We start from the raw sequence: 57,340 nt of genomic DNA, 5'->3' as shown, positions 1-57,340 counted from the left end.
GGTCATCCGCCAGATCGGCGCGACGCGCTTTACCGAGCTGGCCCTGCTGGTTTCAGCCTCGGCACTGGTGCTGCATTATCTGGCGACGCGCGATCCGCAACGCCTGATCGGGCTGCCGCCGGCCGTCTGGCTGGATACGGCGATCATGGCGGTGTTCTGCACCATCCTGCCCGTCTATGCGATGACGATGGCGATGGACCGCATCGGCGTGGGCCGCACGGCACTGATCGGCAGCGTCGGGCCCATCCTGTCGATCGGACTGAGCATGGCGCTGCTGGGCGAGCACTTCACGCCGCTGCAATGGCTCGGCGCGGGAGTCGTGCTGATAGGGGTGCATCTCGCCAGCCAGAAGCAGGCCAAGGTATAAGGCCACAGCCCCTTTCATGAATAGGCTTCAGCAACATACCCATGAAAAAGCCCGCGGCCATGCCGGGCTTTTTTGCTGCGGGCCGCGCCCAGCTTGCGCTCCCTCAGCGCACGCGAAAACGCTGGACGGTCGCGCTGAGTTCGCTGGCCATGTGTTCGAGCTGCTGCACGGATTGCCCCATCGTGCGCGACGCCTGCGAAGTGGCCTCGGCCATGCTGGCGATGCGTTCGACATTGACGGCGATATCGCGCGTCGCGGCGCGCTGCTCCTGCATCTGCTCGGTAATCGTCGTCACCGCCAGCACCACGTCCTGGTTGCTGTCATTGATGCGGGTGATGCTTTCGCTGGCCTTGTTGGCCTGGTGCAGGCCTTCGCCAACGCGACGGCTGCCGTTGTCCATGCGGCTCACCGCCTGCTCGGCGCCCTGCTGGATGCTGTTGACCATTTGCGTGATCTGGCTGGCCGACTGGGCGGTGCGCTCGGCGAGCTTGCGCACTTCATCGGCAACGACCGCAAAGCCGCGCCCCTGCTCGCCGGCGCGCGCCGCTTCGATCGCGGCGTTCAGCGCCAGCAGATTGGTCTGGTCGGCCACATCGCGGATGACAACAACAATGCTGCCAATGTCACGAATTTTCTGGCCAAGTTCGGCAATCTGCACGGAAACGGTATTCACCTCGTCGGCAATCAGGCGCATTTCCTGGCTGGCGGCCAGCACGTCGCCATTGCCGGCCTGCGCCTGCTGACCGGCATCGCGCGCCTTGTGCTCGACTTCCAGCGTATTGTCGGCGACCTGCTCCATGCTGGTGCTGACCTGCTGCACGGCGGCGGCCATCGCGCTGGCGGAACTCGACTGCGCCTCCGAGCTGCCGGTCAGCTGCTGCGAGAGCGCGGTGAGCTGGTGGGCGGTGCCAGAGACATTCTCGGCGCTGCCGCGGATCTGGCGGATCATGTCGGTCAGCTTGCCCTGCATCTGCTGCAGCGCGGCCAGCAGGCGGCCGATCTCGTCGCTGCCGTAGCGCGTGCCCGACCAGTCGTGCGTGAGGTCACCTTCGGCAATGCGCCGCGCCACACTGGCGGCGCCATCGAGCTGGGCGGCAACCTTGCTGGCAATCACCCAGGCGACCGACAGGCCAATGATCACGGCCACCGCGCCCAGGCCCAGCATCAGCGATATCGCCGCCGTCGAGGCCGTGCGCGCGCTGTTGCGGTCGGCCTCCATCTTGCCGCGCAGGTGCTGGGCCAGCGCGTTCAGGCTGTCCTGCAGGCCCTGGCTGGCCTTGGCGTAATCCTGGTTGATCATGCGCCCGGCGATGGTGCGGTCAATCTGCAACTGGCTGATCAGCGCGGCGGTAGCGGCTTCCAGCCCCTTGTTCTTGGCTTCGACATCGGCAAACAGCGCTTGGGTGTCCACCTCGGCGAGCTTGCCTTTGAGTTCGGCAAGCTTGCCGACCATCTGCTTGCGGCCAGCCTCGGCTTTGGCCAGCACATCGTCCATGTCGCTGAGCGAATCGGCCAGCGGCGCATTGCGGATCAGCTGGCCGTTCTGCAGATTGATCTGCACGATTTCATTGGCCAGCACCACCTGCGGGTAGGTGGCGTCGACCAGATTGGCAAGCTGGCTGCGCACCTTGACCAGGCTGAAAAAGCCTACCGCCACCACCACCAGCAGCAGCGCCAGCACGCTGCCAAAGCCTGCCAGCAGGCGGGTGCGCAGTTTCCAGTTCGTCATGCTTGCCTCCGTCATGAACAACAGCAATGCGGGGAAAATCCCGGCAAATCCATTACAGGATAATGGTTTGCTTACATATTCGCCAGACCGCTTGGCCGGAGCCATAATCACGATGCACACCAAGGAAACCAGCATGCGCGACGAAACGACCATCCGCTATGCCTTTGCCGATCTGGGCAAGAATCACGCCGAGCATGCCAGGGAACACGCGCTGCTCGAACGCTACAATGCGCTGGATGGCGATTGCTGGGGGCCCGAAGCACGGGCGCTGCTCGATGAACTGCTGGCCGAAAACGGCGGCGCCACCATCATGACGCCGGCCTGGATCGGGCGCGGCAGCAATGTGCGCATCGGCCGCAAGGCCTTCATCAATGCCGGGGTGGTACTCGATGGCGCAGCGATGATCACCATCGGTCACCACACCCTGATCGGCCCGGGCGTGCGCCTGCTGACCGCCTTTCACCCGGTCGATCCGAGCGAGCGCCAGCGCTGGGCCTTCTGGGCACGACCGATCACCATCGGCGAGAATGTGTGGATCGGCGCCGATGCGCTGATCCTGGCCGGCGTGACCATCGGCGACCACAGCGTGATCGGCGCCGGCAGCGTCGTCACGCGCGATGTGCCGCGCTGCACGCTGGTGGCCGGCAATCCGGCGCAGGTCATCCGCCAGCTGGACGAACCGGACCCGGCTACACTGTATGAACTGAATCCCTGAATCCCTTCTTCGCCGCTTGCCCGGACCATCGCCATGCTGGAAAACCTCAAACGCCTGCTCAAGCGCCCCGACCCGCTGGCGCTGGTCGACCCCCTGCTGATCGACCAGCTGGCCGACCTCGCCTGCCCCCGCATCCGGCTGGCCAGCCGTTACCGGGAAAAACTGGCGCCCTATCTGGGCTGGGCCGAAGCGCGTGCCACCGAAACGGTGAGCCTGCTGCCCACCTCCCTGCCGCTGACGCCGGAAAGCTGGCGGCAACACCGCCTGCTGCAGCTGGTGTTCGCCACGCCGCAGCGCATGCAGGAAATCATCAACCAGGACAAGCGGCTGGCGGCCTGGTTTTACGACTGGCCACTGGCCGACCAGCTGTGCACGCTGCTGAGCGTCGACCCGCAGGAACAAACCCGCTACGGAGTGGCGGAGCAGGATGGCCAGCTGCGCCAGGATGTGCCGCAGCGCCTGCTGACCTTTCGCGAACACCGCTTTGGCCAGCTGACCGACAGCGAGGCGGGCTTGCACGCCCTGCTGCCGCTGCAGATCCTCGATCTGGTTGCCGGCCTCGCCCGCAGCGAAGTGGCCGCCCTGGAAAGCGAGAAAGCCCAGCTGGAGGAAGAAGTCGGCAATGCGCGGGTGATGCTGCGGCTGGGCAATGACGCCACGCCGCAAGCCGCAGCGGCGCGCCAGCAGCAGCAGGAGCGCATCCGCAGCCTGACCGCCGAGCTGGAGCGCACGCACGCGGCCATGAATCCGGATGCGCTGTGCGAGCTGCTGGTGACGCAGCTGGCCGCCACGCCGGATCTGCTGAGCATCGCGCAGCGCAGCTATACGGCCAACCGCCTGGGCCTGCTCGACACTGGCGACGACGACGAGGAGCAACTGCTGCTTACCGAATGCACGCTGGCGCGCACGCCGCCGCTGACGCGCGTGCTGATCCCGGTCATCATCCCCCGCACGCAGGTGGCCGCTCACAATCCCGATCAGGGCGGCTTCAAGCCGGCCTTGCTGTAGTTTTTACCTGCGCAGCCAGCGACTGGCGCCGTTGCTCGCATGGCTCGCCAGTCGCTTGTCGAAGCGGCGGCGATGCCTGCTGGACAAGGCAGTGGACGTTGATTGCCACGTCTGGACAAGACGCCCGGGGCGGGCATCACCACAAGCCAGCGCGGCTCTCTCGCCTTGCTGCTTATTGGTCAGGCAACAGCTAGCGGCCCGGTTATTGCCTCGCCACGCGCAAACCGGCCATCCGTTACAGGCGTTTCTCACCTGCCCAAATCCAATCAGCGGCGCGGCGCCGTTACCCAATCCAGCAGTGGCTGCCACTGCTCGCGATCCAGTCGCGTGCGCGCAGGCGACAGATCAAACAGCGTCATGCCGCGCGCCACGGTGTCACGATAAACCGTGGCATCGCGCAGCTGCGTCAGCAAGGGTATGTCATGGGCTTCTAGAAAGGGTATCAGCTCACGACCATTGCTGCTCCTTGGGTTGACACGCATACCTACGGCAGCAACCCGGATTTGCTCACGGCGTACCGCGCGGCTTTCAGCCAGGGCCTCGAAGAATTCACCACTGGCCCAGAAATCGAAGGCACCGGTCTGCAAGGGCACGATAACCTGGTCGACCATCTCAAGCAGGGCCTTGAGCTTCTTGCCATGCAGGCCGGCAGGCGTGTCGAGGATGGCGACCTGCGTGCCGCGCGGCGGGCGCGCCGGCTCGCCGGGATGCACCTCCCAGCCATGAATGCGCGGCAAGGCAGGCGGGCGCAGGGCCAGCCAGTGCGCCAGTGATTGCTGGCGGTCGGTGTCGCCCAGGAGCACCTGGTCTTCCTGCCAGGCGAACCAGGCGGCGAGGTGGGCGGCCAGCGTGGATTTCCCGCTTCCCCCCTTGGGATTGGCAATCAGGATTTTTCGCATTGCTTACAAAGCTGTCTTGAAACTGTAACAGTCTATACCGTATGAATGGTTTACAGTGTGAATCATTGATGACAGCCACGCCAAGGAAGCACCATGAACAGCAAGGTCAGCCCCACCGTCACTCCGGCCCCCGCCGCCCCCACTTCCCGCCGCAAGCCGGCAGCCCGCAAGCCCGCTGCAGTCGTCAGCGAACTGGTCCAGGCGCCAGTCGCCGACGCCCCGCCTGCGGCCGAAACGCCCGCTGCAGCAGCAGCCCCACTTGGCAAGGCCGTGGACGAGCGCAAGAGCGGCGAGAAGAAAAAGGCCGTGAAGGTCAAGCTGGTGCGCGACAGCTACACCATTCCCGACCATGAATATGCCCAGCTGGCCGTGCTGAAGGGCCGACTGCTCAAGCAAGGCGCCGAATTCAAGAAGAGCGAGCTGCTGCGCGCCGGCCTCCTGCTGCTCTCGACGCTGGACGACGCGGCCCTGCAGGCGGCGGCGGGCCGGGTCGAGCGCATCAAGACCGGGCGCCCGGCACGCTGAGGAGGCAAGCCGGGCCACGCGCCCGGCCACACTCTTTCGCAGGATGTTTCATACGAGTAACTGACCATCAGCAGCACAGGGCCGTCATCGTGCTGTCCTATAGTAAGCAGACCCACCCCACTCACGCCGACACCCATGCTGCACAACGTGCTTGCCGATTACCGCCAGCGTATTCCCCGCTTTCGTGCCGATGGCCTCCTGCGTTTCCATGCCGCCGGCTGGGCGCTGGGCTGGATCAGCCCGGACATCGCCGATTTGCTGCACCGCTTTGATGCGCGCTTTGCCGCCCAGCGCGACGGCTTCGGTCTCGCGCCGGCGCTCAGCCAGCGCCAGCTGCAGCTGGCCATGCGCGAGGCCGCGCAAATGCTGCACGAGGCCGGGCTGGTCAGCGGCTGGCGCGACGAGGAATACACCTGTTGCGCGCCGGACGCGCGCGGCTGGCCCGATCCGCAGCAGCCGCTGTTCGATCTGGAGCGTGGCGTTTTTCGCCGCTTCGGCCTGACCAGCCGCGCCGTACACATCAATGGCTATAGCGGCCGGCACCTCTGGATAGGCCGGCGTGCCAGCAGCAAGGCGGTCGATCCCGGGCGGCTCGACAATCTGGCGGCCGGCGGCCTGGCGGCCGGCGAGGAGCTGGCCGCCTGCGCCATCCGCGAGCTGGGCGAGGAAGCCGGCATTCCGGAAATCGTCGCCGCCCGCCTGCAAGCCTGCGGTGCCGTGCGCAGCCTGCGCAACGAGGCCGATGGCACGCACGACGAAATCCTCTACTGCTACGACCTGGCCCTGCCTGATGGTCTGCTGCCGGCCAATCGCGACGGCGAAGTGGCCGAATTCCTGCGACTGGACTGGGAGGATGCCGCCGAACGGCTGGATGAATTTACCCACGACGCCGGCTGGGTTACGGCGGACTTTCTGCTGCGCCATCATGAGCAGCCCGCTTGAAACCCGGAAAATCCATTGGGCGGCTCTTCGAGCCTGCACAGGCGCTGGCGACCGTTTTGCGGCACCTTCACGCCCTTGCCTCGCGCCCATAGCAGGCTATGGACTTGTCACAAGCGCCTGAATTTGCTCGCGAAACGCCTCGCCATCACCTCGCGCCCCAATCGATTATCCGGGTTGAACGCTGGTTCATCGGCGTGGCCGTGCCGGCGCGGCTGCGCCCACGGCTGTGCAGCATCCGCGACACGCTGCAACTTGAGCACGGCGGCAAGGCGATGCCCGCCGCCAATCTGCACCTGACGCTGGCATTTCTGGGCGACACGCCAACCGTGCGCCTGCCCGAACTGGCGGCACTGATCGCTGCGCAGGACTGGCCGGCGCAAACGCTGCGGCTGGATCGCATCGGCAGCTTCAGCGCCGGTAGTGGCGTGGTCTGGCTGGGCTGCAAGCAGCCGGATCAACAGCTGCTCGACCACGTCGCCCGCCTGCACGCCGCACTGCAGCGGGCCGGCTTTCCGCACGATGAGCGCCCATATTGCCCCCACCTGACGCTGCTGCGCGGCACGCGCGCGCCACAAACCCGGCTGGCACCCGCGCTGCACTGGCCACTGGGGCCGATCACCCTGTTTGCCTCGCTGCCGGGCGAGCGCGGACCATCCTATGCCATCCGCACCCAGGGGCACGACCCGCATACCCAAGCTCCCATAGGACTGCAACCAAACCGGTAGAAAGCTTGCAGCTCAATACCCCTTAAAAGCTAGCGCCTGTAACGCAACACCAGCAGGGCCAGCGAGCCGCCGACCAGCCCCCAGAATGCCGAACCGATGCCGAACAGGGTCACGCCCGACGCCGTGATCAGGAAGGTAATCAGCGCCGGCTCGCGGTGCGCTTCATCGCGCATTGCAATCGCCAGCCCGGCGCCCAGCGTGCCAAACAGCGCGAGACCGGCAATGGCCAGCACCAGGGCCGGCGGAAAGGCGGCGAACAGTGCGCCCACCGTCGCGCCGAACACGCCCAGCAGGACATAAAACACCCCGGCGGCAACACTGGCAAGATAGCGGCGCTGCGGGTTTTCATGCGCCTCGGGACTCATGCACAGCGCAGCGGTGATCGCGGCCAGATTCAGGGCAAAGCAGCCAAAGGGCGCCAGCACGAGGTTGACCAGCCCCGTGCCGGTCAGCAAGGCCGACACCGGTGGCCGATAACCATTGGCCTGCAGCGTCGCCACCCCCGGAATGTTCTGCGAGGCCATGGTCACCACAAACAGCGGCAGACCCACGCCCAGCAACACGGCCGGCGTAAAGACCGGCGTGGTCCAGAGCGGGCTTGCCAGCTGCAGCTCGAGCGCCTGCCAGCGCAGCTCGCCCTGCCCGGCCGCAATCAGCATGCCGGCCAGCAGCACCAGTGGAATCGCATAGCGCGTTTGCGCCCGGCGCAGGAGCAGGTAAGCGACGAACATGCTGGCGACCAGCAGCAGGCTTTGCGGCATGGCCGTGAACACATTCATGCCGAAACGCGCCAGGATGCCGGCCAGCAGGGCAGCGGCCAGCGGCAGCGGAATGCGGTTCATCAGCCGTTCGAAAATCCCGGTGACGCCACACAGCGTGATCAGCAGCGCCGAGAGCAGAAACGCGCCGGTTGCTTCGCCCAGGCTGACGCCGGACAGACTGGTGATCAGCAAGGCTGCACCCGGCGTTGACCAGGCCGTCACCACCGGAATGCGGTAGCGCAGGGACAGGGCAATGCAGGTCAGCCCCATGCCCAGCCCGAGCGCCCACAGCCAGGACGCCAGCTCGGCCGGGCTGGCGCCAGCGGCGCGGGCAGCCTCGAAAATGATGGCCGCCGAGCTGGTGTAACCCACCAGCACGGTCACCAGGCCAGCCGTCAGTGCCGGCCAGTCAGCACGCTGCAACATCTTGTCTTTCCCCTGCTTGTCCGTGCCGCATTATCGCTTGCCTGCGGCGCGGAACCCCAGTTTCTTTCAGGGAAGGTGGCGACTATGCTGAAAGCTGACGCCGCGCCCCCGCGGCACACCCTGCCGATTGCGGGCTTGCTCGCTCCCACTCGAAACTGCACAAGGGCGGATTCAACGCGCATGCCGATTCCCACCACGCCGGCCATCTCCGAATTACTGGCCAGCATCGCCGCCATCCCCGTCGACCGTCTGGGCGAAGCCCGCCAGCAATGCGAAAGCGGCTTTCTGACGGCCAGGCTATTGCGCGATTACGCAGGCTTTGTCGCGCTGGCCGAGCACTACAGCCGCATCATGGATACGCTGGGCCAGGCCGTGCATGCCCGCGACCCGCTCTACGAAGCACTGCAGATCGCCGAATCGCTGCACCTGTTCGCCGCCGAAGCCAGGCTGCTGGAAGCCATTGGCCGCAGCCATTATGTGGAGGGCGAATACCGCAGCGCGCTCCAGTTCTGGGCGCGTTGCCTCGAAGTCGCCTCACTGGCGCATGAATGGACCTCGCTGGTGCTGGCGCGCATTGGTCTGGGCATGATCCATGACGCGCTGCAGGACCACGCCAAGGCCGTCGCCATCCACCGCGATGCCCTGCAGCTGATCCGCGACTACCGGCTCGACAGCCCGATGCTGGAGGCCAAGGCCCGCATCAATCTGGGACGCAACCTCATGCTGCTGGGCCAGCTCGACGAAGCGGAGGCCGAATACCAGCACGCGCTGACGCTGTGTGCGGCGCATGGCCTGCACGAGTTCCACACCGAATCCTGCTTTCGCCTGGCCGAAACCCGGCTCGCGCAGGATCACCTCGATGGTCTGCAGACACTGCTGGACGAGACGCTGGCGCGCGCGCGCAGCGCCGGCTACCGCTGGACGGAAGTGCATACCGTGCGCCTGCTGGCGCAGCTGGCCGAACGCCAGGGCAACTATCCGCGCGCCCTGCCGCTGTTCGAAGAGGCCATCGGCTTTGCCGAAGCCATCGCCAACCGTCACCTGCTGGCCTCCATCCTGCTCGACGCTGCCCACTGCGCCGAAGTGGCGGGCGACCCCAGCCTGGCGCTGCGCTACTGCCAGCGCGGTCACGCCATGGAGCTGGCCGTACTGCGCGAAGCAGCCCCCGAACGCATGGGCGAGCTGGAAAGCTGGGCCGGGCTCAACCCCTCCAGCAGCCAGCGCCTGCTGGAGCTGTCCAACAGCAGCTGCGTTGACCAGGGCGATCTGGAACAATCCTTCGAGCTGCTGACCATCGCCGCCTGCCAGATCATGGACATTACCCGGGCAGGGATATGGCTGTATGCCGAGAGCGAGCAAAGGCTGCAGCCACATACCGTCAAGCAGGGCAATGGCCTGCCGGCGCCCATGCCGCCCGAATTCACCGCCAGCGCCAGCCCGGCGCTGTTTGAGTGGCTGGCGCGCGGCGGCCCCCTGGTGGCGCACGATGCCCGTCACCACCAGCTGACCTGGGAAATGGACAAGCCCTATCTGTCGCAGCACGACATCCGCTCACTGCTGGCCTTTCCCCTGCGCATGGAACGGCGCATCGTCGCCATCCTGGTCTGCGAGGTCAGCGGCAGCCAGCGCAACTGGACACCGGAAGACGTCGCCCGCGGCAACCAGCTGGCCGACATTGCCACACGCGCACTGCTCAACCAGGCCCGCCAGGCCGACCAGCAAAGCATCCAGCAGCTCAATACCGAGCTGCAGCAGGCCAATGCCGAGCTGGAGCGGCGCGTGGCCAGCCGGACGGCCGAACTGCAGCAGGCCATGAACCAGCTGGTGCAGACCGAAAAACTGGCGGCGCTGGGCAGCCTCGTCGCCGGCGTGGCGCATGAACTGAACACGCCGCTGGGCATTTCGCTGACCACCGCCACCACCTTTGGCGACGCGGCCAAGACCCTGCGCCGCAAGCTGAACGAGGGCGGCATCAAGCGCAGCGAGCTGGACGATTTTCTGAACCAGACTTGCGAAGCGGCCAGCCTGCTGGAGCACAATGCCTGGCGCGCGGCCGAGATGATCGGCAATTTCAAGCAGGTCGCGGTGGACACGGCCTCCGACCTGCGCCGGCGCTTCGATCTGGCAACCACCGTTGGCGAAGTGCTGTTCGCCATCGGCCCGCGCTTCAAGCACACCCGCCACCAGATCCACACCGACATCGCACAGGGCATCGAGCTCGACAGCTATCCCGGCGCACTGGAGCAGGTGCTGGCCAACCTGATCAACAATGCGCTGATACACGGCTTTGCCGGCAAAAGCGCCGGCGAGATCCGCATCGGCGCCAGCGCCGACGAGCAACAGGTGCAGCTGGTCTTCAGTGACGATGGCTGCGGCATTCCGGCCCATTTGCAGAAAAAGGTCTTCGAGCCGTTTTTCACCACACGCTTTGGCCAGGGCGGCAGTGGCCTGGGACTCTATCTGGTCTACACGCTGGTATGCGGGCGACTGGCCGGGCAGATTGAACTGCTGAGCGAGGAAGGGCACGGCGCGCGCTTCATCATCACCCTGCCGCGCGTGCACCCCGATCCACCCGATGCGCCAGCCTGAAGTGGCAATGACAAAGGCCGGCTAAAGCCGGCCTTTGTTCTTTCTGCTGCTGCGCCTTCAAGCACCAAGCGCCGCAAGCCGCGGCCTGCGCATCAGCTCAGCGCGCCATGGCAATGCTTGAACTTCTTGCCCGAACCGCAAGGGCAAGGGTCGTTGCGGCCGACATTCGCATACGGATTGCTGGCCGGCGTGGCCTGGAATTCGTGATCCGGATTGGCGAGCGAGGCCTCGCCGGCGAAGGCCGGCTGGACTTCGTCGTGACGGAAGGTCATCGCGCTTTCCGGCAGCGCTTCCGGCTCGGGCACGGCCAGGTCTTCCGGGCTGCGGATCTGCACCTTCATCACCACGCTGATGGTGTCGCGCTTGATGCGCTCCAGCAGTTCGGCAAACAGCTCGAAGGATTCGCGCTTGTATTCCTGCTTCGGGTTCTTCTGGGCATAGCCGCGCAGGTGAATGCCCTGGCGCAGGTGATCAAGCGCGCCCAGATGCTCGCGCCAGTGCTGGTCGAGGAATTGCAGCAACACCGAACGCTCGAAATGACGGAAGCCCTGCTCGCCGGCCTGTTCCAGCTTGCTGGCATAGGCGGCACGCGCCGCATCAACCACACGCTGGCGCATGTCATCGGTGGACAGGCCGGTTTCATCCTTGATCCAGCTGCTGACCGGCAGGTCGAGTTCGAAGTCGGCCAGTGCGCGCTCAAGACCCGGCGCATCCCACAACTCTTCCATCGAGTTGGGCGGAATGTACTGATCGAAGAGATCGGCAAACACCCCATCGCGCAGTGCGGCGATGGTTTCGGCGACATCCTCGTTTTCCAGCAGCTCATTGCGTTGCGCGTAGATCGCCTTGCGCTGCTCGTTGGCGACGTCATCGTATTCCAGCAGCTGCTTGCGGATGTCGAAGTTGCGGCCCTCGACCTTGCGCTGCGACGATTCGATCGCGCGGCTGACCATGCGCGATTCGATGGCTTCGCCTTCCGGAATCTTCAGCATGTTCATGACGGCCGACACACGCTCGCCACCGAAAATGCGCAGCAGCGGGTCTTCCAGCGACAGGTAGAAGCGGCTGGAGCCCGGATCGCCCTGACGGCCGGAACGGCCGCGCAACTGGTTGTCGATGCGGCGGGACTCGTGACGCTCGGTACCGATGATGTGCAGACCACCGGCAGCAACCACAGCGTCGTGCACCGGCTGCCAGGCGGCCTTCAGCTCGGCGATGGCAGCATGCTTGCCCTCATCGTTCAGTTCGGCGTTTTTCTCGATTTCGCGGATCTTGGCTTCCAGGCTGCCACCCAGCACGATGTCGGTACCGCGACCGGCCATATTGGTAGCGATGGTCACCGCAGCGGGGCTGCCGGCCTGCGCGACGATGTCGGCTTCACGGGCATGCTGCTTGGCATTGAGCACATTGTGCTCGACACCCAGCTCCTTCAGGAGGCCGGAGAGCAGCTCTGACTGTTCGATGGACGTGGTACCCACCAGCACGGGCTGGCCGCGCTCGCTGCAATCCTTGATGTCGGCAATGATGGCCTGGTATTTCTCGTGGGCCGTCTTGAAGACCTGGTCCTGGCGATCCTGGCGGATCATCGGCCGGTTGGTCGGGATGATCACCGTTTCCAGGTTGTAGATCTGCTGGAATTCGTAGGCCTCGGTATCCGCCGTGCCGGTCATGCCCGACAGCTTGCCGTACATGCGGAAATAGTTCTGCAGCGTGATGCTGGCCAGCGTCTGGTTTTCCTGATTGATCTGCACGCCTTCCTTGGCCTCGATCGCCTGGTGCAGGCCGTCGGACCAGCGGCGACCGGTCTGCAGACGGCCGGTGAATTCGTCGACGATGACGATTTCGCCATCGAGCACCACATAATCCTTGTCCAGCGTGAACAGCGCGTGCGCCTTCAGCGCGGCGTTCAGATGATGCACCAGCGTGATGTTGCTGGCGGTATACAGACTGTCGCCCTCGGGCAGCAGACCCATTTCGGTGAGGATGTTCTCAACCTTTTCATGACCAGCTTCGGAGAGCAGCACCGAATTGGCCTTTTCGTCGACGTAGTAATCGCCCTCGCCTTCCTCGGTTTCCTGTCGGGTGAGCTGGCCGGGAACGCTGTTCATTGCCAGGTACATGTCGGTGCTGTCATCGGCAGGACCGGAGATGATCAGCGGCGTGCGCGCCTCGTCGATCAGGATGGAATCCACCTCGTCGACAATGGCGTAGGCCAGCTTGCGCTGTACCCGCTCTTCCTTGCGGAAGGCCATATTGTCGCGCAGGTAGTCAAAGCCGAATTCGTTATTGGTGCCGTAGGTGATGTCGCAGGCGTAGGCGTTCTGCTTTTGCTCGTGCGTCTTGCTGTTGAGGTTCACCCCGCAAGTCAGGCCCAGGAAGTTGTAGAGCTTGCCCATGGTGGCCGCGTCGCGCGAGGCCAGGTAATCGTTGACCGTGATGACGTGCACGCCCTGTCCGGTCAGTGCATTGAGGTAGGCCGGCAGGGTGGCGACCAGCGTCTTGCCTTCGCCGGTGCGCATTTCGGCGATCTTGCCCTGATGCAGGGTCAGCCCACCGATCAGCTGCACATCGAAGTGGCGCATGCCCAGCGTACGTACCGAGCCTTCCCGACAAACGGCAAAGGCTTCCGGCAAGAGCTGATCCAGCGTTTCGCCCTTGGCATAGCGTTCCTTGAATTCTTCGGTCTTGGCGCGCAGCGCTTCATCGGAGAGCGCCTGCATCTGCGGCTCGAGCGCATTGATCTGACGGACAACGACACGGTACTGCTTCAGCAAGCGGTCGTTGCGGCTACCGAAGACTTTCTTGAACAGGGAGGCAATCATGGTTTCTTCAACTCACCCGGGGCGGGTATGGTTTTATTGATCGGGCAGCGTCGCAGCATGAACTTCGTAAGATATGGCGTCAAGTTTTGCACATTCAAGCTGCGGCAATCCGACAGCGCTCAGGGCGAGGCCGCCAGCAGGACATCCGGAGCGACAAAGCGCAGCGGATTTTGCGCCACGCCCATGAAGCGGATTTCAAAATGCAGGTGCGGGCCGGTCGAGCGCCCGGTGCTGCCGACCCGGGCGATTTCCTGGCCCACCTTCACCGCCTGCCCCTCGCGCACCAGCAACTCGCTGGCATGAGCATAACGACTGCTCATGCCACGGCCGTGATCGAGGTCAACCATATTGCCGTATTGCGCATGCCAGCCGGCAAATTTCACCACGCCATCGGCGGCTGCCTGAATGGCCGTGCCGGTGGGCGCCGAAAAATCCAGCCCTTCGTGAAAGGCTGGCGAACCGCGAAACGGATCACTGCGCCAGCCAAAGCTCGACGTCTGCATGCCGCTGCCGATGGGCGCATGCACGGGCAATTCGGAGGTTTTCGGCTGCAAGAGCAGGGAATGCGCCACGGTCAGTACATCCAGATAGCCCTGGGACTCGTCACGGCTTTGCGCCAGCGCGCCGGACAGTTCAGCCAGCGAGGGCACACCCTGCGTGCGGAATACGCCGCCGCGCGGCGCGGAGGCCTCGCCCAGGAAAGGCTGCACATCCAGACCCGTCTTGCTGCCGACCTCGACAGCGAGCTGGTTCATGCGGGTCAGCCGCGCATGCAGCTCGCCGACCTGCCCCGCCAGCGCATCAAGCGTGGCGCGATCAGCGGGACTCAGCGCCGCCTGCTGCTGCACCGTGCGCACCGACCAGTAGCGACCGGCCAGGAATCCGGCTGTCAGCAGCAGTGCCAGACAGGGCAGCGCCAGCAGCAGCAGCTGACGGCCATCCAGCGAAACGGCCTTTGCCAAACGGTTGGAAACCACAATAACATCCACGGCAACTCTCCCGTACCGGATACCGATGAAATCGAGCCAGCGCGGCAATCCGCTGCAAACCGACCCGCAACTGCGCCCCCTGCTGCGCCAGGTCGCCGAGCTTGAGCGCCTGCTGGCGCGGCTGAGACGCTGCCTGCCGCCCGAAGTCGCGGCCTGCTGCCGTGCGGTGACCTGGTCGGGCAGCCAGCTGCTGGTGGCGGTAAGCAGCGGCGCGGCAGCCCAGCGCCTGCGCCATTGCGCCCCGGCGGCGATTCGCGCGCTGCAGGACGAGGGGGTTGCGCTGGACGCCATCGTACCCCGAATCAGCAGCGCGCTGCTGCCCGCCTGGCAGCCACCCAAGCAGCTGCAACTGAGCAATTCGGCCGCGGCCGCCTTTGACGAGCTCGCCGGGCAGGTCAGGGATCCGGAGCTGAAGGCTGCTGTTGAAGCCCTGCTGAGGCATCACGGCAAACGCCCATGAGTCAGACGCGTCATCCGTTCTGTTGAAGCCTGCCAGCGCAGCAAGGCCCAAACCCCGCTTCCTGCGTCTGCATGACTGAGCCGGGGCTTGCCCATCTGCAAAACGCAAGGCCGCGCCGGCGGACTTGCGGTCTGCCGCGCGGCCTTGACGTCAGGGCAGGCGCCCTCGGTCTTGCTTACTTCTTCTTGCCGCCCTTGGCGCGCTCCTGGGCAAGCAGGGCGTCGACGCTGCGCAGCACGGAATCTTCGGTGCCACCGCTGGCCTGGGCAATGTAGCGGCCGTTGACGATGAAGCGCGGCACGCCATCGACGCCATAGGCGCGGGTCATGGCCGCCTGCTTGGCCATCAGCGGGCCCATGCTGAAGCCGTTGTAGATCGCCTTGAATTTCTCGACATCCACACCCTGGCTCTTCAGCCAGCCGTGCAGCACATTCTCGCGGCGCAGTTCCAGCTTGTCCTGGTGGATGGCCTTGAACACGGCGGGCTGCAGCTTGGCATCCAGGCCCATGGCCTGCAGCGTCAGGAAGAGCTTCACATGGCCTTCACGGCTCGGGTCTTCCCAGTTGATGTGCACGCGGCGGAAATTCACGTCCTTGGGCAGCTTGGCGGCCCAGGCTTCGACATGCGGCTCGATGGTGTTGCAATGCGAGCAGCCGTACCAGAAAAACTCGATCACCTCGAGCTTGCCGGCCTGCGCAACCGGCTGCGGGCTGGCCAGCAGCTTGTAATCCTTGCCTTCCTGCAGGGCGGCATTCGCCAGGGACGCCGCCATCAGGCCGGCAGCCAGAACCAGTTTGCTAAACCAGCGCATCGGATGATCCTTTCTTTGTGAGTGGTCAGACGGCATCGACCCGTGGCCGGTGCCAGAGTTCAGAACGGCTTACTTGTTGCGAATGATCGTACTTTCAATCCCGTTGCTTTTCAGCATGCCGCGCACCTTGTCCATTTCCTCGGCACTGGCAAAGGGACCGACGCGCACGCGGTGCCACACGCCCTTGTCCGGCACTTCGCTGGTCATGATGCGCGACTCCAGCCCCAGCAAGGCAATCTTGGCCTTCAGATTGTCGGCCTCGGCCTCGCTCTGGAAGGCGCCGGCCTGCAGCCAGCCGCCCTTGGGGGCTTCCACCGTTGCCGGCGGACTGGCTTCCGGCTTGGCCGCCTTCACCGCAGTCGGCTTGAGTGTCTTTGTTTCCGACTCCGGCAGCATCTTGTAGAAATCGAATTGCGTATCACTGGCCTGCGCGGCCGGGCTGGCGGCCTGCGGCGGTGCGACCTCATCCTTGCTGCGCGCCGGGCGCAGGATTTCGGGCTTGGCCTGCGAGGCGCTGCTGGCCGCAGTCTGCGGCGGATTGGCTGAATTGGCAGTGAACGGACTGGCGCTGCGATTCAGATAGATCGTCACCCCGACCGCAACGGCTACGCCGATGAACAGGCCAATCAGCAATCCGGCCAGCAGCGAGCTGCCGCCGCTGCTGGAGTGCCTGGACGAAGAGTGGCCCGACGAGCGGGATTTGCGGGCGGTACTGGACATGAAAACAAACGCTCCGTGGCTGATTCTGGCGGCGATTATACGCGCAGCCCACCGGACTGCACGTCTTGCGCTCCGGCTGTGGCATCAGCGGCAAGGCAGGAAAAACAGGAAGCATTTGCATTGCGCAGACAACAAGGTCGATAATCATTCGCATTGAAACACATGCCATTCCGGATCACGCCACCATGCCCACCCGTCTCCTGCGCCGCCTGCTGGCCGGCAGCCTGCTTGCCCTTGCGCTCTCCAGTGGGGTATACGCCGCCAACCAAGATACAGATTTGGTTACCAAGCAATACGCCACCCTTGTATATGCCAGCTACAGCGACACGCTCGCCGCCGCGCGCGATCTGCAGGCCAGCATCGATGCCTTCGTCGCCGCGCCCAGCGCAGACGGCCTGACCAAGGCGCGCAAGGCCTGGCTGGAAGCGCGCGAATGGTATGGCCAGACCGAAGCCTTCCGCTTCTACGGCGGCCCGATCGACAGCGACACCGGCCCGGAAGGCATGATCAACGCCTGGCCGCTCGATGAAGCCTATATCGACGGCGTGAAGGGCAAGCCCAGGGCCGGCATCGTCAACAACGCCAAGGTAAAGATCGAGCCCGCCACGCTGCGCAAGCTGAACGAGCGCGGCGGCGAGGAAAACATCGCCACCGGCTGGCACGCGATCGAATTCCTGCTGTGGGGCCAGGACTTCAGCAAGACCGGCCCGGGCAACCGCGCCTACACCGATTTCACCACCGCGCCGAACGCCGAGCGCCGCAGGCAGTATCTGCAGACCGCCGCCGCCATGCTCGTCGAAGACCTCGCCAGCGTGCACAAGGAATGGACGCCGGACACCGCCGGCAACTACCGCGCCCAATTCGTCGCCGGTGGCGAGCAAAGCCTGAAGAAAATCCTGACCGGCATCGGCACGCTCAGCCGCGGCGAGCTGGCCGGCGAGCGCATCGAAGTCGCGATGGACACGCAAAACCAGGAAGACGAGCACAGCTGCTTTGCCGACAACACGCACCGCGACATCGTGACCAACGCTCGCGGCATCCAGAACGTCTGGGAAGGCCGCTATGTGAGCCGCGACGGCAAGACGCTGGAAGGCGCGAGCCTGAAGGCGCTGGTTGCGCAGAAGAATGCCGAGGTGGCCGACAAGGTGTCGCAGCAGATCGGCGCAACGGTCGCGCTGGCCGAGCAGATCCAGGCGCCATTCGACCAGGAAATCATCGGCAAGAAGGACGCACCGGGGCGCAAGCGCGTACAGGCGGTGATCGACGCGCTGAAGGCGCAAACCAAGTCGCTGGTCGAAGCCGCGCAGGCGCTGGGCATCAAGCGCCTGAACACCAGCGTGTGATGTTGCGCTGCCGCCAAGGCCCCGCCCCGAGCGGGGCTTTGGCGTTTCTGTTCACCCGATTGCCGAAGCCCATCCCATGCGCATGAAAACCACCCTCAGCCTGTGCGGCCTGCTTTTAGCCGGCTCGGTGCTGGCCTACGAAGCCGGCGCCGTGCTGGCGATGCTCGAACCCGGCGAAGAGCTGCCCGGCGGCGAAGCCGGCACCACCGACGACTTCGGCAAGAATGCCTTCTCGCTGCCGATGCCGGGGCTTTCCGACCAGCAGAAAACCGACTTCGTCGTCGGCAACTCGTTTTTCAAGAAGCCCTGGGTCGAAGCGCCGTCGTCGACCGCCGCGCGCGACGGGCTGGGCCCGCATTTCATCGCGCAGTCCTGCGGCGCCTGCCACGCGCTCGACGGCCGCGGGGCGCCGCCGGATTTCGACGACGGTATCCAGCAGGAACAGCCACTGGCGCTCTTGCTGCGTCTGTCGGTTCCCGGCAGGAACGGCCCGCAGCCGCACCCGGTGTACGGCGACCAGTTCAACAACCGCGCCATCCCCGGCGTAAAGCCCGAAGGCGAGATTGCCATCAGGTATACCGAGCAAACCGGCAATTTTGCTGACGGTGAGACCTATACCCTTCTCAAACCTCACTATTCGTTCAGCAAACTCAATTACGGCCCCATGCCGGCCGACATCCAGGTGTCGCCACGCGTCGCGCCGCAGATGATCGGCCTGGGCCTGCTCGAAGCGATTCCGGAAGCCGACATCCTTGCCAACGCGGCTCGTCAGAAGGCGGAGAACAAGGGCATCGCCGGCCAGCCCAATTATGTGTACGACGTCTTCGCCAGGCGCGAGCTGATCGGCCGCTTTGGCTGGAAAGCCAATGTCGGCAGCATTGCGCATCAGAGCGCCGGCGCCTTCCACGGCGACATCGGCATCACCTCCGCGCAGTTCCCGCAGGAAACCTGCACACCGGCGCAAAAGGATTGCGCGCGCTCGCCGAGCGGCGGCAAGCCGGAAATCGGCAAGAAAAAACTCGACCAGGTCATCCTCTACTCGCGCACGCTGGCCGTTCCCGCGCGCCGTGACGCCGACACACCGGAAGTACTGCGCGGCAAGCAGGTATTCGCCCAGAGCCAATGCATTTCCTGCCATACCGCCTCATACACCACAGGGGCATTTGCGGCGGTGCCGCAGCTGGCCGGCCAGAAGATCTGGCCCTACACCGACCTGCTGCTGCACGACATGGGCGAGGGGCTGGCCGATCACCGCCCGGATGGCCGCGCCAATGGCCGGCAATGGAAAACGCCGCCGCTGTGGGGGCTGGGTCTGGTGCCAGCGGTGAACGGCCACTCGCGCCTGCTGCATGACGGCCGCGCGCGCAACGCCAGCGAAGCCATCCTGTGGCACGGCGGCGAGGCCGAAGCCAGCAAGCAGGCCTATCTCGCACTGCCCAAGGCCGACCGCGAGGCGCTGCTGGCCTTCCTGAAATCGCTGTGATCCCGCTGTTGATCCCCTTGCCAAGGACACCATGATGCTGAAGACGATGATCCCCGGTCTGCTGCTCGCCAGCCTGGCCCCCTTCGCGCAGGCCGAGCCGCAAACACCGGGCCCCACCTGGTCTATCGGCTGGCTGGATGCCGGCTATCTGCCGCGCCACGCCGCGCTGGGCCAGGCCGCCGACACGCTGGCCAGCGCCAGCGCAGCACTGTGCGCGAAGCCCGACAAGGCGACACTCTACAAGGCCCGTGCGGCCTGGCTTGCCACCAGCCAGGCCTGGCGCGCGATGGATGGTGCATCGGGCGGGCCGATGGTGCTTGAACGCCTGGGCCGCAAGATCGACTTCCGCCCGACCCGACCCGCCGACATCGAGGCCAGCCTGGGCCTTGCTGCTGCCGAGCGGCTGGGCAATGTCGCCACGCGCGGCCTGGCCGCTGCCGAGTACCTGCTGTGGGGCGAGAAGCAGCCGGCGCAGCAGTTGGCCAAGCTGCGCGACGCGCAGCGCTGCGCGATGCTGGCGGAAATCGGCCGGCAGGTGGCATCCGACGTGCACGCGCTCGACGCCGGCTGGCAGAGCTATCGCCAGCAGCTGGGCGGCGAGTCGGATTTCTTCCGCCAGAACCTGCTTTCCGAGCACATCAACCTGATGATCGCCGCGCTCGAAGGCCTGCAAAAGCGCCTGCCCAAGGACGAAGCGCCCAGACCGGCCAATTTCATCGAATGGCGCAGTGGCAGCAGCAAGTCGCAACTGCTCGCGCAGATCGGCGGCTTCGGGACGGCCTTCTTTGCCACGCCGGGCCCGGCGGGCAGGCTCAATGGCGATCTGGCCGCCAGGATGCAGGCTCGCTTTGACGCCGCCCGCAAGGATTGCGCCGCACTGCCCGACCCGCTGGAAACGAGCGGCGCAGCCAGCCACGCCGCGCGCAAGCAATGCAGCAAGGCGCTGTCCGCGCTGAAAACCGTGCTGCAGGACGAGGTCGCCGTCGAGCTCGACCTGACGCTGGGCTTCACCGAAGGCGACGGCGATTGATGTGATTGGCGACGGATGTGATGAGGCCAAAAACCCAGTCAACCACAGAGGCACAGAGATCACAGAGAAAAGCGGGAGCAAACCTCTGCATCTCTCAAGGTTTTTCCTGATTAGGTAGCCAGCTCAGCAACTCGTCATACCGGCGTCCCACGGGGATTCCCTTCGGTCAAAGCCGGTATCCAGAGCGCTGCTTGAACAGGCATTGCAGCTAGATTCCCGCTTTCGCGGGAATGACGAATTGTACTTTGCTGAGGCAGCTACCTAATCAGGAGGTTTTTTTCCTCTGTGTGCTCTGTGCCTCTGTGGTTCAAGAGGTTTTTGGTGTTTGCCGAGCAGGTTTCCAATCAGGAAGAACATTGATGAGCTGTACATGGATCGCCGCCAGTTCCTGCTGACCCTTGCCGCGCTCGCGCTGCCCGCCTGGGCCACGGCCGGCAATCCCGGGCCCCGGCTGCTCAGCGCCAGCTGGGACGAGGCCGAGCCGCTGGCCGGGCTTGTCGACGGCAAAGGCATCGCGCTGCCGGGACGCGGGCATGGCGTCATTCCCATCCCCGGTACGACGCAGGCCTTTGTCGTCAGCCGCCGGCTGGGCAGCTGGCTCGCGCGCGTGGACTGGCAGCAGGGCAAGCTGCTGCGTCGGATTGATGCTGAATTCGACCGGCATTTCTTCGGCCACGCCATCCTCAGCGCCGACGGCAGCACACTGCTCACCACCGAGAACGACGACGCAACAAGCCAGGGCCTGATCGGCCGCTACGATGCACGCACCTTGCGCCGCATCGACGAGATACCCACATACGGTATCGGCCCGCACGAATTGCTGTGGTTGAGCCCCGGCAAGATACTGGCGGTCGCCAACGGCGGCATCCTCACGCTGCCGGAAACCGGCCGCACCAAGCTCAACCGCGGGCGGATGCTGCCCTCGCTGGTGCTGCTCGAATGGCCGTCAGGCAGGCTGCTCGCCGAGCATGTGCTCGACGACAAGGCGCTGAGCATCCGTCACCTCGCACGCAGCCGCGACGGAACGCTGGCCGCCGCGCTGCAGGCCGAATACGCCGAGGCCGGCGCGCACCGCGATGCGCCGCTGCTGGCATTCTTGCGCGACGGCCGGCTGCAACTGGCCGAGCAGCCGGAAGGCCTGATGGGCTACGGCGCCAGCGTCGCAGCCGTGGGGAATGAATTTCTCGTCACCGCGATGCGCGGCAACCGGCTGGCGCGCTGGCGCAGCGACGGCACGCCCTTGCCGGCCTTGATCGTCCCGCGCCCGGCCGGCGTCGCCAGCGACGGCAGCCAGGCATGGATCAGCAGCGAACAGGGCGGGCTCTATCGCTACGACCCGACCTTCGGCACTCTGGACGAACTGCCCGGCCTGCCAGGCCGCCGCTGGGACAACCATCTGGTTCTGGCGGACTGATCAGGCGCGGCTTCTGGCCGGCATGCTCTGAGTCCCGGCTGGCATGCGGCCCAGTCGCCAGCCAAACCACAGGTTGGGAAGCCAGCACAGCCAGGACACCAGCGGGTAGGCGATCACGAACGGCAGTCCGGCCAGCATCAGCAACGGCAACTCCAGCCGCAGCGTCACCGCGGCGAAACTCAGCGCGAAGTTGATCAGCATCCAGCGCCGGTGCAACGCGACGTCGCCACGGCGAATCGCGCGATACGCCAGCCAGCCGCTGGCAAGCCAGCACAGCGCCAGCACGCCAAAACCCAGCCTGGCCGGCAGGCCGCCAAAGGCATGAAAGGCCATGTAAAGGCCGGACATGCCGCCTACGCCGACACCCAGCAGCAGGTAGGCACGCCCCAGCCAGCGGTGCACGGCGGGCCGCGCCGCGCGCAGGCGTCGCGAAAATTGCCAGGGCCCGAACAGGAGCGCACAGGAGGCGCCAAACACATGCAGGTACAGCCCGATGCGCTGCGCCTCGAAGTTGGCGCGCATGTCGGGGTGCAGCGCCATGCCCGGCGGAAAGAAGCCGTAAAGCACCAGCGCATAGGCGGCAACGCCCAGCGACAGCAGGACCACACTCGGATAAGCCAGACGCATGACAGCCTCGCAGGAAAGATGGACACAGCCCGACCAGACCAGCGGGCAAGCACACACAGATCGCCACTCGCGCGCGGGCCATTCCGCCTGCGCCTTTGCCGCCGCCAGATGGTCTGGTCTGCTGCCACGATAGCCGCCGGCATGCCGCATGCATAGCCGGCGCGCCCAACTTCGCAAGCGCGAGCAATTGCCGGCGGCATTGCAGGCCTGTGACAAATGCCGCAAAAAAACCGATGGCCGCCCCACGGCACCCCGGTCAGCCGACACAGCCCTGCCACAGCGCAGGACTAGCATCCCCGCCATTACCCCGAGCGGCCCGGACAGGCACAGGGCCCGACCAACAAGGAAATGGAGGAAGAACGATGCATCAATCCGTGATCGCGCTGCTGCTCGCCGGCGCACTGGCGCCGGCCGCCTGGGCCGACTGTTACCCGCAATGGCAGGCCGGCAATACCTATCTGGGCGGCGCGCGGGTGACGCTGCATGGCGTCAGCTACGAGGCAAAATGGTGGACGCAGGGCGAGAATCCGCAGGTCTCCGGGCAGTGGGATGTCTGGAAAAAACTCGGCCCCTGCGTCGTGCCCTCCAGCACCGCAACGCCGGGCATCACGCCCACCCCGATCATCACGCCAACGGCCACGCCCACCAGCACGCCCAGTCCGGAGCCGAGCGCACTCCCCACGGCGACCGCGACACCCGCCGCAACGCCGTCCCCCACCGCCGCACCGACTCCGGCGCCAAGCGCCACACCGGCTCCGCCGCTTCCGGCCACCTCGCTGGGCACCGGCCTGCAGCATTACTACCGCCTGGATGGCAACACGCAGGACAGCGTGGCCAATGTGCCGCTGCAGGTCGTGGGGCCGCTCACTCATCCGGCCGGCCGCTTTGCCGCCGGCGCGGCGCTGGATGCCCGCCAGGGCACGGCGCTCTTCCTGCCGCGCGAGCTTTCCGGCAGCTACAGCATCGGCTTCTGGCTGCGCATGCCCGAGGACATGGGCAGCAAGCTCGCCAGCATCGCCACCAACAAGGACTGGGAAACCGGGCTCAACCCCGGCATCTCGATCGGCCGCAACAACGATGGCCGGCTGAAGATCAATATCGGTGACGGCAGCAAGCGGGTGGACGGCTATCTGCCGGCCACCGGGCGCGGCTGGGTCTATGTGGCGATCAGCGTCGATGCTGCCGCGAAAACGCTCAGGGCGCGCGCCACCGACGCCAGCGGCAAGCTCAACAGCATCACGCTGAACTACGCGGCGCTGGGCAATGTGCAGCCCGCGTTCAAGCGCTGGGCCTTCAACGAGGACGCGCGCGGCGACTACTACGCACGCTACCCGGCCGAGCGCTTCCTGCTGGAATATGACGAGATCGCCGTGTGGAACCGCGTGCTGAGCGACGCGGAGGCGCAAAGCCTGGCCGGCGCCGGGGCGCCGCTGGCCGCGCTGAATCCGCCGCCGACCACCGTGCCGACAACCAGGCCCTCGCCCTCACCGACACCGACCCTCACGCCGACGCCGACCGGCACCCCCGGCACCGAGCCGCCGGTGGGCAACGGCGCGCCAACCTTCACCATTGCGCCGTCGCTGCAGGCGCCAACGCCCGACGGCATGGTGGTCATGTTTGAAACCGCCCAGCTCAAGCCGCAGGTCTGGGTGCGCCGCTACGGCAGCGGCGATGTATTCCTGCGCGTCGATGCCCTGCCGCATGCCAGCGACGCCACGGTCTATCACGCGCGCCTGAGCGGCCTGCAGTCAAATACTCTATATGAGTATTACGTCACAACCAATGCTGCATCTTGGTCTGCAAGCTATACCTCGCAACGCTACGCCTTCAAAACCTGGCCCAGGCCCGGCGATGGCGTCGAGGAGGCCAAATTCATCGTGCTCAGCGACACGCAGGACGGGCGCGGCACCATCCTGAACGACATCGTCAACAAGGGCATCATGCGCCACGATTGCGACGCCGCCCGGCCGGTCAGCTGCGCGCAGAATCTGGCCGGCATCCTGATGTCGGGCGATCTGGTGGCCTCCGGCAATTCGCGCGAGCAGTGGCGCAATCACTTCTTCGGCCGCATGCAGGCGCTGACGCCCTATGTGCCGCTGATCGCCGCACCGGGCAATCATGAGTATTTCGGCGAGGAAATGGGCAATCCGGCCATTCTGGCGCAACCCAATATCGGCAATGCGATGAAGAGCTACCGCAAGTATTTCGCCGGCCTGCCCGACAATGGCTCGGCCAGCTATCGCGGCTTCTGGCATGCCACCGACTATCTGGGACTGAAGCTGCTGGTGCTCGACTCGACGCCGATTTCCGGCCGCCACACGCACGGCAACTGGACGCCGCTGTCGATGTACTGGGACGCCTTCCGCGTCGAGCAGCTGGCCTGGTTCCGCCAGCAGCTCGCCCGGGCCGAACAGGCTGGCGCGCCCTTCGTGTTCAGCATCGACCACGCGCCCTGCCTGTCGGAAAAATGGCGCAATGGCGAAGTGATCGCGGCCTGCGAATTCGTCGCCGAGCTGGAAGACTACAGCCGCCGCAGCCAGGCCATCACCGGCAATCTGTTCGGCCATGTGCACAGCTATGCGCGCGGCCACTCGCAGGATGTGAAGCATCTGTGGCTGAACGCGGCCAGCGCCAGCGGCGCGCTCGAGGGTGGCGGCAACCAGGGCAGCGATGGCAAGGATCTGGGCATTTTCACCATCACCCGCGACGAGTTCGGCTACAACACGCTGAGCTTCCGCTTCGGCCCGCAAACCGGGCTGGCGCTGGAGCGGCGCAGCAGCGGCACGGCCGGCAGCGACACGAATTTCCCGCTGACCGACCGCATGGCCTTCACCAGTGCGCGCATCGACACGCCACCGCAACTGGTCAGCAGCAATCCGCCCCGCAGCTCGGCTGCCGGCCTGAATCTGGACATGCTGCCGCCGCCGGGCATCGAGGTGCTTGAGGCGCACTGGCAATTCGCCCGCCAGCCCGATTTCAGCGATGCCTTCGACATCTGGGGCAATGAAACGCGCCGCGAAAACTGGTTCTACACCAGCAGCAGCACCGCATCGTTTGCCGACACCCGTGCCGGCAAGAGCGTCAACCGGCTGGAGCTGGGCAGCCTGCTGGCCAGTCGCGAGGTGCTCAAGGATGGCGGCAACGACGACTTCGAGCGCTGGAGCCTCGCCAAGGGGCCAAGCTGCTGGACAAGCAGCGGCGCACGCGGCGGACAGTGCACGCACCGCTCGGCGTATGACCGCTATGGCGACGTGAAGCCGGAAGCGCTGCAGCCCAGGTCGGGCGAGACCTGGTACTACCGCGTGCGCGTGCGCGACACCGGCCTGAACTGGACGCCGTGGAGCCAGGCGGCCAGCGTGCTCATCGATTAAGCTCCGCGCACAAAAAGACAGCCGGGGCAGCGGAGCAATCCGCTGCTCCGGCCGTTTTCAGAACATCACCTGCAAACCCAGCCGCGCACTGCGCTTGCCTTGTGGCGCGATGTCGCGGGTCAGCGAGCTGGCGTAACGGATTTCCTCATTGCCCAGATTGTCGCCACGCAGATAGGCCAGCCAGTCACTGCGGCCCTGGCGCAAGCGGTAGCTCAGTGCCAGGTTCACCACGGTATAACCATCGGTGGGGCTGTCGCCGGCGGGCACACGCTGCTGGTCGGCGGCATGCTGCACTTCGCCGCGCACATTCCAGGCGCCCTGCCCGTATACCAGTGCGCCGGCCACGCGCAGCGGCGCCAGCCGTGGCAGCGGCTGGCCGCTGTCGCGGTTTTCACCGCGTGTCACATCGCCCCAGAACTTGAGATCAACACTGCGGCCGGCATCGGCAAAGACACGCCAGCTGCTGTCGAACTCCACCCCGTACAGGCGGGCGGCGACACCCCGGTAGCGGTATTCCGGCAGTTCGCCTTCGCGCTGCGTGCGGCTGCAGTGATCGTGATCGCCGTGCGCATGGCACCAGCGGCCGGTGTTTTCCAGCGCGATGAAATTGGCGTAATGGCTGGCATAGGCCCCGACATTCAGCGTACTGGCGCCATCGCGGAAACGCAGGGCCGCATCCAGCGAAGTGGCGCGCTCCTTGTCGGCCTGCGGGTCGCCACGCTCGAAGATGCCGGTCGCGACATGCAGGCCATTGGCATACAGCTCGTAGGTGCTGGGCGCACGCTCGCTGTAGCCGAGGTTGCCGGCCAGCGACCAGCCGGCTTCCAGCGGCGCGACGAGGCCCAGCGAAAGCGAACCGGCGGTGAAGCGGCGCTCGGCCATGCGGGCAAAGCGGCGGTTGCCGCCGCCATCCGGACGGTGGCTGATCTGCTCGACACGCCCGCCCAGGCTGAGCTGGGCGCCGGCGAGCTGCCATTGCTCCAGCGCGAACAGCGCCAGCTGGCTGCTGTCGGTATCGGGAACGAATGCCTCCTCGCCCAGCGCCGAAAAGCGGTTCTGGCCGAACTGCAGCCCCACCACGCCATCGGCACCGGCCAGCGGCGCATGCCGCGCCTCGATGCGGCCCTCGTAGCCCTTGCTGCTGAAGGTCGTGCCCACCTCCGCGCCATGCAGCTCGTCGTGCCGGTAATCGGTGTAGGCCAGATCAGCCTTGATGGCCTGCACGGGACCTGCCAGCCCCTGCCGCGCGAAAGACAGTGCCAGGCGATCCTGCTGCAGGTCGAGCCGCACATCCTCTTCGGCCACGGAGCCATAGTTGCTGCGATAGCTGCTCAGCGCCAGCCCCAGATGGCCATCTTCCCAGGTCCGCGACATGCCGATGGCGCCACCATAGGAACGGCTGTCGCTGTTGGGCAGCGAGCCCTGCGCCAGCGCATCCTCCTCGTGCTCCTCATGTTCCTCGTGCTCGTCATGTTCTCCGGCGTGTTCATGCGCCGGTGGCGCGTAGGCGGCCAGGCCGGCACGCTGGCGCTCGGACCAGGCATAACCGGGAATGCGCAGATCGCGGCTGCGGCGATTGAAGCCGTCGACATGCACGGCATACTCGCCATTGCCCGTTTCCAGCTGTGCGGCCAGCAGGCGCTCGCTCGCCGCTCCGCCATATTCGGCGCGCAGGCTGCCGCTGGTGCCCTCCTGGCGCAGGCGCGGAATGCGATTGTCCAGCGCATTGACCACGCCGCCGATGGCACTGCCGCCGTACAGCAGCGTCGCCGGCCCGCGCACCACCTCGAGCCGTTCGACGCTGGCCACATCCTGCGCAACGGCATGATCGTAGGACAGCGCGGAAGCATCGAGTGCGCCGACGCCGTTTTGCAGGATGCGGATGCGCTCACCGTCAAGGCCGCGCAACACCGGACGGCTGGCGCCCGGGCCAAAAGAGGTCGAGGCCACGCCGGGCTGACCGGCGAGCACCTCGCCCAGTGTCGTGGCATCGTTGAGCAACAGGGACTCGCCCTGCAGCACGCTGGCCGGGCTGGCAAATTCGGTACTGCCCAGCGGATTGGCCGTCACGATCACCTCGGGCAAAGTGGTTTCGGCGAGCAGCGGCACAGGGCTGCAAGCCAGCGCCAGCGCGGCGGCCAGGGGAGTAACTTTCCGGCGCGGAAGGCCGGCAAACGGGGAAGGCATGGACTGCTCCGGTTCGGGAAGACAAGAAATCGGCAGGGCTCGGGACGGACAGGCTGCGGCGTTCGCAACACCTTGATTCGGCACAACAGCGCGCCAGCGCGCAGGCATAACAGCAACCGCAGCCAAGCTCATGGCCGCCGTTTTGCTCGCAGCGCGGCGATGCTTGAAATGGTTTTAATGGTTTTGGTTTTTGGATTTCCTGACTAGAAAGCTGTCTCAGCAAGCATTCACCAACAGCCCGTCATGCCGGCGAAGGCCGGCATCCAGACTGCAAACGTTACGTTAACCCTTCTGGATTCCGGCCTTCGCCGGAATGACGGCAAGAACGCTGAAGAGTCTTGCTAATCAGGTTGGTTTTTGCCGTTTGCCGGTAAGGGTTGCCAAACAGCTGGCGTCACGCACAAATGAAACCGAGTTGCATTTGCAAGGGGCGGACAATAGCAGAGATGGCGCCGATAACGCAACACTGTTGCATGTAATATCAAGCCGGCGAATGGCCAGGCTGCCCCCCTTCTTTTTCACGGCGCTGGCAAGCCAGCCGGTCGTGCCGGCTGGCGCCTCACTCCCCGAGCAGGGTCAGAAAGCGCGCGATGGCCGGAACCGCGCGGCGCTGGGCAAGCACATACACATATTCGGCCACGCCCTCGCCGCCGTCGGCCAGCGGCAGGGTGCGCAGCTGCGGATGCTCGCCAGCCTCGCCGGCGGCGATCAGCGCACAGCCGAAACGCTGCACCACCGCCTCGCGGATGGCTTCGCGACTACCGATTTCCAGCTCGGCCTGCGGGCGCACGCCATGCCGCGCCAGCAAGGCTTCCGCTGCGGCGCGCGTGGCCGAACCGGGCTCGCGCTGCAGGAGCGTGCAGTGCGCCAGACGGGCGCAGGGCATGGCCGAGAGTCGCGCCAGTGCATCGTCACGATGCACCAGCAGGACGAGGGGGCTGTCGGCCAGCGGCAGCCGCTGCAGCTCGGCGCTGTCCAGCCTTTGCGAGGACACGGCCAGATCGGCACGGAAATCGCGCAGGGCCGCCAGCACCTCAGCCGAGTTGCCAAAGCGCAGTGTCAGCGTGCAGTGCGGATATGCCAGACGAAAGCGCTGCAGCAGCGGCAGCAGGTAATACGGGCCTGTCGCGGCAATGCGCAACTGGCCAGACAGCTCGTCGCTGCTTTGCTGCAGGCGATGCATCAGCAGGGCTTCATGCTGCAGCAGCTGCTCGACGGCCGGCATCAGCGCCACGGCGGCATCGGTGAGCTGCAGGCGACCGTTGCGGCGCTGGAACAGCTCGACACGGTAATGCTGCTCCAGCAGGCGCAGTTGCGCCGAGACCGTGGGCTGGCTGATGCCCAGCTGGCGCGCGGCCGCCGTTACCCCGCCCTGGCGGGCGACTTCGAAGAAGGTGCGCAAAAGCGTCGTGAACATGGCGGCGGGCAGGCAAAAGCGGCAATGCTAAACGCGCGGTGTTGCAAATCGCCGTGGCCGCTCAGCGTGGCCGTTCCGTCCGCTGCTCGCCAGGCTGATCGTGGCCATGGATGAGCTTAGCCTTGCCGGTGGTCCGTGAATTGCGCAAAGGCCCCGCCTGCGACGTCGTCAGCCAAGACGCGCCAGCTCGCGCGGAGTCAGGCCGAATTCGCGCTTGCAGGCGGTGGCGAAATTGGCGGGCGAGCTATAGCCGGCCTCCAGCGCCACCGTGGTCACCGGCAGGCCCTGCTGCAATTGCCGGCGCGCCTCTGCCAGCCGGTAATGGCGCAGGTAATCGACAATGCTGCGCCCGGTCTGGCTGCGAAACTGCCTTTGCAGGGTGGTGGGATTGGTGCCGAGCGCCCTGGCCATCTGCGCCAGCGACCAGCCGGCGGCTTCGCCACTGTGCAGCCATTCCAGCAATTGCTGCACACGCTGGCGGCCGCGCGGATCCAGTGGCGGTGCTTCGGCATCGGCAAGCGGCATCAGCGCGGCCTGCAGCAAATCCAGCGCGCGGCTTTCCAGCTGCAGCTGCCGCCAGGGCGATGCCTGCTGCTGCCCGGCGGCCAGCAGGCACTCGGCCAGTTGCCGCACCGGCGGCGCGACCGGCCAGCGGCGGCAGGCCAGCGACTGGCCCTGCAGCGCCTCCAGACCAGCGACCTCGGGTAGCCTGGCCAGCCCGGATTGCGCCAGCCATTCGGGGGCAATCGTCAGCACGATCTGGCGCTGGCGGCAGGCACGGGGCACCACGCGCTGAAACTCCTCCGCAGCCGGCGCGGCCAGCAGCACGCAGGCGCCCGCCTCGCCGCCCAGCCGGATGCGCGTGCGGCCGAAACAGGCGCAGGCTTCGCCTTCCAGCATGACGATGAGCTTGAGGCCTGGCGCCAGTACGCCCGTGCCACTTATCCCCTGGGCAAACACCACGCTGTTGCCGTGCAGCGACAGGCCCGGGCGCAACTCGCGCTCGACAAACCGCCCCTGCATCACCGGCCGCGGCGCGGCATCGGCCCACAGCGAATGAAGGCCGTCGTGCTGACGCCAGTGCAGCTGTGCCACATCCAGAATGCCGTTTTCGCGTTTGCCCATGCGTTTTGCCCGTCCTGCAAAGAAAAAATTGCCGCGCGCAAAAGACAGCCCCGGTGCGCACTGCGAGAATGCCGTCATTGTAATGATATTGATTCTCATCTGACAGTTACAGGCTGGCCTGCGGCCAGGCATTACAGGACTCCTTGACATGACGCAAACTCCCCCCTTCCCCGCCCGCCTGCTGGCGGCCCTGCTGCCGCTGTGCCTGACAGCCCCGGCCTTTGCCGGCGAAGCCGTGCAGCTGGCCGCCATCGAGGTCAGCGCCAGCACGCCCACCCAGGACGACACGCTGGACGGTGCGCAATTGCAGAAAGCGCAGGCGCGCGATCTGGGCGATGTCTTTGTTGCCGACCCGGAAATCAGCGTGGGCGGCGGCGGCAACCCGATCTCGCAAAAGATGTACATCCGCGGCATGGAGGAATCGCTGCTGAACCTCAGCGTCGATGGCGCACAGATCAACAGCAAGGTCTACCACCATCAGACCGCGCTCATCCTCGACCCGCAACTGATCAAGCAGGTCGAGGTGGAAAAGGGCACGGCAGCGGCCAGCGCCGGCCCCGGCGCGCTGGGTGGCGCAATCCGCTACGAAACCGTGTCGGCCATCGATCTGCTGCGGCCCGGCCAGCAGTACGGCGGCAGCCTCACCGGCAGCGTCTTCAGCAACGAGGGCTGGCGCAGCGGCGCAATGGCCTATGCCCGGCTGGGCGCGCAGTTCGACGCGCTAGTCAGCGTCAGCGGCATGGACACCGACAACTATCAGGCCGGCAATGGCCAGACCATCGCCAATTCGGCCACCGAGCAGCAGCATTACCTCGCCAAGCTCGGCCTGCAGCTCTCCGACACGCAACGCCTCAGCGCCAGTTTCCAGCGCAGCCGCGATGAAGGCGTGCGCACCGCCCGCGCCAATATGGTCGGCTTCCCGCATCCGGTGCTGCCCAATGACCCGATTCCGCAAAGCCTGGACCGCGACACCGCCACGCTGAACTACAGCGGCCGCCAGCTGGGCTGGTTCGACGGTGTCGAGGCGACGCTCTACCGCTCCGAAGTCGACAGCGACCGCACCGACCGCAAGGGGCGCAACTGGGGCGAAACGCTGACGACCAGCGGCGCCGACCTGCTGCTGAAAAACGCCATCGGCGACCATCTGCTCAAGTACGGCCTGAACTGGCGCGAGGAAAAATCCGCCGCGCGCAATATCGCCAACCCCTACAAGCTCACCGGCAGCGGCCGCGAGGAAATGCGCGTGTTCGGCGGCTTTGTCGAAGGCGAGGCGCATTTCGGCAGCGTGACGCTGACCGGCGGCCTGCGCTACGACGATTACCGCTACACCGACAACCACCATCAGCGCTACGCCAGCGACGGGCTGAGCCCCAGCGCCGGCATCCGCTGGCAGGCGCTGGACACGCTGGAACTGCGCGCCGGTTACGCCCGGGCGCTGCGCGGCGTCGGGCTGAAGGAAGCCTTCATGCTCGACATCGCGCAATGGAAAAACAATGCCGACATCAAGGCCGAAGAAGCGCAGAACGCCGAACTGGGCTTTGCCTGGCGCGACGGCGGCTTCACGCTGGATGGCAATGTCTATCGCCAGCACATCGACAACTTCATCACCACCTTCAGCTGCGCCAGCAGCCGTGGCGGCTGCCGCGGCAATCTGGACCGCGCCACCATCGACGGCTACGAGCTGAGCGCCAGCTACCGCTGGGGCAATCTGCACCTGGGCCTGAGCGTGGCGGACAACCGTTCGGACATCGGCGGGCGCAAGTTCAACGATGCCGATCTGGGCCTGGGCACCAGCACCGGCCGCACCTGGATCACCCGTGCCGGCTACACGCTGCCGGATTACGGCGTCGAGCTGGGCTGGCTCGGGCGCTTTGTCGAGTCGCTGGACTACACGCCGGTGGGTACGACGGAAACGCGCAGCAAGGCCGGTTATGGCGTGCACGATGTGTTCATCAGCTGGCTGCCGCTGAAAAAGGACACGCTGCGCCTGAGCCTGGCGGTGAAGAATGTCTTTGACCAGCACTATTACGATCAGGCGACGTATGCCTGGAACGGCTGGCAGGGCAAGACGCTGGGTTATCCGGAGCCGGGTCGCGATGTGCGCGTGGAAGCGCGCTGGAGCTTCTAATCATCGCCCGCGCCGTGTCCCCGCGCGAAACAAGCCTCCTTGGGCCGGCGGGTGTTTGTGTTTCTGAACCGATTGCAGCCTCGGAGCCGCGAGCGAGCATGTTTAGCGCCTGCGGCGCGGTGTTTTTGGTGCCGGGGGTGCCCGGCAGCACGTCAGGGGGCTTGCCTTGCCAAGCCCCCCGACACCCCCAAGGCGCGCCCGCTCCGTCGCCCGCCTGCGGCGGGTGCCCTGCGATGCTCGTTGCAGCCAGCGGCGCGCCGAAACTCGCCCCTGCGGGGCTCAAACACTCGTCACGCCGAAACCCTGGCTGCAACTGCGCTTCTCGGCGACTGCGAGGGCATCGCGTCCTAACAAGCATGGCGACATACCCATGCAGTGATAAGGCCACAACCAAATCCTGTGAAAGGCTGCAACTGCATACCCCGTATCAAACTTCCATCGAAAGGTGCTTTGCTTTTCGGCCCCATGAGTCGCCACTACCGCCATTTAGTACGCCCCGCCCTGAAGCCGCCGAGAAGCGCAGGTTTCCCGGGATCAGGTGCGGGACGTGTCTGAGGCCCGCAGGGCCGAGTTGTCCCGCGCCCCCGGAAAATCGAGCATCGCAGGGCACCCGAAGGGCGGCGGACCGGGCTCGCCTTTCTTTGGATACTTTCTTTGGCGAAGCAAAGAAAGTATCCCGTCCGCCGGGCGGAACCGGCACCCAAACACCGCGCCGCAAGGCGCTGAAAACCGACGTCGGATGATCGATGCACATGACCAATGCACAGCACACGCCCCACCCATATCCATTCATTCCCCGCGGCTCTGCCCGCGCCATCCGGAGACACGCCATGCTGCGTCTTGTAGTCCCCTTCATCGCCGCGCTGCTGACGGCCGCGCCGGCGCTGGCCGCCACGCTCACCGACCTCGCCGGCCGCCAGGTCGCGATTCCGGCTCGCGTCGAGCGCATCATCATTGGCGAGGGCCGCATGCTTGCCAGCCTGGCGATTCTCGACCGCGAGCTGCCGGGCAAGCGCGTCGTCGGCATGCTCGGCGATTTCGAGCAGCTCGACCCGGGCTCTTACGCGCAATACCGCAAGGCCTACCCGAATCTCGACCGCGTCGCCCGGCTTGGCAAGAGCAGCGAGAGCTTCAGCGCCGAGGAAGCCATTTCGCTCAAGCCCGATCTGGCCATCTTCAGCCTGCGCGGCCACGGCCCGGACGTGAACGACAAGGCGACGCTGGCGCGGCTGGAAAAGGCCGGCATCACCGTGATCTACGTCGACTTCACGCAGGACCCGATCCGCAACACCGAGGCGAGCATCAAGGTATTGGGCCAGGCCCTAGGCAAACAGAAGGCCGCAGACGAATACCTTGCCTTCTATCGCGAAGAAATGGCCAAGGTTGCGCAAGGGCTCGCGGGCGTCAGGCAAAAGACCCGCGTGTTTCTGGAAAGCCGCGTTGGCCTGGGCAACAGCTGCTGCGAAACCATCACCCACGCCATGCTCGGCCGCTTCATCGACGCCGCCGCCGGCGACAATATCGCCAGGGCCATCGTTCCGGGCAGCCACGGCACGGTCAGCATCGAGTTCCTGCTGCAAACGCAGCCCGAGGTCTATATCGCCACCGGAATCGGCAATCCGCTCACCGCGCGCCAGGCCAACAGCCCGCGCATCGCGCTGGGCGCCGGAATCGACGCGGCCACCGCGCAGGCGTCGTTCCAGCATGCGCTCAAGCGCACCGGCATCGCCCAGCTGCGGGCGGTGCAGCAAGGCCGCGCGTTCGCGCTGTCGCACCAGTTCAATTACAGCGCGGCCAATGTCGTCGCCGTGCAGGCCGTCGCCAAGTGGCTCTACCCGGAGCGCTTCCGTCAGCTCGACCCGCAGGCGACGCTGGCGCGCTTTTACCAGCGCTTCCAGCCCGTCCCGCTGGCGGGCACTTACTGGACGCAGGCGCAATGACGGGCGCGGCGTTGTCGCTGGCCGCGCAATACCGCCGCCACAACCGCTGGCGACTGATTCTGCTGGCGGCGCTGATGCTCGCGCTGCTGACGAGCTTTGCCGCCGACCTGGCGACCGGCAGCGCGAACTACCCGCTGCGCGAGGTGTTCGCCGGCCTCGTGGCGCCGAGCGCGCTCGACGCCGGAATGCGCGTCATCCTGTTCGACGTGCGCCTGCCGTATGCACTGATGGCGCTGGCGGTCGGCGGCGCGCTGGGGCTCGCCGGCGCGCAGTTGCAGACGGTGCTGAACAATCCGCTGGCCAGCCCGTTCACGCTGGGCATCGCCGCGGCCTCCACGCTGGGTGCGGCGCTGGTCATCGTGTTCGCCCACCACCTGCCGCCGATCCCGCACGACATCCTGCTGCCACTCGGCGCCTTCGTCTGCGCGGTGGCCGTGACCGCGCTGGTATTGCTGCTGGGCCGCGCGCACGGCGGCGGCAGCGACACGCTGGTGCTGTTCGGCATTGCACTGCTGTTCGCGCTGGAGGCGCTGGTCTGGCTGCTGCAATTCCTGGCCGACGCGAACGCGCTCGAGCAGATCGTGTTCTGGTCCATGGGCAATCTGGGCCGCGCGACGCTGACGCACGTCGCGCTGGTCGCCGGCGTACTGCTGCTGTGTTTCATCATGGCGATGCGCCGCGCCTGGGCGCTGACGCTGCTGCGCGGCGGCGCGGCGCAGGCCGAGGCGCTGGGAATCCGCGTGGCCAGGCTCAATGCGCAGGTGCTGGTCGAGGTGAGCCTCTTGACCGCCGTGGCGCTGGCCTTTGTCGGCACCATCGGCTTCGTCGGCCTAGTCGGCCCGCATATCGCGCGACTGCTCGTCGGCGAGCAGCACCGCTTCTTCCTGCCGGCGAGCGTGCTGTGCGGCGCGCTGATGCTGTCGCTGGCCTCGCTGGCGAGCAAGAGCATCATTCCCGGGCTGATCGTTCCCATCGGCATCGTCACCGCGCTGGTCGGCGTGCCGGTGCTGATTACCCTCATCCTCACCCGCAGGAGCGCCTCATGAGCCTGATGCTGAACGACGTCCGCGTCGCGCGCGGCAAGGCGCACATCATCGCCGGGCTGAGCCTGCCGCCACTGCCGCCGGGCAGCATGACCGCGCTGATCGGCCCGAACGGCGCCGGCAAGTCGACGCTGATCCACGCGCTGGCCGGGCTCCTGCCCGCTCGCGGCAGCATACGGCTGCACGGGCAGGCACTGGAGACGCAGCCCGCCGCCGAACGCAGCCGGCGCGTCGGCCTGCTGCCGCAGACGCTGCCGCAGGCGGTGGGGCTGACGGTGTATGAGTTGCTGCTGGGCGGTCTGCTGACGCTGGGGCTGGCGCGCGACGAGGCCGAGCAACGAATCGAGCGCGTGCTGGGCGAGCTGCGGCTGGCCGGCCTGGCCTTGCGCGCACTGGCCACGCTATCCGGCGGCCAGCGCCAGCTGGTGGCGCTGGCGCAATTGCTGGCGAGCGAACCGGAGCTGTTGTTGCTGGATGAGCCCAACAGTGCGCTGGACCTGCACTGGCAGCTGGCGATGATCGAGGCGATCCGCGCCGACGTGGCCCGGCGCGGCGCGATTGCCGTGCTCGCCCTGCACGACATCAACCTGGCCTTGCGCAGCTGCGAGCGGGTGATCGTGCTGCATCGCGGCGCGTGTGTGGCCGACGGCGCACCGCAAACGGTGCTGGACCCGGCGCTGCTGGCGCAGGTCTACGGCGTCGCCGCGCGCATCGAGACCTGCTCGCAGGGGCAGCCGGTGTTCATCCTCGACCGGCTGATCCGGCCGGATGAAGTTTGATGGCCTTGGGGCAGATTTTTTTAGCGCCTGCGGCGCAGAGTTTTGATGCCGGGTGTGCCCGGCGGCACGTCAGGGGGCTTGTCTTGCCAAGCCCCCCGACACCCCCAAGGCGCGCCCGCTCCGCAGCCCCTTCGGGGTTCCCTGCGATGCTCACGGTCAACAGCGCGGGTTCGAAACTCGCCCTGCGGGCTCAAACATCTCACCCACGAAACCCTGTTGACCGCTGCGCTTCTCGGCTGCTGCGAGGGCATCGCGTCCTAAGCAGCAGCACAATATACCCATGTAGCGATAAGCCCAAGGCCTAATGATTTAGATGACTGTAGCTGTATACCCACTCTTGCTGTTGCTTGCCGTGCTTCTCAGCGGCTTTCAGGGTGCTCCCGTACTAACAAAGGTTTGCTCTACCTAACGGTTGCCAAACCGCGACTTGCAATTAGGACGCCAATGCCCTCGCAGTCGCCGAGTAGCGCAGTCTGCGGCAGGGTTTCGACGGGGGGAGTGTCTGAGGGCGAAGCCCGAGTTGCCCCCCGTCGCTGCCGCAGACGAGCATCGCAGGGCACCCCGCGCAGCGGGGCGACGGAGCGGGCGCGCCTTGGGGGTGTCGGGGGGCTTGGCAAGACAAGCCCCCTGACGTGCCGCCGGGCACACCCGGCATCAACACACCGCGCCGCAAGGCGCTTAAAACTCGATTCGCACAAATGATCAAAAACCACCACCCAAGGATACATGCCATGGTACACAGCCAAACCCAAATCACCACAGAGCTTGCCAAGCAATACCTCTTCAAACTCTGCAAGCACTTCGCCCGCAAGATCCCGGTCGACTTCGACGAACACCAGGGCCTCGCCCGCTTTGCCTTTGGCGAATGCCGCTTGCTCGCCGACGCCAGCACCCTGCAATTCCGGCTCAGCGCCGCCGACGACGAACAGCTGCAACGGCTCAAGCGCGTCCTCGAAGACCACCTGCAACTGATGCGCCGCGCGCCCGACCCCGCGCTCGCCTGGCAAGCCGGCGGCGACGGCTGTGCAGCAGCCGGCTGAGGCCCGTATAATCGTAATCATTTTGCCCATTCAGGATTTCCCCCATGCAGGACACTGGCAGCAAGACTTGGTCTGGTCGTTTCAACGAACCCGTTTCTGAGCTCGTCAAGCGTTACACCGCTTCCGTGACTTTCGACAAGCGCATGGCCGAGGTGGACATCCAGGGCTCGCTCGCGCACGCGCAGATGCTCAACAAGGTCGGCGTCCTGAGCCTGGAAGACCTGCAGGCCATCCAGACCGGCATGGCCGACATCCTGCGCGAAATCAACGCCGGCACCTTCGAGTGGAGCCTCGACCTCGAAGACGTGCACATGAACATCGAAAAGCGCCTGACCGAGCGCGTCGGCGATGCGGGGAAACGCCTGCATACCGGCCGCAGCCGCAATGACCAGGTCGCCACCGACATCCGCCTCTACCTGCGCGGCGCCACCGACACCACGATCAAGCTGATCCGCGACGTGCAGCTGAGCCTCGTCGATCTGGCCGAGAAAAATGCTTCGGTGGTGATGCCGGGCTTCACCCACCTGCAGGTGGCGCAGCCGGTGACCTTTGGTCACCACATGCTGGCCTATGTGGAAATGCTGGGCCGCGACGCCGAGCGCTTCATCGATGCGCGCAAGCGCATCAACCGCCTGCCGCTGGGTGCGGCAGCACTTGCCGGCACCACCTACCCGATCGACCGCCTGTATACCGCGCAACTGCTGGGCTTTGACGGTGTGTGCGAGAACTCGCTGGATGCCGTGTCCGACCGCGATTTCGCCATCGAATTCAGCGCCGCCGCCGCGCTGGTGATGACGCACCTGTCGCGCCTGTCCGAAGAACTGATCCTGTGGATGAGCCCGCGCTTCGGTTTCATCGACATCGCCGACCGCTTCTGCACCGGCAGCTCGATCATGCCGCAGAAAAAGAACCCGGACGTGCCGGAACTGGTGCGCGGCAAGACCGGCCGCGTCAACGGCAATCTGGTCTCGCTCTTGACGCTGATGAAGGGCCAGCCGCTGGCGTACAACAAGGACAACCAGGAAGACAAGGAACCGCTGTTCGATACCGTCGACACGCTGACCGACACCCTGCGCATCTACGCCGACATGATGCGCGGCATTACGGTGAAACCCGAAGCAATGGAGCGCGCCGTGCGCCAGGGCTTCGCCACCGCGACCGATCTGGCCGACTATCTGGTGAAGAAGGGCCTGCCCTTCCGTGACGCACACGAGGCCGTTGCGCTGGCCGTGCGCTACGCCGAGCAGAAGAAGAAGGATCTGTCCGAGCTGTCGCTGATCGAGCTGCAAAGCTTCTCGGCGCTGATTGCCGATGACATCTTCAACATCCTCACCTTCGACGGCTCGCTGAACGCCCGCGACCACGTCGGCGGCACCGCGCCCTTCCAGGTGCTGGTGCAGGTGGCCAAGTGGCGCGAGCGGCTGGGCAATTAAGCCAGGGTATGCGCCCATAGCCCAATCATCCAAATGGCTGTAGCCATATACCCAAGGCAGACCCCGCAAGGGGTCTGTTGCATTTCAAGGAAGCCTCATGCTCAGCTGGCACTGGCACACGCTGGACACCATCCCGCCCCGCATCCTGTTCGACTACCTGCGCCTGCGCAGCGACATCTTCGTGGTCGAGCAGACCTGCGTGTTTTCCGATATGGATGTCTTTGACGAGGAGGGCTGGCATCTGGTCGGGCTGGCTGCCGATGGGCGCGTACAGGCCGGCCTGCGCCTGCTTGCCCCCGGCGTGAAGTATGCGGAGCCCTCGCTCGGGCGCATCGTGCTCGCCGCGCCGCTGCGCGGGCAGGGACTGGCCGATGCGCTGGTGCAGGAGGGGCTGGCGCAATCCGCGCGGCTTTACCCGGGACAGGGCAACCGCATCGGCGCGCAGTCGCGCCTGCAGCGTTTTTACGAGCGCCAGGGCTTTGTGCGCGACGGCGAGGAATATGATGAGGACGGCATACCGCACATCGAAATGCGGCTGGCGCCACCCGGCGTTTAGCAGGCCGCTGGAAAGCAGCCTGTAACCCGTTTCCTGATTAGCAAGACTTCTCAGCAAAACCCAAATCAACCACAGAGACACAGAGAACACAGAGAAAAACCGGAGCACGTCCAGGCAATTCTCAGGGTTTTGCTTCCTCTGTGCCCTCTGTGTCTCTGTGGTTCAATAGGTTTTTGTGGTTTGCTGAGAAGGGTTTCTAATCAGGACCCGTTTTTTCCGGCGGCCCCGAAAAAGCATGAACGCAAAAATACGTTTCTGGTCTTGCAGGACGTGATGTGCGCCGGGCTTTGCCCGGTGCTTGCTGCCGGCCAAAAGACCCACTTTATCAAGACCCGCTCAGGACGAGCGTCTGGCGGGTAAAACGCACCGCTGATCCTGCCACGACGTGGCGCGGCAACAGGGCTGCTTAGGGTGTAAGGATGGGAGTCCACACCACCGGGAGCAGATCATGAAACGCCTCATTCTTGCCGCCATGCTGGCGCTCGCCTGGCCATCGACCAGCGCCGTCCACGCCGCCGACACCAGCGTCGACACCGGCACCAGCACCGTCTCGCCCAGCCAGTCCAGGCTGGTGGGCGCCTATTCCGCCTGGGCGGGCTCGAGCGCGAACGCCACGGCCCTGACCACCGCGCTGCGCACCGGCGGCACGGCAACGCTCACCGACAGCGCCACCGGCAGCAGCAGCACCGTGACGGCCAGCCAGAGCATGGGCTGGGGCAATGTATCACTGGCGCTGGCGGCGGCCAGTCATGCACTGGCCCAGCAGGGCATCAGCAATCCCACACCGGCGCAGATCAGCGCGGCGCTGAATGGCGGGGCCATCAGCACCACGGCGGGCACCGTCACCATGCAGGGGGTGCTGTCCATGCGCGCCGAAGGCATGGGCTGGGGAACGATCGCCGCCACACTGGGAACCACGGTCGGCCAGCTCAAGGGTCAGGGTCATCTGAAAGGCATCGCTGCCAGCAAGGACAGCCCGTCCAGCAAATCTGCCACCGCCAGCAGCGACGGCAAGAGCCAGGGCAAAAGCACCGCCAGCAGCAAGGGCGGCAACGCCGATGGCAATGCCGGCGGGAATGGCGAAGGCAAGGGTGACGGCAAGGGCGGCGGAAACTCCGGTGGCAATTCCGGAGGAAACTCTGGTGGCAACTCCGGCGGGAACTCCGGAGGAAATGGCGGCGGCAAGGGTGGCGGGCGCTAAGCCCTCCGGGACTGGCCGCCGGGCGGCAGCGTCAGTCCTGCCGCCACTTGATATTGCAGCCGACGCTGGGCTGCTGGTGCAGCGGCGGCTTTTCGCCAGCAACCAGGGCGGCCACGGCGGCGAGCAGCTCAGCGCCATCAGGCTGGCCCTGGTTCGGGCGGCTGGCGTCGAATTGCCCGCGATAAAACAGCTTCAGTTCGCTGTCGAAGAGAAAGAAATCCGGCGTGCACGCGGCATGAAAAGCGCGCGCCACTTCCTGCGTGGCGTCGAACAGATAGGGGAAGGTGTAGCCGCAGGCCTCGGCATGCCGCACCATCGCCTCGGGCGCATCGTCGGGGTAGTTTTCCGGATCATTGCTCGAGATTGCCACCATCCCCACATCCTCTTCGGCCAGGATGGCGCCCAGCGGGGCCAATACCGGATTGAGGTGCTTCACGTAGGGGCAGTGATTGCAGATGAAGGCCACCAGCAGGCCATGCTGGCCGGCCAGCGCCGAGAGCGTAAAGGGCGAGCCGTTGCCATCGGCCAGCGTGGCATCCGGCAGGGGCATGCCCAGCGGCGGCATTGTGGAAGGAGTCAGAGCCATGGCGGCCTCGCGAAAACGGAGTTGGCTTCCAGTATAGCCGCGCCGGCAAGGGGGCTTGCGACTTCAGTCCGCCCCTTCAGACGCTGGCGGCAGCACGGCGGCCGGCCTGCAGCTGGCGGCAGCACGGCGGCCGGCCTGCAGCTGGCGGCATTCGTCCAGCGTGAGGATGCGGCCGAACTCGGCGTCGGGAATGCCCAGCGCCTGCGCCAGCTTGCGTGCCTGCGCCTCTACCCTGGGGGCAAACACTTCCATGTCGCGCGCCGCGGCGGCATGGCGCTCCCAGTCTTCGCGGGTGGGCGCTTCGGCAGCCTTTTGCCAGAAGGCCGCAATGCCGGCCCGACAGGCCTGGGCGCTGACGATGCGGGCGTTGTATTCGGCAATGCTGTAATAACCGCTGCCGGCCACCGGCCAGCTGATGTCGTGATTCATGACACGTCCCTCCCCTCCCTGCTTTCGGCATGGATAGGCAATACTTGAATCGCAACAGCGCCCGGGCGGGCTAAATTGAAAGCGGATCGTCACGCCCGCAGGGCAGTCCAGTCGCAGTGCATCCATCTTGCCGGGGAGTCTTGCCATGCATGTGATCGTCATCGGCGCCGGGGTGATCGGCATCAGCAGCGCCTGGTATCTGCGCGCGGCCGGCTGCGAGGTCACCGTCATCGACAGCCATCCCGAAGTTGCGCTGGAAACCAGCTTTGCCAACGCCGGCCAGCTCTCCGCCGGCTATGCCGCGCCGTGGGCCGCGCCCGGCGTGCCGAAAAAGGCGCTGAAGTGGCTGCTGAGCCCGGACGGCCCCCTGCGCGTGCGGCCCGACGGCAGCGCCTTTCAGTTGCGCTGGCTGGCGCAGCTGTGGGCCAATTGCACCGAAAGCGCCTATCGTGGCAACCGCAAGCCCATGCTGGCGCTCGCCGAATACAGCCTGGCCTGCCTCGGGGCGCTGCGCGCCGCGCTGCCGCTGGCCTACGAAGGCCGCCAGCTGGGCACGCTGCAGGTATTTCGCAAGCGCGAGCAGCTCGCCGCGGCCCGCCGCGATGCGGCCATCCTGGCCGAACTGGGCATTGCGCACCGCCTGCTCGATATGCCGGGCATTCTGGAATGCGAGCCGGCGCTGGCTGGCGCACGCGTGCCGCTAGCAGGGGCGCTGCACCTGCCCGGCGACGAAACCGGTGACTGCCGGCTGTTTGTCCAGCAACTGGCAGCACAGGCACAAGCGGCCGGCGTGCGCCTGCGGCTTGGACATACCATCAGCCATATCCACACTCCAGCCAAGCAAGTACGAGGGGTACAGCTTGATACCCATGAAGACCTCGCCTGCGATGCCCTGGTGGTCGCCGCCGGCTGCGCCAGCCGCCCCCTGCTGGAGACTCTGGGCATCGATCTGCCGGTGTGCCCAGTGAAGGGCTATTCGCTGACGCTGCCGCTGCACGCTGCGGAGCGCGCGCCGCGCTCGACGGTGATGGATGAAAGCTACAAGATCGCGCTGACCCGCTTTGACACGCGGCTGCGGGTCGGCGGCATGGCCGAGGTGGCCGGCTGGGACCGGCGCCTCGACCCGCAGCGGCTGGCCACGCTCTACAAGGTGGTGGACGAACTGTTTCCCGACGCCGCCGACAGCACGCGCGCCGAGGCCTGGACCGGACTTCGCCCGATGACGCCCAACGGCATTCCGCTGATCGGCGCCACCACCATCGCCGGCCTGTGGCTCAACACCGGCCACGGCACGCTGGGCTGGACGATGGCCTGCGGCTCGGGCCAGCTGCTCGCCGACCTGCTTACCGGCAAGGCGCCGGCGCTGCCGGCCGCGCCCTACCGGCCCTGACATCGCGGCCGCACCGGATGGCCGTGCGACGGCTCAGGACTGTCGGCCCGGCTGCGCCGCAGCGTAGGCCTGCATCATCGCCTCGCTGCTGGCGGCGGACTCCAGCAGCCAGTCGCGAAAATGGTGCAGCTTCAGGCTGTTGTCCATGCGCGGCGCCCAGACCAGCCAGTAGCTGAGCGGGTGCGGCACCACCAGCCCGCAGGCCAGCGCCAGCCGCCCAGTGAGCAAATCGTCGATCACCAGCGACAGCCGCAACAGCGCCAGCCCCTGCCCGCGCAGCACGGCCTCCTGCACCAGATTGTTGTCGTTGCAAAACAGGCGGAAGTTCGGCTGCCAGTCGCCCAGCCCGGCCGCGTAAGTCCAGCTGCTCCATTTTTCCATGGTGCCGATCAGGCGAGCCCCGGGCAGCTGCTCCGGCGTAGCGGGAAAGTCGGGCAGATCGGGCCGCCCCACCAGCACCAGCCAGTCATGCAGCAGCGGCGTCGCCTTCAGCCCGTCCCACTCGCCGGTGCCCATGCGCAGTGCCAGATCCAGCTGGCCATTGTGCAGGTCATCGAAACCGATGCCGGCGCGGATGTCCACCCGGTATTGCGGATAGCAGGCCTGGAAATCCGGCAGGCGCGCCATCAGCCAGTGCACACCGAAGGACGGCAGCGTGGTGATGCGCAGCTCGTTCGGGCGCGGCAAGGCACGCAGCGCGCGCGTGGCCTCGCTCATGTCGCCCAGCGCCATGCGGATTTTCATCGCGTACTGCCGGCCATCCTCGGTGGGCACCAGCCGCCGCCCCTGCCGCTCGAACAGCGGCAGGCCCAGGAAATCCTCCAGGGCATGGATCTGGTGACTGATTGCACTGTGCGTCACCGACAGCGCCTCGGCCGCCTTGACGACACTGCCAAGACGGCTGACGGCTTCGAAGGCGCGCAGGGCGGGAAGGGGCGGGAGGGCATTCATGTGAGCAAAACTAACATGAATACTGAAAACATGTCAGCGAAGTGGTGAAAAAATGCGGATATAGTGGCTTTCAATGACAACGGAGTAGAGCCATGTTGACCTATCTGCGCCTTGCCCTGGCCCGCAGCGAACTGCTGGTCGCCGAGCTCACCGCACCTGCCGAACTGCTCTGCGAAAGCGGCAGCCTCTGGCTATCGAGCAGCACGCTGCGCGAAGACATCGTGCTGCAGGCCGGCGAGCGCCGGCAGCTGCCGCGCGGCCGGCTGCTGCTGGAAGGACAAGCGCAACTCCGTTTCAGCGGCCGCCAGCTCGCCATTCAACCCCGGATTCACACCCGTCATGGCTAATTCTCCCTTTTTTCCCGCCACCGCCAGCCTTGCCGATGCGCACTGGCAACTGGCCCAGATCAATATCGGCCACGCCATCGCGCCGCTGGACGACCCGCGCATGGCCGGCTTCACCAGCCAGCTCGACGCGCTGAACGCACTGGCCGAAGCCAGCCCCGGCTTCATCTGGCGCCTGCAGGATGACAGCGGCAATGCCACGAACATCCAGACCGGCACCGACCCGCTGCGGCTGGTCAACATGTCGGTCTGGGCGTCGCTGGAAAGCCTGCAGGCTTATGTCTACAGCGGCCCGCATCTGGCCAGCCTGAAACAGCGCCGCGACTGGTTCGCCAGAAGCGAGGGCCCGGCGCTGGCGCTGTGGTGGGTGCCCGCCGGACACCGGCCGACGCTGGCCGAAGGCGAGGCCGCGCTGGCGCGCCTGCAGCAATCCGGCCCCGGCCGTGCCGCTTTCACCTTCGCCCGCCCCTGGCCCAGTCCGGAACGCGTGCCGGCCTGAGCGGCCGCCGCGACCGGAGCAGGTGCGCAGCAGGACACAGACAGGGCACCTACAAGCAGAGGTATTTGACTGCAGCCCATTGCCATAAATGCATACAGGGCAATACCCAATGCTGTCGGCAGGAATGGCCCCAGCCTTGCCATCACCGCCCGGGCGGCCGCAGCGGGATGCGGCGCCAGAGCAAGGCAGCGGCGCGGGACTCAGCCGGTCTGGCTGGCGCCGAATTTGCGGCGGGTCTTGCGATAGATTTCGGCAAGCTGCAGGCCGCGCCCGTGGGTGGGCGCCAGGCTCTGGATGCGCGCCAGCAAGGCTTCGGCGCGCTCCATGTAGCTGGCATGCCAGCCATGGCGGTTCACGTAGGCCAGCAGCGCATTCACGGCGTTGAACAGCACCTGCAGATTGGCCGGCATGTCGGCGACGGCCTTGAGGAAGATCTCGGCGGCGGCGGCCAGGTCGCCGGCCTGCGCCAGCTGCACCGCCTCGTTGTTGAGCTGGACGATATCGGCGGTGACGGCGTCGATCAGCGCCGCGCCCTGCCCTTCCTTGCCGGCGGCGGCATACAGCGCGCGCACCTGCCCGGCCAGCGCGGGATTGTCGTGGTGGTTCTGCAGCAGCCGGGTCATCAGCCCGGCGGCGCGCTCTTCCTGACCCAGTGCCATGCAGGTGCGCGCCATGGTCATGCCCAGCGCCGGATCGGGTGGCTCGTCCAGCCGTTCCAGCATGGCCAGCGCCATCTCGACGCGCTTCTGGGCGGCGCCCTGATCGCCCTGCCGGGCCTGGATGTCGGCCTCCAGCAGCTCGCTCATCACGCTGACGGCCGGCTGGCGAAAGCTCTTGCGCGCTTCGGCCAGCAGTTTGCGCGCTTCGGCAACCTCGCCCTGCTGGATCAGCAGTTCGGCGAGCCGCCCGTGGTCGGCGGGCTCGCGCCAGAAGGAGTATTTCGACAGCTGTACGGTTTCCTTCAGCGCCGCCGTGGCGGTGGTGATGTCACCGCTGCGCCAGGCCACATCACCCAGCTCGCGCTGCCGCTCGACCACAAAGGGCGAGCGCTGCACGGCGCGATTGAGCACTTCGCGCGCACCGGCCAGATCACCCTCGGCCTGCTTGACGCGCGCCAGCCAGTCGTAGGCATCCAGCACCAGCTCGTGCTCGCTGATCACATTCTGGAACAGCAGGCCGGCCTCACCGTACTGCTTCATTTCATACAGCGCCTTGCCCAGCGCCATCTTGGCCCAGGGCAGCTCCTGGCGCGTGAGCAGCGTGCGGCAGAGGTCGCGCACGCCGGCCCAGTCGGCAATGCGCAGCATCAGGTGTGTCTTCATGCGCACGAATTCCAGCATGTCCTCACCGCCCTGCTTGATCTCGTGATTGCACAGGCTGATCGCCTGCAGGAAATCGTGGCGCAGGATGGCCTGGTCGATGGGCTGGAAGCGGCGCTTGCGACGCAGCGCGCGCTGCAGTCGTGCAAACAGCGTCTCGCCGGTAAAGGGCTTGAGCACGATGGCGTCGGGCACCAGCTCGGCTGCGCCCATGACCTTCTGCGCGCGGCGCTCGCCGGTCATGATCAGAAAGGCGCAGGAGGGCTTGAGCAGATCGTGGCGGCGCAGTTCGTCGAACAGGAACAGCCCGTCGGCGCCATGGCCCAGATCGTATTCGCAGAGGATGACGTCGTAGTCGTTGCGCTTGACCAGCGCCAGCGCGTCACTGGAGCGACTGGCGAAATCCAGCTGGCGCACGCCGAACTGGCCCAGTGTCATGCCCAGCGTGGTGCGCATGTCGGCCAGCGGGTCGATGGCCAGAAACTTCAGCTCGCTCAGGTCGTCCGGATCGGCGGACGCCGTATCCAGATAGGGCGGATTGCTGAAGGAATAGGGGCGGACGGCGCTCATGCTCTGCAGTGTATGCGGGCAAGCGGGCAGCGGCAAACTTGCGCGCCCCGCCGGGCGACGACGGTGCGATCACGGCACCCCATTCGCTGCACACCGGAAAATACCCCAGGGTATGTACCGCCAGCCTTTTCCATGATTTGGCTGGCACGATATACCCACCGATCACACCGTCCAGCTGACGAGCCCGGTGTAGGCTGTCAGCAACACCAGCAGGCCGAACACGATGCGATACCAGGCAAAGACGATGAAGGTATGCGTGGAAATGAAGCGCAGCAGCGCGCGGATCGCCAGCATGGCAAACAGGAAGGACGCCACGAAACCGACAGCGAATACCGGTACATCGCCCGCGTCGAGCAGGTGACGGTGCTTGATCAGGCTGTAAATCGACGCAGCGCCGAGGGTCGGGATGCCGAGGAAGAAGGAGAACTCGGTCGCCGCCTTGCGCGACAGGCCGAAAAACAGGCCACCGATGATGGTGGCGCCGGAACGGCTGGTGCCCGGAATCAGCGCCAGGCATTGTGCAAGACCGATCTTCAGCGCGTCCTTCAGCGTCAGCTCGTCGACCGTCTGCACGGTGACGGTGTGCTGGCGTTTCTCGGCCCAGAGGATGACCAGACCGCCGATGATGAAGGCCAGCGCCACCGGCACCGGCTGAAAGAGATGCGCCTTGATCGATTCGGAAAACAGCTTGCCGAGCAGCGCGGCCGGGATGAAGGCAATCAGCACCGCGAGCAGCAGATTGCGCTCGCTGCCGGGTGCGCGCGCACCGGAAAGGGTGCTGGCAATCTTGCGGCGGTATTCCCAGACGACGGCGAGCATGGCGCCAAGCTGGATGAAGATCTCGAAAACGTCGCGCTTGCCCTTGTCGAGAAAGTCCAGCAGATCACCGGTGAGAATCAGGTGGCCGGTGCTGGAAATCGGCAGAAACTCGGTAATCCCTTCGACGATGCCCATGATCAGGGCCTTGAACAGCAGCAGCATTTCCATACGAGATCCGCAGGCGTGACGCAAAAGCGGCGATTATACGCACGCAAGGCCCAGGCGGTGTGGCAAAGCCGGGGAAATCCCCCCGGGCCAGAGCGGCGTAAATAATTCACAAGCCCCTTGGGAACTTGGCTTTTGCCCCCAACTCAAAGCGTGCAGATGGGGCAGCTTGCTGTTCCCGTTCTGGCAAATGCCGCGTGCATTTTGCTCATCTCCTCCCTGATTGAACGGGCGCCAATACGGCGCCCGCTTTTTTTGCCCGGACAAAGTACTATGCCATGTATATGCGCAGAGCCCATTGCAAAGAAAGCCCACATGGCAATACCCGCCAGAAAGCCAGGGCAAGATAGCGGCACGCAGCCAAAGCGGCGGTTCAGTTTGCCGCGTGCAAGGCCGCCAGCAGTTCGCGCACCAGTTCGGGACGGCTCTCGACGAGCGCGTACTCGTCCTGACCCGGGATGCCCATGTGCACCGCCGGGTTGTGGTAGCGCATGGCGCTGGCTTGCGGGCCGCGTGCCGAGCTGTGAAATTCGCGGCAACCGGACAGGCGCGCAAGTTCGGCGATGTTGCTGGCCCGCACACCGGCGCCAGCCATCACGGCCAGGCGCTCGCCGGCCTGCTGCTGCAGTTCGCGCAGCAGCGCCGCGCCTGCCAGCGCGGTGGCGGCCTGGCCGCTGGTGAGCAGGCGATTGCAGCCGATGGCGATGATGTCCTCCAGCGCCTGCTGCGGCTTGCGCGCCACATCGAAAGCGCGGTGGAAGGTCACCTGCATGGGCGCGGCCAGTTCGACCAGCCGCCGGCAACGCGGCACGTCAACGTCGCCATCGGCGGTCAGGATGCCGATCACCACGCCGTCCACCCCCAATTTCTTGCAGGCGAGCACGTCGCGCTCCATCACCTCGAATTCCAGATCGCTATAGAGAAAATCGCCACCGCGCGGGCGGACGATGACATTGAGGGTGATCCACAGCCGGTCGCGCGCCACGGCAATCTGGCCGTAGCTGGGCGTGGTGCCGCCCTCAAGCAGGTTGTCGCAGAATTCAACGCGCTGCGCGCCGCCTTCCTGCGCGGCCAGGCAGGACGTTACCGATCCGGCACAGATTTCCAGTTGCACTTGCTCAGTCATGAGTCTCTCCGCTTGCGATGAATGCCCATGGTAACGCCGTCGCGCCGGCAAACCCAGCGGCAGAAATGCACAACGCCGCGCTGGGCGCGGCGTTGTGGCGGTCAGGCGGTTTGTGACAGCGCCTCGGCGTCAGGCCGCCTGCGCCTGGGCGAAATCGCGGATTTCGGAATTCAGCGTGGCATAGATGCCGCGCAGCTGGGCGTCGATGCTGTGCAGCTGATCCTGCAGCTGGGCGCTGAATTCGTTGAGCTCCTTGATGCGGTCTTCGAGCGTGTCGGTCGCCTTGTGGATGCGCTTGATGCTTTCCAGACGGCGGCGCAGCTGCAGCTGGTGCTCGCGCACCTGCGTTTCCATCGGCGCCATCACGGCCTTCAGCCAGTTTTCCACATCGCGGTTGGCGACGTCGAATACATAGATCACGCGGCTGGCGATGGTTTCGAAGAACTTGCGCGTCAGGCGACCCTGGCTGGTGGTCAGGATATTGCCGACCGTGTTGAAGTGCTCGCGGAACGAGCGCTCCAGCCGCGCCAGCTCCTTGTGGTACTTGAGCGTGGAGAACGGCGGCGGCGTCACCTGGCCCAGACCGTGCTCCTCGCTGAACTTCTTGTACATCGCGGCCATCATCGCCTGGATTTCGGCAACCTGCTCGGCCGACTTGGTGATCGAGGCATTCACGTCGAGGAAGAAGCGGTCCATGGTATTGCGCAGGCCGCCCTCGCCGAACGAGAACATGCTGCGCTCCATCTGCGTGCGGATGCGGGTGATCTCGTTCTTCAGCGCATCCTTGCCCAGCAGCGAATACAGCTTGTTGGTCTGCTGGCTGAACACGCTGCGCAGCGCCTGAAAGCGCACCAGACCCTGCTCGAAGTGTTTCTTGTCTTCCTGCACCTTGTCCATCATCTGCAGGATGACGTCCTGGTTCTTGCCGCGCAGGCCGGTCAGCTCGGCCAGCTGCTCGTTCACGCCTTCCTGGCGGGTGTTCAGGATCGAGCGGATGGCCAGCACGATGTCCTCGACCTCGCCCTGGGTCGCATCGCGCACGATGTCCTGCTTGCCGGGCAGGAGGTCGTCGGAGAGCGCACGCTCCAGCCGCGAGAGCTGGCTCTTGACCAGCAGCGCGTCGTCGTCCTGCACCTTGGCGACCAGCGCCTTTTGCGCGGACACCGGGAAGACCTGCTGCGGCGTGACATTCAGCAGTTCCGATGTGGTGCGGATCTGCTTGTCGATTTCGGCCTGGACCTGCGCCTCGGTTTTCAGCGGATCCCACAGACCATCGATTTTGTTGAGTACGACAAGACGGCCGCGGCGATTGCCCTGGCTGCGCGCGATGTGGTTGCGCCAGACATCGATGTCGCTCTTGGTCACGCCGGTATCGGCAGCCAGGATGAACAGGATGGCATGGGCATTGGGCAGCAGGTTCAGCGTCAGTTCCGGCTCGGTACCGATGGCGTTGAGCCCCGGCGTATCGAGAATCACCAGGCCCTGCTCAAGCAGCGGGTGCGGAAAATTGATCACCGCATGGCGCCAGCACGGAATTTCGACCTTGCCTTCCTGATCTACGGTAACCGCCTGATCCGGATCGTTTTCATCAAACAGGCCGTATTGCTTGGCGGTGTCGACACTGACCCGGCAGGTGGCGCCGATCTCGCGGAAGGCTTCAAGCAGCGCTTCGGGGCTGTCGAGATCCAGCTCGATGGTCTTCCATTCGTCCTGATAACGCCGGTATTCCTGAGTGGTGACATTGCCGGCGCGGGTTTCAATCGGCAGCAGCTGGATAGAGGGCACCTTGTCGGCGTCGTACAGCAACTCGGTCGGACACATGGTGGTGCGCCCCGCCGACGACGGCAGGATGCGCTGGCCGTAGTGCGCAAAGAAGATGGCGTTGATCAGCTCGGACTTGCCGCGCGAAAACTCCGCGACAAAGGCGATATTGAGTTTGTCTTCGCGCAGTTTTTCGGTCAGCGCCTTGATGCGCAGATCGGTCTGCGCGTCATTCAGATCCTGCTCGGCAAGCCAGCGCTGCAGTTGCGCGATTTGCTGCGTCAGATGCGAACGCCAGGCACTGTAGGCCTGGAAATCGGCCACCATGTAATCGTTGGCGGCAATGCTGTCCTGATGAAGGTATTCGGTGCTCATTGTCACCCCCGGCCCTGTAATGTGTATTTGGTCTATTGTGCTTGATTTTGCGTGCTAATCCGCAAAGCGGCAACCTTGATTGCATCCGCCTCGGGGGATTTGTCTGCTCTGCGTCACCCGCGTGGCTGGCAAGCCGGGCAGAAGCAACTGGCACGCTGGCCGATGCGCAGATTCTGGATGGCCGTGCCGCAAACCCGGCAAGCGTCCCCTTCACGACCATAAACAAAGCAATTCAGCATGAAATAGCCGGCCTTGCCGTCGGTATCGACATAATCGCGCAGGGTGCTGCCGCCAGCCTCGATGGCCTCGGCCAGCGTTGCGCGGATCTCGGCGGCAAGCCGCTCGCACTCGGTGGCGCTCAGGCTGCCAGCAGGGCGCAGGGGATGGATGCCGGCGCGAAACAGCGATTCGCTGGCATAAATGTTGCCGACACCGACCACCACATGGTTGTCCATGATCAGGCTCTTGACCGGCAACTGCCGCCCCGCGGCATGGCGCGCCAGCACGCTGGCGTCAAACTCGGCCGACAGCGGCTCGGGGCCCAGCGCAGCCAGCAGCGGGTGCGCCTGCGGATCACCCTCGGCCCAGAGCCAGGCGCCAAAGCGGCGCGGATCGCGGTAACGCAGGCGCACTCCGGAGGCGAGCAGCAGATCGATATGATCGTGCTTTTCGGGCGGGAAAGGCTGGGTCAGGGCGCGCAGGCTGCCGGACATCCCCAGATGGATGATGAGCGCGCCGTCATCAAAATGCAGCAGCAGGTATTTGGCGCGGCGACTGACCCGCTCGATCACGCGCCCCTGGATGCGCTGAGCGAGATCGGCCGGCACCGGCCAGCGCAGGCGGGCATTGCGCACCAGCAATTCGGTGACGCGCACGCCGCTCAGATAGGCCGTGACACCACGGCGCGTCGTCTCGACTTCGGGCAATTCGGGCACGATCAGGAACTCCTCCGCGCTTGGCGGACTCGAAAACACAGGCAAGGCTTGGACTAATGCGGCCAGTTTACCTAATATCGTCATTTCCTCCTGCCCGGATAGATCATTCTATGGCCCGCTTGCGATTGCTGACTTCCATTGCCCTGGGCATGCTCCTGGTTTCCGGCGCGCCACAGGCTGCGCCCGATGCCGCTCAGGCTGAAGCCGCAGACGAGGCCGGACAGGACAGCCCGGGCACCCCACTGCCCGTCCAGGCGCTGACCCCGGAGCTGGTGCAGATTGCCCTGCTCGGAGACATCGCCGCCCAGCGCGGCAACGGCGTGCTCGCAGCCCAGCTCTGGCAGGAGCTGGCCAAGCGCACCAAGGATCCGCGCATTGCCCGGCACGCCACCGAACTGGCCATCAGCAGCGGCCAGTTGCAAATCGCCGTCGACTGCGCCGAACGCTGGATTGCCGCCGCGCCCGATTCCAAACAGGCGCGACAGATCATGATTGGCCTCTTGCTGCGCGCCAACCGCATTGATGACATCACGCCGCACCTGCACGCCCTGATGATCCAGAGCCCGGATGAAGTCACCACCTTTTTCATGCAACTGCACCAGCTCTGGAACAAGGGCGCTGATCGCGCCGCGATCCTGCGCGTCACGCAGCACCTGGCCGAGCGCTACCCGCAGCAAGCCGAAGCCCATTTTGCAGTGGCCGTGGCGCTCAGCAACAGCAGCCAGAGCACCGAAGCCCTGGCGGAGCTGGACAAGGCACTCGCACTGCGCCCGCAATGGGAACCGGCCATGCTGTACAAGGCGCAATTACTGGCGGGCAAGGACCCGCAGGCCAGTCTTGCCTTTCTGAGTGGTGCAAGCAAGGCCAACCCGGCCTCGATCAGCCTGCAATTGGCGCAAGCCCGCCTGCTCGCCGAGCAAAATCAAATCGGGGAGGCCTACACCGCCTACCAGCAGATCGTCCGCTTGCAACCGGATAATCTGGAAGCGCTGGTCGGCCAGGCCGTTACCGCCATGGAGCTGCGCAAGCTGGACGAAGCGCAGCAGCTGCTTGAGCGCGCCCTGGGACTGAAGCCCGGCGAGCCGGATATTTTCTACCAGTATCTGGGCGGAATCAGCGAAGAGAAACGGCTCTGGAAGGATGCCCTGGGGTGGTATCAGCAAATCACTGCAGCCGATATTGCCGCACGGGTGCAAATGCGCATCCCGCGCCTGCTGGCCCGGCTGGGCGACGAGGCCGGCGCCATGCAGGCGCTGGACCGGCTGCCCGAGCGCAGCAGCGACGAGCAGATCAGCAAGGCACAAATGACCGCACTGGTCTGGCGTGAGCTGAAACAGCCGGAACGCGCCCGCGCCGTTCTGAACGAGGCCATCGTCAAATTCCCCGCCAGCGCCGACCTGTACTATGACCGCTCCATCTATCTGGACGAACTGGGCGACCATGCCGCCGCAGAACGCGACCTGCGCAAGAATCTGGAGCTGAGCCCCGACAATGCGCCCGGGCAGAATGCGCTGGGCTACCTGCTGACCAACCGCACCGAGCGCTTCGCCGAAGCCCAGGCGCTGCTGGAATCGGCGCTGGCCCAGGAGGCCGACAACCCCGCCTATCTGGACAGCATGGGCTGGTTGCGCTTCAAGCAGGAGCGCTACCCGGAAGCCGAACAGCTGCTGCAACGGGCCTGGCAGGCCATGCCGGACCCGGAAATCGGCCTGCACCTGGCGCAGGCACTGGCCAAGCTGGGCAGAAGCACCGAAGCACGCAAGATTGTCGATGCCGTCGCGGCGATGGAGGCCGATCACCCCGAGCTTGGCAAAGTCCGCCAGCTGCTGGGCTTCTGATTCATGCTGCCGCGTTGCCTTGTCTCGGCGCTCGCGCTGCTGCTGTGCGCCTGCGCACAACTGCCGCCTGCTCCCACTGCCGGCTATGCGCTGAGCGGCCGCCTGTCAATCCGCGAGGGTAACAGTGCCCAGCAGGCCCTGTTCAGCTGGCAATCCGCCCCCGATGAAGACCGTCTCAGCCTCGACTCGCCACTCGGCCAGACGCTGGCCTTGCTGACCATTCGCTATCGACCCGACGGCCAGGCCGCCGAGGCCATTCTGGAGCGCGGCGGTGAAGCGCCGGAATACGCCAGCGATCCGCGCGCGCTGCTGCTGTCGCTGACCGGCCTGGATTTGCCGCTCAACGGCCTGCGCTGGTGGCTGCAAGGCGAGGCCGCGCCGTTTTCCAGCGCCCGGCGCGATGAGCAGGATGGCATTGTGACCGTCAGCCAGGACGGCTGGACCATCGTCAGCCAGGACTACCGGCCGCTGGGCAAGCGCCAGCAACCCTTCCGCCTGAATGCGCAGCGCGACGAAGTGCAATTGCGCATTGTGATTTCCGAAGCCAGTACCGCCAGTGAACCCGAACATGCCTTATCAACCGCCCCTTGATGCGGACGGCTTTCTCGCCTTCCCGGCTCCGGCCAAACTCAATCTCTTTCTGCATGTAATCGGCCGTCGCCCTGATGGCTATCATCTGCTGCAGTCGGTATTCCAGCTGATTGATGCCTGCGACACCATCAGACTGCGCGTCCGCGCTGATGGCCAGTTGCGGCATCTCAATCCGCTGCCCGGTGTTGCCCCCGAATCCGACCTCTGCATCCGTGCGGCAAGGCTGCTGCAGCAAAAAACCGGCTGCCGGCTCGGCATTGACCTGCAGATCAGCAAGCAGCTGCCAATGGGGGGCGGTGTCGGTGGCGGCAGCTCGGACGCGGCCACCGTGCTGCTGGCGCTCAACCGGCTGTGGGAGCTGAATCTGTCTCGCCAGACCCTGATGGCCTGGGGAGTGACGCTGGGTGCCGATGTGCCCTTCTTCCTGTACGGGCAAACGGCCTTTGTCGAAGGCATCGGCGAAATCATGACGCCTGTAGCCAGTGAAGACTGCTGGTATGTGGTGCTGCATCCGCCAGTGCATGTGCCCACGCCGGAAATTTTTTGCGACGAGGGCTTGACACGCAATACGCCCCCCCTTATAGTTCGCGTCCTCGACAACGCAGCAACGCAAAACGACTTGCAAGCGGTGGCGAGCAGGAAGTTCCCGCTAATACAAAAACATCTCGACTGGCTAAGCCAGTTTGGTGAAGCGAGAATGACCGGATCAGGAAGTTGTGTGTTTGCGAAATTCGCTTCACAAGCTGCAGCAAATCAAGTAATATCGCAGCTTCCCGACGAAATGAAAGGCTTTATTGCCAAATCATTGAGTCAACACCAGTTACATGAGTTTGCTGATTGAGCAATCAAAAAGCAGGTTCATTAGGGGAGTCGCCAAGTTGGTTAAGGCATCGGATTTTGATTCCGACATTCGAGGGTTCGAATCCTTCCTCCCCTGCCACTAATAAAGAAAAGCGTGTAATTGACCAATTACACGCTTTTCTCGTTTCTGGAATTGGAAAATGGCTTACGACAGCCTCATGGTTTTCACCGGCAATGCCAATCCGCGCCTTGCCGAACAGGTAGTCAACCACCTCGACATCTCGCTGGTGCGCGCCACCGTCGGCCGCTTCTCCGATGGCGAGGTCACCGTCGAGCTGCTGGAAAACGTTCGCGGTCGCGACGTGTTCGTACTGCAGTCGACCTGTGTGCCGACCAATGACAACCTGATGGAAATCATGCTGATGGTCGACGCGCTCAAGCGCGCCTCCGCCGGCCGGATTACCGCCGCCATTCCCTATTTCGGCTATGCCCGCCAGGATCGCCGCCCGCGCTCGGCGCGCGTGCCGATCTCGGCCAAGGTCGTCGCCAACATGCTGACCGTCGCCGGCGTTGACCGCGTACTGACCGTCGACGTGCACGCCGACCAGATCCAGGGCTTCTTCGACATCCCGGTCGACAATATCTACGCGACACCGGTGCTGCTGGCCGACATCCGCGAAAAGCGCTACGACGACCTGATGGTCGTCAGCCCGGACGTCGGCGGCGTGCTGCGCGCCCGCGCCATGGCCAAACAGCTGAACGTCGACATGGCCATCATCGACAAGCGCCGCCCGAAGGCCAATGTCGCCGAAGTCATGCACATCATCGGTGACGTGAAAGACCGCACCTGCGTGATCATCGACGACATGATCGATACCGCCAACACGCTGTGCAAGGCCGCCGAAGCGCTGAAGAAGTTCGGCGCCAAGCGCGTGCTGGCCTACGCCACCCACCCGGTATTCTCGGGCGCCGCCATCGAGCGCATCCTGAATTCCGAGCTGGACGAAGTGGTCGTCACCGATACCATCCCGGTTCCGGAAGCGGCGCAAGCCACCGGGCGCATCCGCGTGGTATCGATCGCGGGCCTGCTGGCCGAGACGATGCGCCGCATCAACAACGAAGAATCGGTTTCCACCCTCTTCGTTGACTAAAGAAATACCGACCCCATTAGCCTGCAGGGTATTGACCTGTAGCCTAGTGGGGTAAATGCATTCAGGGGAATACCCCTCGAATCGCTGGTCGCCCTGGTCGCGGGGGACGAGCGTTTACATGACGAAACGGAGTTTTGAAATGACTTTTGAAATCAATGCACAAAGCCGTCCTGCACAGGGTACCGGAGCGAGCCGCCGCCTGCGCAAGGCTGGCCGTCTGCCGGCAGTCGTTTACGGTGGCAACAAGGACGCGGTTGCCGTGTCCCTCGACCACAACGAAATGTACTACACCCTGCAAGACGAGAAGTTCCACACCGCCCTGATCAAGCTGTCCGTGGATGGCGCCGCCGAACAGGTTCTGCTGCGCGCGGTTCAGTACCACCCGTTCAAGCAGCAAGTGCTGCACGTTGATTTCCAGCGCGTTGACGACGCCACCAAGGTGGAAATCAAGGTGCCGCTGCACTTCGTGAACGGCGACAGCTGCCTGGGCGTGAAGCTGCAAGGCGGTTCCATCGCTCACGCGCTGAACGAAGTTCAGATCCGTGCCGTAGCCACCAAGATCCCGGATTACGTCGAAGTGGATCTGGGCGCCCTCGCCGTTGGCAACACCGCCGTCCACCTGTCCGACCTGAAGCTGCCGGAAGGTGTCGAGCTGGTCAGCCTGCTGCGCGGCAACGACCTGGCCGTCGCCATCCTGAACGGCGCCAAGGCCTGATCGGGATTCGCTGCAGCGAAACAAAAAAAACCGGCCCCAGGGCCGGTTTTTTTTGGCAGCAACGTCCTGGAATCCGGGTGTGGCTAGCCCGGATTTTTCACCACCTGCTCACTGAGCGGGCTCAAGCAGCAGAAACTCCTCCCGGATAGCAGATCGCCGCTCTGCAGCGCGGGCACTGGCCTGCTTTCCAGATTGCGGGCGCAGCTTCCCCTACCCCCGAAGCGTCAACGTGTCGGGGCCGCACTCGTTTTGACTATGGGCTGGCCAGTGCCTCTGCCGCGAGGCGATACACCTCACGCAGTGGGTGATGGCTGGCAAACAGGATCCGGATACGCCGGGTGTTGCGGATCACCGCCGCGCCGATCTTGAG

The 57,340-nt window shown here is 65.4% G+C and carries 48 protein-coding genes and 1 tRNA gene (1 of these 49 cut by a window edge); 30 read left to right on the top strand and 19 right to left on the bottom strand.

Annotated elements, in window-relative coordinates; translation table 11 throughout:
* A protein-coding gene (locus C515_RS0107780) for a DMT family transporter (protein WP_028455059.1) crosses the window boundary here: on the top strand, positions 1-367 show its 3' end. Its footprint begins 545 nt before the window's first position; only the last 367 of its 912 coding nucleotides appear in the window; its start codon lies off the left edge, out of view; it ends in the stop codon at positions 365-367.
* A 103-nt stretch (positions 368-470) separates the two neighbouring features.
* Here the strand turns inward: C515_RS0107780 and C515_RS20170 are convergent, their stop codons facing one another.
* Positions 471-2,096: a methyl-accepting chemotaxis protein gene (locus tag C515_RS20170; protein WP_051304755.1), complete on the bottom strand. Its 1,626-nt coding sequence runs from the start codon at positions 2,094-2,096 to the stop codon at positions 471-473.
* 133 nt (positions 2,097-2,229) lie between these two features.
* On the opposite strand from C515_RS20170, the gene C515_RS20165 reads away from it, so the two are divergent.
* On the top strand, positions 2,230-2,811 hold the full coding sequence (locus C515_RS20165; protein WP_144290395.1) for a sugar O-acetyltransferase: 582 nt from the start codon (positions 2,230-2,232) through the stop codon (positions 2,809-2,811).
* Positions 2,812-2,844: 33 nt separating this feature from the next.
* Positions 2,845-3,819, top strand: coding sequence for a hypothetical protein (locus tag C515_RS0107765; RefSeq protein ID WP_028455058.1), 975 nt, complete (start codon positions 2,845-2,847; stop codon positions 3,817-3,819).
* Between the two features lie 266 nt (positions 3,820-4,085).
* Here the strand turns inward: C515_RS0107765 and C515_RS0107760 are convergent, their stop codons facing one another.
* Positions 4,086-4,718: a nucleotide-binding protein gene (locus C515_RS0107760; RefSeq protein WP_028455057.1), complete on the bottom strand. Its 633-nt coding sequence runs from the start codon at positions 4,716-4,718 to the stop codon at positions 4,086-4,088.
* Between the two features lie 93 nt (positions 4,719-4,811).
* Between C515_RS0107760 and C515_RS0107755 the strand changes: the two genes are divergently transcribed.
* The 3 genes from C515_RS0107755 (at position 4,812) to thpR (ending at position 6,910) form a co-directional block, all read left to right on the top strand.
* Positions 4,812-5,243 carry a hypothetical protein gene (locus tag C515_RS0107755; RefSeq protein ID WP_028455056.1) on the top strand — a complete coding sequence of 144 codons (432 nt, stop codon included), beginning with the start codon at positions 4,812-4,814 and terminating at the stop codon, positions 5,241-5,243.
* Between the two features lie 135 nt (positions 5,244-5,378).
* Positions 5,379-6,185, top strand: coding sequence for an NUDIX hydrolase (locus C515_RS20160; RefSeq protein ID WP_051304753.1), 807 nt, complete (start codon positions 5,379-5,381; stop codon positions 6,183-6,185).
* 104 nt (positions 6,186-6,289) lie between these two features.
* Positions 6,290-6,910, top strand: a complete 621-nt coding sequence (gene thpR / locus C515_RS22435; protein ID WP_158380792.1) for an RNA 2',3'-cyclic phosphodiesterase — start codon at positions 6,290-6,292, stop codon at positions 6,908-6,910.
* Positions 6,911-6,939: 29 nt separating this feature from the next.
* Here the strand turns inward: thpR and C515_RS0107740 are convergent, their stop codons facing one another.
* Positions 6,940-8,097, bottom strand: coding sequence for a benzoate/H(+) symporter BenE family transporter (locus tag C515_RS0107740; protein ID WP_028455055.1), 1,158 nt, complete (start codon positions 8,095-8,097; stop codon positions 6,940-6,942).
* 180 nt (positions 8,098-8,277) lie between these two features.
* On the opposite strand from C515_RS0107740, the gene C515_RS22430 reads away from it, so the two are divergent.
* Positions 8,278-10,686, top strand: coding sequence for an ATP-binding protein (locus C515_RS22430; RefSeq protein WP_051304751.1), 2,409 nt, complete (start codon positions 8,278-8,280; stop codon positions 10,684-10,686).
* A gap of 92 nt (positions 10,687-10,778) precedes the next feature.
* Here C515_RS22430 and secA read toward each other — a convergent pair whose 3' ends face one another.
* Positions 10,779-13,508 (bottom strand): preprotein translocase subunit SecA, encoded by a 2,730-nt coding sequence (gene secA / locus C515_RS0107730; protein WP_028455054.1) that lies wholly within the window; start codon positions 13,506-13,508, stop codon positions 10,779-10,781.
* 119 nt (positions 13,509-13,627) lie between these two features.
* Positions 13,628-14,497, bottom strand: coding sequence for a M23 family metallopeptidase (locus C515_RS0107725; RefSeq protein WP_028455053.1), 870 nt, complete (start codon positions 14,495-14,497; stop codon positions 13,628-13,630).
* A 25-nt stretch (positions 14,498-14,522) separates the two neighbouring features.
* Here C515_RS0107725 and C515_RS0107720 point away from each other — a divergent pair, with 25 nt between their 5' ends.
* Positions 14,523-14,957 (top strand): DciA family protein, encoded by a 435-nt coding sequence (locus C515_RS0107720; RefSeq protein WP_028455052.1) that lies wholly within the window; start codon positions 14,523-14,525, stop codon positions 14,955-14,957.
* Positions 14,958-15,132: 175 nt separating this feature from the next.
* On the opposite strand, the gene C515_RS0107715 is transcribed toward C515_RS0107720, so the two are convergent.
* Together C515_RS0107715 and C515_RS0107710 are read right to left on the bottom strand one after the other, a co-directional pair.
* On the bottom strand, positions 15,133-15,768 hold the full coding sequence (locus tag C515_RS0107715; protein ID WP_028455051.1) for a thiol:disulfide interchange protein DsbA/DsbL: 636 nt from the start codon (positions 15,766-15,768) through the stop codon (positions 15,133-15,135).
* Between the two features lie 69 nt (positions 15,769-15,837).
* A complete protein-coding gene (locus tag C515_RS0107710) occupies positions 15,838-16,488 on the bottom strand; it encodes an SPOR domain-containing protein (protein WP_028455050.1) in 651 nt (216 codons plus the stop codon).
* Between the two features lie 185 nt (positions 16,489-16,673).
* Between C515_RS0107710 and C515_RS0107705 the strand changes: the two genes are divergently transcribed.
* From C515_RS0107705 to C515_RS22425, 4 genes are all read left to right on the top strand, one after another.
* Positions 16,674-17,831, top strand: coding sequence for an imelysin family protein (locus C515_RS0107705; protein ID WP_028455049.1), 1,158 nt, complete (start codon positions 16,674-16,676; stop codon positions 17,829-17,831).
* A gap of 76 nt (positions 17,832-17,907) precedes the next feature.
* Positions 17,908-19,314 (top strand): di-heme oxidoreductase family protein, encoded by a 1,407-nt coding sequence (locus C515_RS0107700; protein ID WP_144290394.1) that lies wholly within the window; start codon positions 17,908-17,910, stop codon positions 19,312-19,314.
* Positions 19,315-19,345: 31 nt separating this feature from the next.
* Positions 19,346-20,344, top strand: a complete 999-nt coding sequence (locus tag C515_RS0107695) for an imelysin family protein (protein ID WP_028455047.1) — start codon at positions 19,346-19,348, stop codon at positions 20,342-20,344.
* A 370-nt stretch (positions 20,345-20,714) separates the two neighbouring features.
* Positions 20,715-21,758, top strand: coding sequence for a DUF1513 domain-containing protein (locus C515_RS22425; protein ID WP_051304750.1), 1,044 nt, complete (start codon positions 20,715-20,717; stop codon positions 21,756-21,758).
* Here C515_RS22425 and C515_RS20140 read toward each other — a convergent pair whose 3' ends face one another.
* The gene (locus C515_RS20140) at positions 21,759-22,385 is read right to left on the bottom strand and encodes a DUF2306 domain-containing protein (RefSeq protein WP_043648622.1); all 627 of its coding nucleotides are present in this window, start codon (positions 22,383-22,385) and stop codon (positions 21,759-21,761) included.
* Between the two features lie 362 nt (positions 22,386-22,747).
* On the opposite strand from C515_RS20140, the gene C515_RS22420 reads away from it, so the two are divergent.
* On the top strand, positions 22,748-25,756 hold the full coding sequence (locus tag C515_RS22420) for a metallophosphoesterase (RefSeq protein ID WP_051304749.1): 3,009 nt from the start codon (positions 22,748-22,750) through the stop codon (positions 25,754-25,756).
* A 57-nt stretch (positions 25,757-25,813) separates the two neighbouring features.
* Here C515_RS22420 and C515_RS0107675 read toward each other — a convergent pair whose 3' ends face one another.
* From C515_RS0107675 to C515_RS22415, 3 genes are all read right to left on the bottom strand, one after another.
* Positions 25,814-27,943 carry a TonB-dependent receptor gene (locus tag C515_RS0107675; RefSeq protein WP_028455046.1) on the bottom strand — a complete coding sequence of 710 codons (2,130 nt, stop codon included), beginning with the start codon at positions 27,941-27,943 and terminating at the stop codon, positions 25,814-25,816.
* A gap of 559 nt (positions 27,944-28,502) precedes the next feature.
* Positions 28,503-29,360: a LysR substrate-binding domain-containing protein gene (locus C515_RS0107670; protein ID WP_028455045.1), complete on the bottom strand. Its 858-nt coding sequence runs from the start codon at positions 29,358-29,360 to the stop codon at positions 28,503-28,505.
* A gap of 168 nt (positions 29,361-29,528) precedes the next feature.
* Entirely contained in the window at positions 29,529-30,485 is a 957-nt protein-coding gene (locus C515_RS22415) for a helix-turn-helix transcriptional regulator (RefSeq protein ID WP_158380791.1), read from the bottom strand.
* A gap of 148 nt (positions 30,486-30,633) precedes the next feature.
* Between C515_RS22415 and C515_RS0107660 the strand changes: the two genes are divergently transcribed.
* From C515_RS0107660 to C515_RS22410, 8 genes are all read left to right on the top strand, one after another.
* Positions 30,634-32,613 carry a TonB-dependent receptor domain-containing protein gene (locus C515_RS0107660; protein ID WP_028455044.1) on the top strand — a complete coding sequence of 660 codons (1,980 nt, stop codon included), beginning with the start codon at positions 30,634-30,636 and terminating at the stop codon, positions 32,611-32,613.
* Between the two features lie 830 nt (positions 32,614-33,443).
* The gene (locus C515_RS0107655; RefSeq protein ID WP_028455043.1) at positions 33,444-34,553 is read left to right on the top strand and encodes an ABC transporter substrate-binding protein; all 1,110 of its coding nucleotides are present in this window, start codon (positions 33,444-33,446) and stop codon (positions 34,551-34,553) included.
* Positions 34,550-35,599: a FecCD family ABC transporter permease gene (locus tag C515_RS0107650; RefSeq protein ID WP_043648619.1), complete on the top strand. Its 1,050-nt coding sequence runs from the start codon at positions 34,550-34,552 to the stop codon at positions 35,597-35,599. The genes C515_RS0107655 and C515_RS0107650 overlap by 4 nt, the downstream gene beginning before the upstream one ends.
* Positions 35,596-36,375 (top strand): ABC transporter ATP-binding protein, encoded by a 780-nt coding sequence (locus C515_RS0107645; RefSeq protein ID WP_028455041.1) that lies wholly within the window; start codon positions 35,596-35,598, stop codon positions 36,373-36,375. The genes C515_RS0107650 and C515_RS0107645 overlap by 4 nt, the downstream gene beginning before the upstream one ends.
* A gap of 731 nt (positions 36,376-37,106) precedes the next feature.
* On the top strand, positions 37,107-37,415 hold the full coding sequence (locus C515_RS0107640; RefSeq protein ID WP_043648616.1) for a DUF2218 domain-containing protein: 309 nt from the start codon (positions 37,107-37,109) through the stop codon (positions 37,413-37,415).
* A 44-nt stretch (positions 37,416-37,459) separates the two neighbouring features.
* Positions 37,460-38,848 carry an argininosuccinate lyase gene (gene argH, locus C515_RS0107635; RefSeq protein WP_028455039.1) on the top strand — a complete coding sequence of 463 codons (1,389 nt, stop codon included), beginning with the start codon at positions 37,460-37,462 and terminating at the stop codon, positions 38,846-38,848.
* A gap of 97 nt (positions 38,849-38,945) precedes the next feature.
* The gene (locus C515_RS0107630; RefSeq protein WP_028455038.1) at positions 38,946-39,404 is read left to right on the top strand and encodes a GNAT family N-acetyltransferase; all 459 of its coding nucleotides are present in this window, start codon (positions 38,946-38,948) and stop codon (positions 39,402-39,404) included.
* 448 nt (positions 39,405-39,852) lie between these two features.
* Positions 39,853-40,605, top strand: a complete 753-nt coding sequence (locus tag C515_RS22410; protein WP_051304747.1) for a hypothetical protein — start codon at positions 39,853-39,855, stop codon at positions 40,603-40,605.
* A 31-nt stretch (positions 40,606-40,636) separates the two neighbouring features.
* Here the strand turns inward: C515_RS22410 and C515_RS0107620 are convergent, their stop codons facing one another.
* Together C515_RS0107620 and C515_RS0107615 are read right to left on the bottom strand one after the other, a co-directional pair.
* Positions 40,637-41,191: a thioredoxin family protein gene (locus C515_RS0107620; protein ID WP_028455037.1), complete on the bottom strand. Its 555-nt coding sequence runs from the start codon at positions 41,189-41,191 to the stop codon at positions 40,637-40,639.
* Positions 41,192-41,254: 63 nt separating this feature from the next.
* Positions 41,255-41,620 (bottom strand): hypothetical protein, encoded by a 366-nt coding sequence (locus C515_RS0107615; RefSeq protein ID WP_028455036.1) that lies wholly within the window; start codon positions 41,618-41,620, stop codon positions 41,255-41,257.
* A gap of 145 nt (positions 41,621-41,765) precedes the next feature.
* Between C515_RS0107615 and C515_RS20115 the strand changes: the two genes are divergently transcribed.
* The gene (locus tag C515_RS20115; protein WP_043648613.1) at positions 41,766-43,010 is read left to right on the top strand and encodes a D-amino acid dehydrogenase; all 1,245 of its coding nucleotides are present in this window, start codon (positions 41,766-41,768) and stop codon (positions 43,008-43,010) included.
* Between the two features lie 33 nt (positions 43,011-43,043).
* Here C515_RS20115 and C515_RS20110 read toward each other — a convergent pair whose 3' ends face one another.
* Entirely contained in the window at positions 43,044-43,961 is a 918-nt protein-coding gene (locus tag C515_RS20110; protein ID WP_043648612.1) for a LysR substrate-binding domain-containing protein, read from the bottom strand.
* A gap of 92 nt (positions 43,962-44,053) precedes the next feature.
* On the opposite strand from C515_RS20110, the gene C515_RS0107600 reads away from it, so the two are divergent.
* A complete protein-coding gene (locus tag C515_RS0107600; RefSeq protein ID WP_028455035.1) occupies positions 44,054-44,308 on the top strand; it encodes a DUF2917 domain-containing protein in 255 nt (84 codons plus the stop codon).
* Positions 44,301-44,804, top strand: coding sequence for a DUF3291 domain-containing protein (locus C515_RS0107595; protein ID WP_051304746.1), 504 nt, complete (start codon positions 44,301-44,303; stop codon positions 44,802-44,804). Before C515_RS0107600 ends, C515_RS0107595 begins: the two co-directional genes overlap by 8 nt.
* 200 nt (positions 44,805-45,004) lie before the next feature.
* On the opposite strand, the gene C515_RS20105 is transcribed toward C515_RS0107595, so the two are convergent.
* From C515_RS20105 to mutM, 5 genes are all read right to left on the bottom strand, one after another.
* Positions 45,005-46,693, bottom strand: coding sequence for a tetratricopeptide repeat protein (locus C515_RS20105; RefSeq protein WP_051304745.1), 1,689 nt, complete (start codon positions 46,691-46,693; stop codon positions 45,005-45,007).
* A 162-nt stretch (positions 46,694-46,855) separates the two neighbouring features.
* Complete coding sequence (locus C515_RS0107585) at positions 46,856-47,680, bottom strand: undecaprenyl-diphosphate phosphatase (protein ID WP_028455033.1); 825 nt, start codon at positions 47,678-47,680, stop codon at positions 46,856-46,858.
* 370 nt (positions 47,681-48,050) lie between these two features.
* Positions 48,051-48,803, bottom strand: coding sequence for a copper homeostasis protein CutC (locus tag C515_RS0107580; protein ID WP_028455032.1), 753 nt, complete (start codon positions 48,801-48,803; stop codon positions 48,051-48,053).
* 129 nt (positions 48,804-48,932) lie between these two features.
* Positions 48,933-50,939, bottom strand: coding sequence for a dynamin family protein (locus C515_RS0107575; RefSeq protein ID WP_211234009.1), 2,007 nt, complete (start codon positions 50,937-50,939; stop codon positions 48,933-48,935).
* 113 nt (positions 50,940-51,052) lie between these two features.
* Complete coding sequence (mutM, locus tag C515_RS0107570) at positions 51,053-51,874, bottom strand: bifunctional DNA-formamidopyrimidine glycosylase/DNA-(apurinic or apyrimidinic site) lyase (protein WP_028455030.1); 822 nt, start codon at positions 51,872-51,874, stop codon at positions 51,053-51,055.
* Between the two features lie 110 nt (positions 51,875-51,984).
* Between mutM and C515_RS0107565 the strand changes: the two genes are divergently transcribed.
* The 6 genes from C515_RS0107565 to C515_RS0107540 all read left to right on the top strand — a co-directional run bounded on the left by C515_RS0107565 (position 51,985) and on the right by C515_RS0107540 (position 56,970).
* Positions 51,985-53,712, top strand: coding sequence for a tetratricopeptide repeat protein (locus C515_RS0107565; RefSeq protein ID WP_028455029.1), 1,728 nt, complete (start codon positions 51,985-51,987; stop codon positions 53,710-53,712).
* A gap of 3 nt (positions 53,713-53,715) precedes the next feature.
* On the top strand, positions 53,716-54,303 hold the full coding sequence (locus C515_RS20100) for an outer membrane lipoprotein LolB (RefSeq protein WP_051304744.1): 588 nt from the start codon (positions 53,716-53,718) through the stop codon (positions 54,301-54,303).
* Positions 54,281-55,144, top strand: a complete 864-nt coding sequence (gene ispE / locus C515_RS20095) for a 4-(cytidine 5'-diphospho)-2-C-methyl-D-erythritol kinase (protein ID WP_043648611.1) — start codon at positions 54,281-54,283, stop codon at positions 55,142-55,144. Before C515_RS20100 ends, ispE begins: the two co-directional genes overlap by 23 nt.
* Before the next feature lie 22 nt (positions 55,145-55,166).
* A tRNA-Gln gene (locus C515_RS0107550) sits at positions 55,167-55,243 on the top strand.
* A 61-nt stretch (positions 55,244-55,304) separates the two neighbouring features.
* A complete protein-coding gene (locus C515_RS0107545) occupies positions 55,305-56,255 on the top strand; it encodes a ribose-phosphate pyrophosphokinase (RefSeq protein ID WP_028455028.1) in 951 nt (316 codons plus the stop codon).
* 139 nt (positions 56,256-56,394) lie between these two features.
* Positions 56,395-56,970: a 50S ribosomal protein L25/general stress protein Ctc gene (locus tag C515_RS0107540; protein WP_028455027.1), complete on the top strand. Its 576-nt coding sequence runs from the start codon at positions 56,395-56,397 to the stop codon at positions 56,968-56,970.
* Positions 56,971-57,340 lie beyond the last annotated feature (370 nt).

The sequence above is a fragment of the Chitinilyticum litopenaei DSM 21440 genome, from assembly GCF_000428145.1.
Classification (GTDB): Bacteria; Pseudomonadota; Gammaproteobacteria; order Burkholderiales; family Chitinibacteraceae; genus Chitinilyticum; species Chitinilyticum litopenaei.
The sequence above is the reverse complement of the archived record's forward strand: the minus strand, read 5'-3'. Positions and strand labels throughout refer to the sequence as shown.

Bases quoted from the DNA above. Each gene is read 5' to 3' on its own strand.
- C515_RS20170 (WP_051304755.1), bottom strand. From the start codon at position 2,096: ATGACGAACTGGAAACTGCGCACCCGCCTGCTGGCAGGCTTTGGCAGC.
- C515_RS20165 (WP_144290395.1), top strand. From the start codon at position 2,230: ATGCGCGACGAAACGACCATCCGCTATGCCTTTGCCGATCTGGGCAAG.
- C515_RS0107765 (WP_028455058.1), top strand. From the start codon at position 2,845: ATGCTGGAAAACCTCAAACGCCTGCTCAAGCGCCCCGACCCGCTGGCG.
- C515_RS0107760 (WP_028455057.1), bottom strand. From the start codon at position 4,718: ATGCGAAAAATCCTGATTGCCAATCCCAAGGGGGGAAGCGGGAAATCC.
- C515_RS0107755 (WP_028455056.1), top strand. From the start codon at position 4,812: ATGAACAGCAAGGTCAGCCCCACCGTCACTCCGGCCCCCGCCGCCCCC.
- C515_RS20160 (WP_051304753.1), top strand. From the start codon at position 5,379: ATGCTGCACAACGTGCTTGCCGATTACCGCCAGCGTATTCCCCGCTTT.
- C515_RS0107740 (WP_028455055.1), bottom strand. From the start codon at position 8,097: ATGTTGCAGCGTGCTGACTGGCCGGCACTGACGGCTGGCCTGGTGACC.
- C515_RS22430 (WP_051304751.1), top strand. From the start codon at position 8,278: ATGCCGATTCCCACCACGCCGGCCATCTCCGAATTACTGGCCAGCATC.
- secA (WP_028455054.1), bottom strand. From the start codon at position 13,508: ATGATTGCCTCCCTGTTCAAGAAAGTCTTCGGTAGCCGCAACGACCGC.
- C515_RS0107720 (WP_028455052.1), top strand. From the start codon at position 14,523: ATGAAATCGAGCCAGCGCGGCAATCCGCTGCAAACCGACCCGCAACTG.
- C515_RS0107715 (WP_028455051.1), bottom strand. From the start codon at position 15,768: ATGCGCTGGTTTAGCAAACTGGTTCTGGCTGCCGGCCTGATGGCGGCG.
- C515_RS0107710 (WP_028455050.1), bottom strand. From the start codon at position 16,488: ATGTCCAGTACCGCCCGCAAATCCCGCTCGTCGGGCCACTCTTCGTCC.
- C515_RS0107705 (WP_028455049.1), top strand. From the start codon at position 16,674: ATGCCCACCCGTCTCCTGCGCCGCCTGCTGGCCGGCAGCCTGCTTGCC.
- C515_RS0107700 (WP_144290394.1), top strand. From the start codon at position 17,908: ATGCGCATGAAAACCACCCTCAGCCTGTGCGGCCTGCTTTTAGCCGGC.
- C515_RS0107695 (WP_028455047.1), top strand. From the start codon at position 19,346: ATGATGCTGAAGACGATGATCCCCGGTCTGCTGCTCGCCAGCCTGGCC.
- C515_RS22425 (WP_051304750.1), top strand. From the start codon at position 20,715: ATGGATCGCCGCCAGTTCCTGCTGACCCTTGCCGCGCTCGCGCTGCCC.
- C515_RS20140 (WP_043648622.1), bottom strand. From the start codon at position 22,385: ATGCGTCTGGCTTATCCGAGTGTGGTCCTGCTGTCGCTGGGCGTTGCC.
- C515_RS22420 (WP_051304749.1), top strand. From the start codon at position 22,748: ATGCATCAATCCGTGATCGCGCTGCTGCTCGCCGGCGCACTGGCGCCG.
- C515_RS0107675 (WP_028455046.1), bottom strand. From the start codon at position 27,943: ATGCCTTCCCCGTTTGCCGGCCTTCCGCGCCGGAAAGTTACTCCCCTG.
- C515_RS0107670 (WP_028455045.1), bottom strand. From the start codon at position 29,360: ATGTTCACGACGCTTTTGCGCACCTTCTTCGAAGTCGCCCGCCAGGGC.
- C515_RS22415 (WP_158380791.1), bottom strand. From the start codon at position 30,485: ATGGGCAAACGCGAAAACGGCATTCTGGATGTGGCACAGCTGCACTGG.
- C515_RS0107660 (WP_028455044.1), top strand. From the start codon at position 30,634: ATGACGCAAACTCCCCCCTTCCCCGCCCGCCTGCTGGCGGCCCTGCTG.
- C515_RS0107655 (WP_028455043.1), top strand. From the start codon at position 33,444: ATGCTGCGTCTTGTAGTCCCCTTCATCGCCGCGCTGCTGACGGCCGCG.
- C515_RS0107650 (WP_043648619.1), top strand. From the start codon at position 34,550: ATGACGGGCGCGGCGTTGTCGCTGGCCGCGCAATACCGCCGCCACAAC.
- C515_RS0107645 (WP_028455041.1), top strand. From the start codon at position 35,596: ATGAGCCTGATGCTGAACGACGTCCGCGTCGCGCGCGGCAAGGCGCAC.
- C515_RS0107640 (WP_043648616.1), top strand. From the start codon at position 37,107: ATGGTACACAGCCAAACCCAAATCACCACAGAGCTTGCCAAGCAATAC.
- argH (WP_028455039.1), top strand. From the start codon at position 37,460: ATGCAGGACACTGGCAGCAAGACTTGGTCTGGTCGTTTCAACGAACCC.
- C515_RS0107630 (WP_028455038.1), top strand. From the start codon at position 38,946: ATGCTCAGCTGGCACTGGCACACGCTGGACACCATCCCGCCCCGCATC.
- C515_RS22410 (WP_051304747.1), top strand. From the start codon at position 39,853: ATGAAACGCCTCATTCTTGCCGCCATGCTGGCGCTCGCCTGGCCATCG.
- C515_RS0107620 (WP_028455037.1), bottom strand. From the start codon at position 41,191: ATGGCTCTGACTCCTTCCACAATGCCGCCGCTGGGCATGCCCCTGCCG.
- C515_RS0107615 (WP_028455036.1), bottom strand. From the start codon at position 41,620: ATGAATCACGACATCAGCTGGCCGGTGGCCGGCAGCGGTTATTACAGC.
- C515_RS20115 (WP_043648613.1), top strand. From the start codon at position 41,766: ATGCATGTGATCGTCATCGGCGCCGGGGTGATCGGCATCAGCAGCGCC.
- C515_RS20110 (WP_043648612.1), bottom strand. From the start codon at position 43,961: ATGAATGCCCTCCCGCCCCTTCCCGCCCTGCGCGCCTTCGAAGCCGTC.
- C515_RS0107600 (WP_028455035.1), top strand. From the start codon at position 44,054: ATGTTGACCTATCTGCGCCTTGCCCTGGCCCGCAGCGAACTGCTGGTC.
- C515_RS0107595 (WP_051304746.1), top strand. From the start codon at position 44,301: ATGGCTAATTCTCCCTTTTTTCCCGCCACCGCCAGCCTTGCCGATGCG.
- C515_RS20105 (WP_051304745.1), bottom strand. From the start codon at position 46,693: ATGAGCGCCGTCCGCCCCTATTCCTTCAGCAATCCGCCCTATCTGGAT.
- C515_RS0107585 (WP_028455033.1), bottom strand. From the start codon at position 47,680: ATGGAAATGCTGCTGCTGTTCAAGGCCCTGATCATGGGCATCGTCGAA.
- C515_RS0107580 (WP_028455032.1), bottom strand. From the start codon at position 48,803: ATGACTGAGCAAGTGCAACTGGAAATCTGTGCCGGATCGGTAACGTCC.
- C515_RS0107575 (WP_211234009.1), bottom strand. From the start codon at position 50,939: ATGAGCACCGAATACCTTCATCAGGACAGCATTGCCGCCAACGATTAC.
- C515_RS0107565 (WP_028455029.1), top strand. From the start codon at position 51,985: ATGGCCCGCTTGCGATTGCTGACTTCCATTGCCCTGGGCATGCTCCTG.
- C515_RS20100 (WP_051304744.1), top strand. From the start codon at position 53,716: ATGCTGCCGCGTTGCCTTGTCTCGGCGCTCGCGCTGCTGCTGTGCGCC.
- ispE (WP_043648611.1), top strand. From the start codon at position 54,281: ATGCCTTATCAACCGCCCCTTGATGCGGACGGCTTTCTCGCCTTCCCG.
- C515_RS0107545 (WP_028455028.1), top strand. From the start codon at position 55,305: ATGGCTTACGACAGCCTCATGGTTTTCACCGGCAATGCCAATCCGCGC.
- C515_RS0107540 (WP_028455027.1), top strand. From the start codon at position 56,395: ATGACTTTTGAAATCAATGCACAAAGCCGTCCTGCACAGGGTACCGGA.